General features: G+C 69.1%; 52 protein-coding genes (1 of these 52 cut by a window edge). 21 read left to right on the top strand and 31 right to left on the bottom strand.

From position 1 onward, the window contains the following. The 6 genes in view from C1704_RS03505 to C1704_RS03480 are tightly spaced (at most 44 nt apart) and all read right to left on the bottom strand, a layout consistent with a single transcriptional unit that may run on beyond the window. Positions 1–1,202, bottom strand: the 5' portion of a protein-coding gene (locus C1704_RS03505) for an ATP-binding protein (protein ID WP_104301054.1). 178 nt of this gene lie to the left of the window's left edge; only the first 1,202 of its 1,380 coding nucleotides appear in the window; its start codon is at positions 1,200–1,202; the stop codon falls past the left edge of the window. Further along, on the bottom strand, positions 1,199–1,876 hold the full coding sequence (locus tag C1704_RS03500) for a response regulator (protein ID WP_104301052.1): 678 nt from the start codon (positions 1,874–1,876) through the stop codon (positions 1,199–1,201). Before C1704_RS03500 ends, C1704_RS03505 begins: the two co-directional genes overlap by 4 nt. 44 nt (positions 1,877–1,920) lie before the next feature. Further along, a complete protein-coding gene (locus tag C1704_RS03495) occupies positions 1,921–3,357 on the bottom strand; it encodes an NAD(P)(+) transhydrogenase (Re/Si-specific) subunit beta (protein WP_104301050.1) in 1,437 nt (478 codons plus the stop codon). Beyond that, entirely contained in the window at positions 3,354–3,674 is a 321-nt protein-coding gene (locus tag C1704_RS03490; RefSeq protein WP_104301048.1) for an NAD(P) transhydrogenase subunit alpha part 2, read from the bottom strand. The genes C1704_RS03495 and C1704_RS03490 overlap by 4 nt, the downstream gene beginning before the upstream one ends. A gap of 35 nt (positions 3,675–3,709) precedes the next feature. Further along, the gene (panD, locus tag C1704_RS03485) at positions 3,710–4,072 is read right to left on the bottom strand and encodes an aspartate 1-decarboxylase (RefSeq protein WP_104301046.1); all 363 of its coding nucleotides are present in this window, start codon (positions 4,070–4,072) and stop codon (positions 3,710–3,712) included. A gap of 11 nt (positions 4,073–4,083) precedes the next feature. Next, positions 4,084–5,199: a Re/Si-specific NAD(P)(+) transhydrogenase subunit alpha gene (locus C1704_RS03480; RefSeq protein ID WP_104301044.1), complete on the bottom strand. Its 1,116-nt coding sequence runs from the start codon at positions 5,197–5,199 to the stop codon at positions 4,084–4,086. 217 nt (positions 5,200–5,416) lie between these two features. Between C1704_RS03480 and C1704_RS03475 the strand changes: the two genes are divergently transcribed. The 9 genes from C1704_RS03475 to mnmA all read left to right on the top strand — a co-directional run bounded on the left by C1704_RS03475 (position 5,417) and on the right by mnmA (position 13,826). Next, a complete protein-coding gene (locus C1704_RS03475; protein ID WP_104301665.1) occupies positions 5,417–6,274 on the top strand; it encodes a putative selenate ABC transporter substrate-binding protein in 858 nt (285 codons plus the stop codon). A 14-nt stretch (positions 6,275–6,288) separates the two neighbouring features. After that, the gene (locus tag C1704_RS03470) at positions 6,289–7,113 is read left to right on the top strand and encodes a phosphonate ABC transporter ATP-binding protein (protein ID WP_104301664.1); all 825 of its coding nucleotides are present in this window, start codon (positions 6,289–6,291) and stop codon (positions 7,111–7,113) included. A gap of 7 nt (positions 7,114–7,120) precedes the next feature. Beyond that, positions 7,121–7,963, top strand: a complete 843-nt coding sequence (locus tag C1704_RS03465; RefSeq protein ID WP_104301042.1) for a PhnE/PtxC family ABC transporter permease — start codon at positions 7,121–7,123, stop codon at positions 7,961–7,963. Further along, positions 7,960–8,775 carry a phosphonate ABC transporter, permease protein PhnE gene (gene phnE / locus C1704_RS03460; RefSeq protein ID WP_104301040.1) on the top strand — a complete coding sequence of 272 codons (816 nt, stop codon included), beginning with the start codon at positions 7,960–7,962 and terminating at the stop codon, positions 8,773–8,775. Before C1704_RS03465 ends, phnE begins: the two co-directional genes overlap by 4 nt. 177 nt (positions 8,776–8,952) lie before the next feature. After that, positions 8,953–10,371: an MATE family efflux transporter gene (locus C1704_RS03455; RefSeq protein ID WP_104301038.1), complete on the top strand. Its 1,419-nt coding sequence runs from the start codon at positions 8,953–8,955 to the stop codon at positions 10,369–10,371. An 18-nt stretch (positions 10,372–10,389) separates the two neighbouring features. Then, complete coding sequence (locus C1704_RS03450; RefSeq protein WP_104301036.1) at positions 10,390–11,196, top strand: alpha/beta fold hydrolase; 807 nt, start codon at positions 10,390–10,392, stop codon at positions 11,194–11,196. Between the two features lie 38 nt (positions 11,197–11,234). Then, positions 11,235–12,215 (top strand): XdhC family protein, encoded by a 981-nt coding sequence (locus C1704_RS03445; RefSeq protein ID WP_104301034.1) that lies wholly within the window; start codon positions 11,235–11,237, stop codon positions 12,213–12,215. Positions 12,216–12,222: 7 nt separating this feature from the next. Continuing rightward, entirely contained in the window at positions 12,223–12,729 is a 507-nt protein-coding gene (locus C1704_RS03440) for an NUDIX hydrolase (RefSeq protein ID WP_104301032.1), read from the top strand. After that, positions 12,726–13,826 (top strand): tRNA 2-thiouridine(34) synthase MnmA, encoded by a 1,101-nt coding sequence (mnmA, locus tag C1704_RS03435; RefSeq protein WP_104301030.1) that lies wholly within the window; start codon positions 12,726–12,728, stop codon positions 13,824–13,826. Before C1704_RS03440 ends, mnmA begins: the two co-directional genes overlap by 4 nt. 12 nt (positions 13,827–13,838) lie before the next feature. On the opposite strand, the gene C1704_RS03430 is transcribed toward mnmA, so the two are convergent. After that, a complete protein-coding gene (locus C1704_RS03430) occupies positions 13,839–14,495 on the bottom strand; it encodes a CAP domain-containing protein (RefSeq protein WP_104301028.1) in 657 nt (218 codons plus the stop codon). 277 nt (positions 14,496–14,772) lie between these two features. Here C1704_RS03430 and C1704_RS03425 point away from each other — a divergent pair, with 277 nt between their 5' ends. Together C1704_RS03425 and C1704_RS03420 are read left to right on the top strand one after the other, a co-directional pair. After that, positions 14,773–15,807: an efflux RND transporter periplasmic adaptor subunit gene (locus C1704_RS03425; protein ID WP_170064612.1), complete on the top strand. Its 1,035-nt coding sequence runs from the start codon at positions 14,773–14,775 to the stop codon at positions 15,805–15,807. 12 nt (positions 15,808–15,819) lie between these two features. Then, positions 15,820–18,966 (top strand): efflux RND transporter permease subunit, encoded by a 3,147-nt coding sequence (locus tag C1704_RS03420; protein WP_104301024.1) that lies wholly within the window; start codon positions 15,820–15,822, stop codon positions 18,964–18,966. A 3-nt stretch (positions 18,967–18,969) separates the two neighbouring features. Here C1704_RS03420 and C1704_RS03415 read toward each other — a convergent pair whose 3' ends face one another. Genes C1704_RS03415 through C1704_RS03405 form a run of 3 tightly spaced genes read right to left on the bottom strand, consistent with a single transcriptional unit; the run spans position 18,970 to position 23,665 of the window. Further along, positions 18,970–20,118: an osmoprotectant NAGGN system M42 family peptidase gene (locus C1704_RS03415; RefSeq protein WP_104301022.1), complete on the bottom strand. Its 1,149-nt coding sequence runs from the start codon at positions 20,116–20,118 to the stop codon at positions 18,970–18,972. Continuing rightward, positions 20,115–21,872, bottom strand: coding sequence for an N-acetylglutaminylglutamine synthetase (gene ngg / locus C1704_RS03410; RefSeq protein WP_104301020.1), 1,758 nt, complete (start codon positions 21,870–21,872; stop codon positions 20,115–20,117). Before ngg ends, C1704_RS03415 begins: the two co-directional genes overlap by 4 nt. Positions 21,873–21,892: 20 nt before the next feature. Further along, positions 21,893–23,665 (bottom strand): N-acetylglutaminylglutamine amidotransferase, encoded by a 1,773-nt coding sequence (locus C1704_RS03405; protein WP_104301018.1) that lies wholly within the window; start codon positions 23,663–23,665, stop codon positions 21,893–21,895. A gap of 279 nt (positions 23,666–23,944) precedes the next feature. Between C1704_RS03405 and C1704_RS03400 the strand changes: the two genes are divergently transcribed. The 4 genes from C1704_RS03400 (at position 23,945) to C1704_RS03385 (ending at position 28,476) form a co-directional block, all read left to right on the top strand. Further along, positions 23,945–24,820: a DUF4394 domain-containing protein gene (locus C1704_RS03400; protein ID WP_104301016.1), complete on the top strand. Its 876-nt coding sequence runs from the start codon at positions 23,945–23,947 to the stop codon at positions 24,818–24,820. Between the two features lie 12 nt (positions 24,821–24,832). After that, complete coding sequence (locus tag C1704_RS03395) at positions 24,833–25,435, top strand: methylamine utilization protein (protein WP_211286817.1); 603 nt, start codon at positions 24,833–24,835, stop codon at positions 25,433–25,435. Then, positions 25,435–27,906: a putative bifunctional diguanylate cyclase/phosphodiesterase gene (locus C1704_RS03390; protein WP_104301014.1), complete on the top strand. Its 2,472-nt coding sequence runs from the start codon at positions 25,435–25,437 to the stop codon at positions 27,904–27,906. Before C1704_RS03395 ends, C1704_RS03390 begins: the two co-directional genes overlap by 1 nt. 117 nt (positions 27,907–28,023) lie before the next feature. Beyond that, positions 28,024–28,476 (top strand): universal stress protein, encoded by a 453-nt coding sequence (locus tag C1704_RS03385; protein ID WP_104301012.1) that lies wholly within the window; start codon positions 28,024–28,026, stop codon positions 28,474–28,476. 2 nt (positions 28,477–28,478) lie between these two features. Here the strand turns inward: C1704_RS03385 and C1704_RS03380 are convergent, their stop codons facing one another. From C1704_RS03380 to ssb, 15 genes are all read right to left on the bottom strand, one after another. Beyond that, complete coding sequence (locus C1704_RS03380) at positions 28,479–28,838, bottom strand: ArsR/SmtB family transcription factor (protein ID WP_104301010.1); 360 nt, start codon at positions 28,836–28,838, stop codon at positions 28,479–28,481. A gap of 106 nt (positions 28,839–28,944) precedes the next feature. Beyond that, positions 28,945–29,922: an MBL fold metallo-hydrolase gene (locus C1704_RS03375; protein WP_419186777.1), complete on the bottom strand. Its 978-nt coding sequence runs from the start codon at positions 29,920–29,922 to the stop codon at positions 28,945–28,947. 25 nt (positions 29,923–29,947) lie between these two features. Next, complete coding sequence (soxB, locus tag C1704_RS03370; RefSeq protein WP_104301008.1) at positions 29,948–31,675, bottom strand: thiosulfohydrolase SoxB; 1,728 nt, start codon at positions 31,673–31,675, stop codon at positions 29,948–29,950. A gap of 63 nt (positions 31,676–31,738) precedes the next feature. Beyond that, positions 31,739–32,389, bottom strand: a complete 651-nt coding sequence (soxX, locus tag C1704_RS03365) for a sulfur oxidation c-type cytochrome SoxX (RefSeq protein ID WP_245876362.1) — start codon at positions 32,387–32,389, stop codon at positions 31,739–31,741. 12 nt (positions 32,390–32,401) lie between these two features. Beyond that, complete coding sequence (gene soxA, locus C1704_RS03360) at positions 32,402–33,202, bottom strand: sulfur oxidation c-type cytochrome SoxA (RefSeq protein WP_104301006.1); 801 nt, start codon at positions 33,200–33,202, stop codon at positions 32,402–32,404. A gap of 84 nt (positions 33,203–33,286) precedes the next feature. Next, the gene (gene soxZ / locus C1704_RS03355) at positions 33,287–33,598 is read right to left on the bottom strand and encodes a thiosulfate oxidation carrier complex protein SoxZ (protein ID WP_211286816.1); all 312 of its coding nucleotides are present in this window, start codon (positions 33,596–33,598) and stop codon (positions 33,287–33,289) included. A gap of 44 nt (positions 33,599–33,642) precedes the next feature. Next, complete coding sequence (gene soxY / locus C1704_RS03350) at positions 33,643–34,107, bottom strand: thiosulfate oxidation carrier protein SoxY (RefSeq protein WP_104301002.1); 465 nt, start codon at positions 34,105–34,107, stop codon at positions 33,643–33,645. A 71-nt stretch (positions 34,108–34,178) separates the two neighbouring features. Continuing rightward, positions 34,179–35,285 carry a c-type cytochrome gene (locus tag C1704_RS03345; protein WP_245876361.1) on the bottom strand — a complete coding sequence of 369 codons (1,107 nt, stop codon included), beginning with the start codon at positions 35,283–35,285 and terminating at the stop codon, positions 34,179–34,181. Further along, positions 35,269–36,645: a sulfite dehydrogenase gene (gene soxC / locus C1704_RS03340; protein WP_104301000.1), complete on the bottom strand. Its 1,377-nt coding sequence runs from the start codon at positions 36,643–36,645 to the stop codon at positions 35,269–35,271. The genes C1704_RS03345 and soxC overlap by 17 nt, the downstream gene beginning before the upstream one ends. Positions 36,646–36,675: 30 nt before the next feature. Continuing rightward, the gene (locus tag C1704_RS03335) at positions 36,676–37,023 is read right to left on the bottom strand and encodes an ArsR/SmtB family transcription factor (RefSeq protein ID WP_419186776.1); all 348 of its coding nucleotides are present in this window, start codon (positions 37,021–37,023) and stop codon (positions 36,676–36,678) included. Positions 37,024–37,267: 244 nt separating this feature from the next. Next, complete coding sequence (locus tag C1704_RS03330; protein WP_104300998.1) at positions 37,268–38,146, bottom strand: ribose-phosphate diphosphokinase; 879 nt, start codon at positions 38,144–38,146, stop codon at positions 37,268–37,270. Further along, positions 38,146–39,702, bottom strand: coding sequence for a thymidine phosphorylase family protein (locus tag C1704_RS03325; protein ID WP_104300996.1), 1,557 nt, complete (start codon positions 39,700–39,702; stop codon positions 38,146–38,148). The genes C1704_RS03330 and C1704_RS03325 overlap by 1 nt, the downstream gene beginning before the upstream one ends. 35 nt (positions 39,703–39,737) lie before the next feature. After that, positions 39,738–41,126, bottom strand: a complete 1,389-nt coding sequence (yjjJ, locus tag C1704_RS03320; protein ID WP_104301659.1) for a type II toxin-antitoxin system HipA family toxin YjjJ — start codon at positions 41,124–41,126, stop codon at positions 39,738–39,740. Between the two features lie 37 nt (positions 41,127–41,163). Further along, complete coding sequence (locus tag C1704_RS17540) at positions 41,164–41,403, bottom strand: hypothetical protein (RefSeq protein WP_170064611.1); 240 nt, start codon at positions 41,401–41,403, stop codon at positions 41,164–41,166. 226 nt (positions 41,404–41,629) lie between these two features. Next, the gene (gene ssb / locus C1704_RS03310; protein ID WP_104300994.1) at positions 41,630–42,136 is read right to left on the bottom strand and encodes a single-stranded DNA-binding protein; all 507 of its coding nucleotides are present in this window, start codon (positions 42,134–42,136) and stop codon (positions 41,630–41,632) included. Positions 42,137–42,238: 102 nt separating this feature from the next. Here ssb and C1704_RS03305 point away from each other — a divergent pair, with 102 nt between their 5' ends. Beyond that, positions 42,239–43,615, top strand: a complete 1,377-nt coding sequence (locus C1704_RS03305) for a chloride channel protein (protein WP_104300992.1) — start codon at positions 42,239–42,241, stop codon at positions 43,613–43,615. Here C1704_RS03305 and C1704_RS03300 read toward each other — a convergent pair. Continuing rightward, the gene (locus C1704_RS03300; RefSeq protein WP_104300990.1) at positions 43,564–44,793 is read right to left on the bottom strand and encodes an MFS transporter; all 1,230 of its coding nucleotides are present in this window, start codon (positions 44,791–44,793) and stop codon (positions 43,564–43,566) included. The two genes, C1704_RS03305 and C1704_RS03300, sit on opposite strands and share 52 nt — an antisense overlap. Between C1704_RS03300 and recQ the strand changes: the two genes are divergently transcribed. From recQ to sorU, 3 genes are all read left to right on the top strand, one after another. After that, a complete protein-coding gene (gene recQ, locus C1704_RS03295; RefSeq protein WP_104300988.1) occupies positions 44,792–46,684 on the top strand; it encodes a DNA helicase RecQ in 1,893 nt (630 codons plus the stop codon). The two genes, C1704_RS03300 and recQ, sit on opposite strands and share 2 nt — an antisense overlap. 213 nt (positions 46,685–46,897) lie before the next feature. Next, entirely contained in the window at positions 46,898–48,106 is a 1,209-nt protein-coding gene (sorT, locus tag C1704_RS03290) for a SorT family sulfite dehydrogenase catalytic subunit (RefSeq protein WP_104300986.1), read from the top strand. After that, positions 48,106–48,432 (top strand): SorU family sulfite dehydrogenase c-type cytochrome subunit, encoded by a 327-nt coding sequence (gene sorU, locus C1704_RS03285; RefSeq protein ID WP_104300984.1) that lies wholly within the window; start codon positions 48,106–48,108, stop codon positions 48,430–48,432. Before sorT ends, sorU begins: the two co-directional genes overlap by 1 nt. 3 nt (positions 48,433–48,435) lie before the next feature. Here the strand turns inward: sorU and C1704_RS03280 are convergent, their stop codons facing one another. Both C1704_RS03280 and C1704_RS03275 read right to left on the bottom strand, forming a co-directional pair. Beyond that, positions 48,436–49,293: a universal stress protein gene (locus C1704_RS03280; RefSeq protein ID WP_104300982.1), complete on the bottom strand. Its 858-nt coding sequence runs from the start codon at positions 49,291–49,293 to the stop codon at positions 48,436–48,438. A 12-nt stretch (positions 49,294–49,305) separates the two neighbouring features. Continuing rightward, entirely contained in the window at positions 49,306–50,784 is a 1,479-nt protein-coding gene (locus C1704_RS03275; RefSeq protein WP_104301658.1) for a SulP family inorganic anion transporter, read from the bottom strand. Between the two features lie 293 nt (positions 50,785–51,077). Here C1704_RS03275 and C1704_RS03270 point away from each other — a divergent pair, with 293 nt between their 5' ends. Then, positions 51,078–51,977 carry a ketopantoate reductase family protein gene (locus C1704_RS03270; protein ID WP_104300980.1) on the top strand — a complete coding sequence of 300 codons (900 nt, stop codon included), beginning with the start codon at positions 51,078–51,080 and terminating at the stop codon, positions 51,975–51,977. Here the strand turns inward: C1704_RS03270 and C1704_RS03265 are convergent. After that, positions 51,967–52,398 carry an Ig-like domain-containing protein gene (locus C1704_RS03265; RefSeq protein ID WP_146076023.1) on the bottom strand — a complete coding sequence of 144 codons (432 nt, stop codon included), beginning with the start codon at positions 52,396–52,398 and terminating at the stop codon, positions 51,967–51,969. The two genes, C1704_RS03270 and C1704_RS03265, sit on opposite strands and share 11 nt — an antisense overlap. A gap of 104 nt (positions 52,399–52,502) precedes the next feature. Here C1704_RS03265 and uvrA point away from each other — a divergent pair, with 104 nt between their 5' ends. Continuing rightward, positions 52,503–55,418 (top strand): excinuclease ABC subunit UvrA, encoded by a 2,916-nt coding sequence (gene uvrA, locus C1704_RS03260; protein ID WP_104301656.1) that lies wholly within the window; start codon positions 52,503–52,505, stop codon positions 55,416–55,418. A 16-nt stretch (positions 55,419–55,434) separates the two neighbouring features. Here uvrA and C1704_RS03255 read toward each other — a convergent pair whose 3' ends face one another. Next, on the bottom strand, positions 55,435–55,878 hold the full coding sequence (locus C1704_RS03255; RefSeq protein ID WP_104300976.1) for a hypothetical protein: 444 nt from the start codon (positions 55,876–55,878) through the stop codon (positions 55,435–55,437). Between the two features lie 193 nt (positions 55,879–56,071). Beyond that, positions 56,072–56,188, bottom strand: a complete 117-nt coding sequence (locus C1704_RS17990) for a poly(ethylene terephthalate) hydrolase family protein (protein WP_473206048.1) — start codon at positions 56,186–56,188, stop codon at positions 56,072–56,074. Positions 56,189–56,203: the final 15 nt, after the last annotated feature.

Genomic DNA, 56,203 nt, shown 5'->3' with positions numbered 1-56,203 from the left:
CCCAGGCGCTGCCGCTGCTCCTCGCTCAGGGGGGGGCCGGCGTTCTCCACCGACAGGCCCTCGGCCTCCAGGCGCAGCACCACGGTGCTGCCGGTCGGCGCGTAGCGCACGGCGTTGTCCAGCAGGTTGCGCAGCAGCACGGCGATCAGGTCGGGGTCGCCCAGCAGCGGGAAAGGATGGACCGACGGCGCTGAACGATCCGTCTCCGGTGGCCATTCGCAGGCCAGTTCGATGTGGCGTCGTTCTGCCAGGGGCAGGCATTCGCTCATGACGTGTTCGACCAGGGGTGGCCAGTCGATATCGCTGCAGCGCCCCGGCGGGGCGGCCTCGTCCAGGCGCGACAACGCCAGCATCTGCGTCACGAGCCGGTCCATGCGTTCCAGGCCGGCTTCGAACTTGGTCTCCGCCCGGACCCGTTCGGTTGGATCGGCGGTGCGGCGCACCACATCCCATTGCGCCCGCAGCACCGCCAGCGGCGTGCGCAGCTCATGGGCGGCGTCCGCAGTGAAGCGCCGCTCACGCGCGATCATGTCCTCGATGCGCGCGAACAGGGCGTTCATGGCCGACCCCAGCGGAGCCAGCTCCTGGGGGGTGTGCGACACATCCACTGCACGAAGATCTTCCGGGGAGCGCGCCTGCAGCTCGGTGGCCAGCTCGCGCACGGGCGCCAGTGAACGGCGCACCGCCCAGGCCATGACCAGCAGCAGCACTGGCAGCATCGCCACCCAGGGCAGCAGCTGGCTCATCGACAGGCTGAACACCAGTTCGTCGCGTTCATAGGCTTTCTGCCCCGCCGCCACCAGCCAGCGCCCGTCGGCGCTGTGCAGGTAGTACACACGCCACAGGTCGCCATCGATCCTCTCCTCCACAAAGCCCGACCGGTCGGCATGACGCGGTAGCGCGGCGCCTTCGTGGTCGGCCAGCATCAGCCGGCCCTGGGCATCCCACACCGCGATGGCCAGGTCGCGCACATCGGCTTCGCCGGCGTCACTGGAGGCCTCGATCGGGGCTGGTTGCCCCGAGGACGCCGCTTCGCTGGGCTGCAAGGTCACCTGCACCTGGCGGGCCAGGCGGATCATCTCGGAGTCGAACAGCTCATTCACTTCATGACGGGCCCGATCGACCGACACCACCAGGGCGAGCGCCCACACCAGCGGGGCGCCCACCAGCAGGTACAGCAGCAAGCGCCGCTGCAGGCTCACGCCGGGTCTCCGCCTGCGCTGCCCAGGGCATAGCCCACACCGCGCACCGTGCGAACCACCCCCGGATGCAGCTTCTTGCGCAGGTGCGAGATGTGCACTTCCAGCGCGTTGCTCTCCGGTTCCTGGCCGCTCCAGTCGTAGAGTTTTTCCTGCAGGAAGGTCTTGGAAAGGACGCGGTTCGGATGGGCCATCAGCGTTTCGAGCAGCGCCATCTCGCGCCCGGTCAGCTCCACCGCCTGTCCTTGCCAGCGCACGCGCTTGGCCGCGGGGTCGTACTCCAGTGCTCCGTGCTGCCACACCGCCTGGGCCCGGCCTTGACTGCGCCGCACCAGCGCACGCAGCCGCGCGGCCAGCTCGTCGATGGTGATGGGCTTGACGAGGTAGTCGTCCGCCCCCGCATCAAGCCCTGCCACGCGCTGCTCCACGCCGTCGCGCGCGGTCAGGATGAGCACCGGCACCGCCAACGAGCGCTGCCGCCAGCGATGGAGCCAGTGCATGCCATCCCCGCCGGGCAGCCCCAGGTCGAGCACGGCTGCGTCATAGGGGGTGTCGCTCAAGGCCGCATCGGCCTGCTGGCCATTGCGAAACCAGTCCACCGCATGCCCATGCAGGCGCAGTCCGGCGCTGAGCGCATCACCCAGCAGAGGGTCGTCTTCGACGATGAGCAGGCGCATGACGATCGAGGGAGTCGATGCGCGCCATCATAGGCGCAGCCGGTTCACTCGATCGCCTTGACCATGTCTTCCACCACCTTCTTCGCGTCGCCGAAGACCATCATGGTCTTGTCCATGTAGAAGAGCTCGTTGTCCAGGCCGGCGTAGCCCGCGGCCATGCTGCGCTTGTTGACGATCACGGTCTTGGCCTTGTAGGCCTCCAGGATGGGCATGCCGTAGATGGGCGAGCCCTTCTGCAGCGCGGCCGGGTTCACCACGTCGTTGGCGCCCAGGACGATGGCCACGTCGGCCTGGCCGAACTCGCCGTTGATGTCTTCCATCTCGAAGACCTGGTCGTAGGGCACCTCGGCTTCGGCCAGCAGCACGTTCATGTGGCCCGGCATGCGCCCGGCCACCGGGTGGATGGCGTATTTCACCGTGATGCCCTTGTGCGTGAGCTTCTCGGCCAGCTCCTTCACCGCATGCTGGGCACGCGCCACGGCCAGACCATAGCCCGGGACGATGATCACGGTCTCGGCGTTGCCCAGAATGAAGGCCGCGTCGTCGGCGCTGCCGCTCTTGACGCTGCGCTGCGGCTGGGCTCCGGCTGCAGCAGCCGAGGCGTCTCCGCCGAAGCCGCCCAGGATCACGTTGAAGAACGAGCGGTTCATTGCCTTGCACATGATGTAGCTCAGGATGGCGCCCGAGCTGCCCACCAGCGAGCCGGCGATGATCAGCATGCTGTTGTTGAGCGAGAAGCCGATGCCCGCCGCTGCCCAGCCCGAGTAGCTGTTGAGCATGGACACCACCACGGGCATGTCGGCCCCACCGATGGGGATGATGATGAGCACGCCCAGCACGAAGGCGATGGCGATCGAGGCCCACAGCGCGGCCTCGCTCTGCGTGACCGTGTAGACGCCCACCAGGGCCAGCATCGCCAGGCCCAGCACCAGGTTGAGCAGGTGCTGGCCGGAGAAGACCACGGGCGCGCCTTGGAACAGGCGGAACTTGTACTTGCCGCTGAGCTTGCCGAAGGCGATCACCGAGCCGCTGAAGGTGATGGCACCGATCACCGCGCCCAGGGCCAGTTCCAGCCGGTTGCCCGTGGGGATGGCGGCATCCTTGGCCGTGATACCGAAAGCCCAGGGCTCCACGGCGGTGGCGACTGCGATGAAGACGGCGGCCAGACCCACCATGCTGTGCATGAAGGCCACCAGTTCGGGCATCTTGGTCATCTCGACCCGCTTGGCCATCACCGTGCCGATGGAGCCGCCCACCAGCAGACCCACCAGCACCCACACCATGCCCGAGGCGCCTTGCTGGCCCATGCGGCCGGCCGTCTCGACGATGAGCGCGGCGGTGGTGAGGATGGCGATCGCCATCCCCGTCATGCCGAAGAGGTTGCCGCGGATGGACGTGGTGGGATGGCTCAGGCCCTTGAGCGCCTGGATGAAACAGACGCTGGCCACCAGGTACAGGAGAACGACGAGGTTCATGCTCATGCCTGCTCTCCCGCGGCCGGCGCCTTCTTCTCTTTCTTCTTGAACATCTCGAGCATGCGGCGCGTCACCAGAAAGCCGCCGAACACGTTCACGGCGGCCAGCGCCACCGCCAGCACGCCCATGGTCTTGCCCAGGCCGGTTTCGGTGAGCGCGGCGGCCAGCATGGCGCCCACGATCACGATGGCCGAGATGGCGTTGGTCACCGCCATCAGCGGTGTGTGCAGGGCGGGCGTGACGTTCCACACCACGTGGTAGCCCACGTAGATGGCGAGCACGAAGATGATCAGGTTGATGATGACCGGGCTGAGCGTGTCCATGCCGGCGTCTCCTTCAAAGTGTCAGAACTTGCGGATCAGAACTTGCGAACTTCCTGGATGCGGTTGCCTTCGCCCAGCAGCACCACCCGGGGCTTGTGGTCGCGGGCCAGGTCCTCGCTCATCGGGGCGTAGGTGCAGATGATGAGCAGGTCGCCCACCTGGGCCTTGCGCGCGGCCGCACCATTGAGCGAGATGGCGCCGCTGCCGCGCGGGGCCTTGATGATGTAGGTCGAGAAGCGCTCGCCATTGTTGACGTTGTAGAGGTCGATGTGCTCGAACTCGCGCATGTCGGCCGCGTCCATCAGGTCCTCGTCGATGCCGCAGCTGCCCTCGTAGTGCAGGTCGGCCTCGGTCACGGTGGCGCGGTGCAGCTTGGCGCGCAACATCACGCGCTGCATCGGGGACGGCATCATTTGCGCGTCACCTGGCCGTCTTGCGTCATGCGGCAGGCCGCGACGATGTCGTCCTCCAGGTCCACCTTCAGCGTGCCTTCCTTCGTGATCACCAGCTTCAGGAAGTCGAGCACGTTGCGCGCGTACAGCGCCGAGGCGTCGGCGGCCACCAGGGCGGGCAGGTTGGTCTCGCCCACCAGGGTCACGCCGTGCTTGATGACGGTCTGGCCGGGCTCGGTCAGCGGGCAGTTGCCGCCCTGGGGCGCGGCCAGGTCCACGATCACCGAGCCGGGTTTCATGGATTTGACCATCTCCTCGGTCACCAGCACCGGAGCGGGGCGACCAGGGATGAGCGCGGTGGTGATCACCACGTCGGCCAGGGCCACGCGCTTGGCCACCTCGACCTTCTGGCGGTCGAGCCAGCTTTGCGGCATGGGCCGGGCATAGCCGCCCACGCCTTCGGCGGCTTCTTTCTCCTCGGCGGTTTCATAGGGCACGTCGATGAACTTGGCGCCCAGCGACTCCACCTGTTCCTTCACCGACGGCCGCACGTCCGAGGCTTCGATCACCGCGCCCAGGCGCTTGGCCGTGGCAATGGCCTGCAGCCCGGCCACGCCCACGCCCAGGATCACCACGCGTGCGGCCTTCACGGTGCCGGCGGCCGTCATCAGCATGGGGAAGAAACGCTGGTACTTGTCGGCGGCGATCATCACGGCCTTGTAGCCGGCGATGTTGGCCTGTGAGGACAGCACGTCCATGCTCTGCGCCCGCGTCGTGCGCGGCGCGGCTTCCAGCGCAAAGCTCGTGAGGCCCGCCGCCGCCAGGCGCTGCAGGCCCTCGGCATCGAAGGGGTTGAGCATGCCCACCAGGGTGGTGCCGGGCTTCATCAGCGCCAGCTCGTCGGCGCCGGGGGCGCGCACCTTCAGCACCAGCTCGCAGCCGTAGGCGCCAGCCGCATCGGTGATCTCGGCGCCCACGGCGGTGTAGGCCTCGTCCGGCGCCGAGGCCTTCACGCCCGCGCCCGACTGGACGCGCACGGTATGGCCCTGGGCCTTGAGTTTCTTGGCCGTCTCGGGCGTGACGGCCACGCGGGTCTCCCCCGCCACCGTCTCGAGCGGTACGCCTATGAGCATGAAGCCTCCTCGTGTGGTTCTCTGAAACTGCGGCACCGCACCGGGCGGTGCCATGCCAAATCCTGCGCAGCTTACACAAGCTGACAGGGTTCTGTGGTTGTAACGAGGTTACAAGTTTCAGGGAATTGCAAGGTGTCGCGGAGGAGGGGCGGCCTCTCGCCCAGCCTTACAGTATCGACCTCAACAAAAGGAATCCGCCGTGAAACCCCTGTCCCACCTGTTTGCGCGCGCAGCGCGCGTCCTGGCCGCGTGTCTGGCCCTGACCCTGGCCGCCGGCGCGCAGGCGCAGGCGGTCCTGAAGGTCACCACCATTCCCGAGGAAGCGGCCTCCGAGCAACTGCGCAAGTTCGGGCCCCTGGTGAAGTACCTGGAGCGCACCCTGGGCACCAAGGTGGAGTTCGTGCCGGTGAATGACTATCCCGCCGCCGTGGAGGCGCTGGTGAACAAGCAGGTGGACCTGGTGTGGTTCGGGGGCTTCACCTTCGTGCAGGCCAGGCTGCGCTCGGGCGACAAGGTCATCCCGATCGCGCAGCGCGAGGAAGACACGCAGTTCCGCTCCGTCTTCATCGCTCAGAAGGCCTCGGGTATCACGCGCCTGGAAGACCTGAAGGGCCGGCAGGTGAGCTTCGGCTCGGCCTCGAGCACCTCGGGGCACCTGATGCCGCGCAGCTTCCTGCTGCAGGCCGGCATCGAGCCCGAGCGAGACTTCAAGCGCGTGGCCTTCTCGGGCGCGCATGACGCCACCATCGCCTCGGTCGTGAGTGGCCGGGTGGATGCGGCGGCGCTGGACATCACGGTGTGGCGCAAGTTCGTGGGCGAGAACAAGGTCGACACCCGCAAGGTGGATGTCTTCTACACGACGCCGCCCTATTTCAACTACAACTGGTCGGTGCACGCGGACATGCCGGCCGCGCAGCGCGAGAAGATCCAGCAGGCGCTGCTTGCGCTGAGCGCCGACAACGCCGAGGGCAAGGAAATCCTGGGCCTGGCGCGGGCCACGCGCTTCATTCCCACCCAGGCGTCGAACTACCAGGGCCTGGAAGCGGCCGGTCGCAGCGCAGGCCTGATCAAGTGAGCACTGTTGCGGGGCTGGCGCTCGTGCTGGAGGCCGTGGCGGTGCAGCACCCCCAGGCCCGCGAGGGTGCACCAGCGGCCTTGCAGGATCTCTCGCTGCACATCCGGCCGGGTGAGCACGTGGCGGTGATCGGCCCCTCCGGGGCCGGCAAGACCAGCTTGCTGCATGCGCTGGCCTGTGCACTGGCGCCGACCCACGGGCGTCTCCTGCTGGATGGGCAGGACCCCTGGACCCTGTCGCCTTCGGCCCTGCGCGAGCTGCGCGCCCGGCTGTTCCTGGCGCCCCAGACCCCCCCGTTGCCGCCGCGCCAGCGGGTGGTGACCGCCGTGCTGGCGGCCCGGCTGCCCCGGATGAGCCTCTGGGCCAGCCTGGCATCGCTCGTCAGGCCCATCGGTGCGCCCGACGCGCACGCCGCGCTCGAGCGCTTCGACCTGGGCGACAAGCTGTGGGAGCGGGTGGACCGCCTGTCAGGGGGCGAGCGCCAGCGCGTGGGGCTTGCACGTGCGCTGTTGTCACCCGCCGCGCTGTGGCTGATCGACGAGCCTCTCTCGGCACTGGACCCGACGCGGGCATCCCAGGCGCTGCGTTCCATCACCGACGCCGCCACCGAGCGCGGTGTGACCTTGGTGGCCTCGCTGCACCAGGTGGACCTGGCCCTGTCCAGTTTTCCTCGCATCCTGGGCCTGCGAGATGGACGGCTGGCGTTCGATCTGCCTGCGGCCGAGGTCGATCCCGAACGGCTGGCCCGCCTGTATGCGAGTTTCGAGCACGAGCTGCAGGGTGCCGGCCTGCCGGCCTCGCCGGACGGCCCGCCCGTTCGCACCGTGATCCATTGCTGAGGGCTCCATGACCCCGCAGGCCACCACCCGCTCCGTGGACGCGCACCGCGATCCGGCGTGGCGCGCGCGGGTCTTCTGGGCCCTCGCGGGTGTGGCCCTGCTGGCGCCGTCGCTCGTGGCCGTGGAATTCAAGCCCTGGGTGCTGCTGGCGCCCGAGAACCTGCGGGTCACGCTTCATTTCCTCGGCGACTTCCTGCCGCCCGAGACCTCGACCGACTTCCTGGCCCTGGTGGCGCGAGAGACCTGGCGCACCGTGGCGATCGCCACCGCCGCGATGGTGCTGGCCCTGCTGCTGGCCGTGCCCCTCACGCTGCTGTCATGTGCCGCCCTGTCGGTGTCGGCCTTGTCCGGACGCATGCATCCCCTGGCCTGGGCGTTGCGTCAGGGGGTGCGCGGCCTGCTGGTGGTGCTGCGCAGCGTGCCCGAGCTGATCTGGGCGCTGGTGTTCGTGCGTGTCGTGGGCCTGGGTCCGGCGGCCGGGGTGCTGGCGATTGCGCTCACCTATGCCGGCATGCTGGGCAAGGTCTATGGCGAGATTCTGGAAAGCGGCGACCTGCACCCGGCCCGCACGCTGCTGCGCCACGGCAGCGGACGCCTGCAGGCCTTCCTGTATGCGCTGCTGCCCGGCAATGCCGGCGAACTCACCAGCTACACCGTGTATCGCTGGGAATGCGCGATCCGCTCGTCGGCCGTGCTGGGCTTCGTGGGGGCGGGCGGGTTGGGCCAGCAGCTCGATGCCTCGATGAAGATGTTCAACGGAGGGGAGGTGGCCACGATCCTTGCGGCCTTCGTCCTGCTCGTGGCGCTGGCCGATGCCGTGAGTGCCCAGTTGCGCAAGGTGATCGGATGAGCGCGCCCGTCGCCACGAAGCCCTTGCCGTCACCGCCCCCGCGACGCTGGAGCGTGCCGGTGCTGCTGCTGGGCCTGGCGGTCCTGTCGGTGGCCAGTTTCGTCGAGGTCGGCCTCGATGGGGCGCGGCTGCTCTCGGCCGATGCTGCGCGCCGCATGGGCGCCTTCCTGGGGGAACTGGCCCACCCCGCGCTCGACCCAGGCTTCCTCGGACGCCTGCTCAAGGCCACCCTCGAAACCCTGGCGATGTCGGCCGTGGGCACGCTGCTCGCGGCTTTGGCAGGCCTGTTGCTGGCCCTTCCCGCCAGTCGGGTGCCTGGACGACCGCCCGGCTGGTGGCGTGCCCCGACACGCTGGCTGCTCAATGTGCTGCGGTCCATTCCGGAGCTGGTGTGGGCCGCCTTGCTGCTGATCTCGGCCGGGCTGGGGCCATTGGCCGGGACGCTGGCCCTGGCCCTGCACACCACCGGCGTGCTGGGACGGCTGTTTGCCGAAGCCCTGGAAAATGCCCCGGACGGACCCGCCCTGGCGCTGCGCGTGCCGGGCGTGCCGCGCGGGCGGGTCTTCCTCTATGCCACGCTGCCGCAGGCCTTGCCGCAACTGATGTCCTACACGCTGTACCGCTGGGAAAACAACATCCGGGCCGCCGCCGTGCTGGGCGTGGTGGGCGGCGGCGGTCTGGGGCAGATGCTGTCCTTCCACATGGGCCTGTTCCACATGCGCGAGACGGGCACCATCCTGCTGGCCACCATCGTGCTGGTGGCGGCGGTCGATCTTCTGTCCTCGCTGGTGCGAAGGGTGTTGAATCCCTGAGGGCCTGCAGGCGGCACACCCCACGGGAGCCGCGAACTGCCGACCAGTGGCCCCGGGTGGTGAGCGCGGCAGTGGTCGGGGACGCCGGACTCGCCGCCCCTATGATGCACGGCTTCAACTGGCCCGCCTCGGGCCGCTGGCCGCGAACGGCACCATCGAGGTTGACTGAAAGACCCCATGAGCTCCACCGATTCCGCTCTGACCGCGCCCCTGCCGTCGTTCTGGGCCGACCTGCGTGCCGCACTGCGTGGCACCAACGCCGACTACACCCGCATCCCGCTGAAGCGCGCGGTGTTCCTCCTGGCCATTCCGATGATGCTCGAGCTGGTGCTCGAATCCACCTTCGCGGTGGTGGACATCTTTTTCGTCGCCCAGTTGGGTGCTTCGGCGGTGGCGACGGTCGGCCTGACCGAGACCTACCTCTTCCTCCTCTATTCGATCGCGATGGGCTTGGCGATGGCCGTCACGGCCATCGTCGCGCGACGCATCGGTGAAACCAAGGGTGAGGACGCGGCCTTGTCGGCGGTGCAGGCCATCCTGCTTGCGGTGCTGGTGTCGCTGCCCTTCGCGGTGGCTGGCATCGTCTGGGCCAAGGATCTCCTGAGGCTCATGGGCGCGGATGCCTGGGCCATCGAGCACGGCTACCGCTACACCCAGTGGATGCTGGGCGGCAATGCCGTGATCCTGCTGCTCTTCGTGATCAATGCGATCTTCCGCGGCGCGGGCGATGCAGCGGCGGCCATGCGGGTGCTGTGGGTGGCCAATGCCCTCAACATCGTGCTGGACCCCATCCTCATCTTCGGCCTGGGTCCCATTCCTGCGATGGGCATCGAGGGGGCGGCCATTGCCACCAACATCGGCCGCGGCGCGGGGGTGCTGATGCAGTTGTGGATCCTGGTGCGCGGCAGCGAACACCTGCGCATCGCACGGGCCCAGGTGCGATGGCATGGCGCGACCCTGCTGCTGATCGCCCGCACGTCTCTGGGCGGCATCGGGCAGATGATCGTGGCGATGACGGCGTGGATCTTCCTGATGCGCATCCTGGCCAGCGTGTCCACCGAGGCGGTGGCCGGCGCCACCATTGCCATGCGCGTCATGATGTTCACCCTCATGCCCGCCTGGGGCATGTCGAACGCCGCCGCGACGCTGGTGGGGCAGAACCTGGGCGCGGGCGAGCCGGGCCGGGCCGAGGCCTCGGTGTGGCGCATCGGCTGGATGAACATGGCGTTCACGCTGGCCGTCTCGGTGGCCTTCTTCCTCTGGCACGACGCGATCATCGGCCTGTTCACCGACGATGCGGCCGTCATCGCCATCGGCGGCGAGTGGCTCTCCATCCTGGCCTACTCGTACTTTGTCTATGGCTGGTGGATGGTGGCGGTGCAGGCCTTCAATGGCGCGGGCGACACGATGACGCCGACCTGGATCAACCTCGTCTTCTTCTGGCTCCTCCAGATCCCGCTGGCCTGGGCGCTGGCCCTGCCGCTGGGATGGTCGCACTCCGGGGTGTTCTGGGGCGTCTTCGTCTCGGAAACCGCCGTGGGCCTGTTCACGCTGTGGCTGTTCACCCGGGGACGATGGAAGACAATGGCGGTGTGATGCCTCACGGCACAAAGCATGCGCCCCCCAGACCTCAGCGAATTGATCATCGATGTTCCCGGCGGCGGGGTGTTCACCCGCCGCTGGTCTGTCCCTGGCAGCAAGCGCAGTCCCCTCCTGTTGCTGCATGACTCCCTCGGCTCGGTCGAGCAGTGGCGGGACTTCCCAGCGGCCTTGGCGGTGGCGACATCCAGGTCCGTGATCGCCTACGACCGTCTGGGCTTCGGCAAGTCTTCGCCGCGCGTGGAGCGGCCGTCGCCCGGCTTCATCGAGGAAGAGGCCGTGGTCGTCGTCCCCGCGCTCCTCGAAGCGCTTGGCATCGAGCGCTTCGTGCCGTTCGGCCACAGCGTGGGCGGCGGCATGGCGCTCACGATCGCGGCCCGGCACGGCGCGCGCTGCGAGGCGGTGATCAGCGAAGCCGCCCAGGCTTTCGTGGAGCCGCTCACGCTGACGGGCATCCGCGAGGCCCAACGGCAGTTTGCCGATCCGGCCCAGCAGGCCCGGCTGGTGCGATGGCATGGCGACAAGGCGCCCTGGGTGCTGGATGCCTGGACGCAGGTGTGGCTCTCACCGGCGTTCAGGGACTGGACCCTCGACCATGAGCTGGAACGCATCACCTGCCCGGTGCTGGCCATCCACGGCGAGCATGACGAGTACGGCTCGCTGGCGTTTCCGCGTCGCATCGCCGGCGGCGTGAAGGGGCCTGCGCGGCTGGCCATCCTTCCTTGCGGCCATGTGCCCCATCGGGATCAGGGTGACGAGGTCCTGCGTCTGGTGGCCGACTTTCTGTCGATGGGCAGCAGCGTTCAGGGCGGCGGCGCCTGAGTCGCCAGTAGCCTTCCGATCTGGGCTAAGGTGACGGCATGGAAGACCTCGACACCCGGGTGCTGCGCACCGCGCACGAATGGCAAGGTCAGGGGCTGCCCGTGGTGCTGGTCACCGTGGCCCGCACCTGGGGCTCGTCGCCGCGCCCGCCCGGCTCGCTGATGGCCATCAACGCCCAGGGCCACACGGTGGGCTCGGTCTCGGGCGGCTGCATCGAGGACGACCTCATCCACCGCGTGCGCGAGGAAGGGGTCGAGGCCGTGTGTGCCGGCGGGCGGCCCTCGACGCTGCGCTACGGCATCTCGGCCGACCAGGCGCACCGCTTCGGCCTGCCCTGCGGGGGCACGGTGGAGCTGGTGCTGGAGCCGGTGTCGGAACGCAGCCAGTTGCCCGAGTTGCTGGCCGCCTGCCAGGCCCGGCGCAGCACAGAGCGGGTGCTCGACCTGCGCACCGGCGAGGTGCTGCTGCAGCCCGGCGCGCGCGACAGCCTACTCCGCCTCGACGACACCCACCTGCGCACGCACTTCGGCCCGCGCTTTCGGCTGGTCGTGATCGGCGCGGGCGACCTCTCGCGCTTCCTCGGCGAGATGGCGCTGAGCCTGGGCTTCGAGGTGATCGTGTGCGACCCGCGCGAAGAACAGCCGCAGAGCTGGACCCTGCCCGGCGTGACCCTGACCCGCGAGATGCCCGACGACCTGATCGTGCGGCTGCAACCCGATGCGCGCACGGCGGTGGTGACGCTCACCCATGACCCCAAGCTCGACGACCTGGCGCTGATCGACGCACTGCGCTCGCAGGCCTTCTACGTGGGCGCGATCGGCTCACGCCGCAATGCCGCACACCGGCGCGAGAGGCTGCATGAGCATTTCGGCCTGACCGATGCCCAGCTGCAGCGCCTGCACGGCCCGGCGGGCGTCTACATCGGCAGCAAGACGCCGGCCGAGATCGCCCTGTCGATCATGGCCGAACTGGTGGCGGCCAAGAACGGCGTGATCGCCGATGCCTCGCGGCCGCGATAATTCCCCCATGAACGATCGTTGGAAACCCAGTGTCACGGTGGCGGCCATCGTGGAGCGCCAGGTCGAGGGACAGAGCCAGTTCCTGCTGGTGGAAGAGCACACGGCCGAGGGCCTGAAGCTGAACAACCCGGCCGGCCACCTGGACCCGGGCGAGTCGCCGGCACAGGGCGTGGCGCGCGAAGCCCTGGAGGAAACCGGCTGCGTGTTCACGCCCGAGGCGCTGGTGGGGGTCTACCTCTCGCGCTTTCATCGCCCGGCCACCGGCGAGGACGTGACCTATGTGCGCTTCGCCTTCTGCGGCAAGGCCAGCGAGCCCGCGCCGGGCTGGGTGCTGGACGAAGGCATCGTGCGCACCCTGTGGATGACACCCGACGAGATCCGCGCCAGCCGCGAGCGGCACCGCAGCCCGCTGGTGCTGCGCTGCATGGAAGACTACCTCGCCGGCAAGCGCTACCCGCTGGAGCTGCTCACGGTGGATCCCACGATTTACGACCCGGAGATCAAGACGCCATGACACGTGTGGTGGTAGGCCTGTCCGGCGGTGTGGATTCGGCCGTGAGCGCCTGGCTGCTCAAGCAGCAGGGGCACGAGGTCGTCGGCATCTTCATGAAGAACTGGGAAGACGACGACGACAGCGAGTACTGCTCGTCGAACATTGACTTCGTCGATGCGGCCGCGGTGGCCGACGTCATCGGCATCGAGATCGAGCACGTGAACTTCGCGGCCGAGTACAAGGACCGGGTGTTTGCCGAGTTCCTGCGCGAGTACCAGGCCGGGCGCACGCCCAACCCCGACATCCTGTGCAACGCCGAGATCAAGTTCAAGGCCTTCCTCGACCATGCCATGCGCCTGGGCGCCGAGAAGATCGCCACTGGCCACTACGCCCGCGTGCGCGAACGCGACGGCCGCTTCCAGCTGCTCAGGGGGCTGGACCCTTCCAAGGACCAGAGCTACTTCCTGCACCGGCTGAACCAGGCGCAGCTCAGCAAGACGCTCTTCCCCGTGGGCGAACTGCACAAGACCGAGGTGCGCCGCCTCGCCGCCGAGATCGGGCTGCCCAATGCGAAGAAGAAGGACTCGACCGGCATCTGCTTCATCGGTGAGCGGCCCTTCCGCGAGTTCCTCAACCGCTACCTCTCGAACACGCCCGGCCCCATCAAGGACGACCGCGGCCGGGTGCTGGGCGAACACGTGGGCCTGAGCTTCTACACCCTGGGGCAGCGCAAGGGCATCGGCATCGGGGGCGTCAAGGACAAGGGCGCCCCGCGCGGCGGCGGCGACCACGCCCCCTGGTTCGTGGCGCGCAAGGACATGGCCACGAACACCCTCTATGTGGTGCAGGGCCATGACCATCCCTGGCTGCTGTCGCACCGCCTGGTGGCCGGCGACGCGAGCTGGACGGCTGGGGAGCCGCCACCGGCCGGCCCCTATGGTGCCAAGACGCGCTACCGCCAGAGCGATGCACCCTGCACCTTCGAAGGCCTGGACGGTGCCCGCTTCGGGCTCGACTTCCCGCAGGCCCAGTGGGCCGTCACGCCGGGACAGTCGGCCGTGCTCTACGACGGGGACGTCTGCCTGGGCGGTGGGGTGATCGACACGGTGCTGGCCTGAGGCGGCCAGCGCTCAGCGCGGCGTGCCCAGGTTCTGGGTCCAGTACCAGCCGTAGCGGCTGCCGGCGTTGCGTGCGCAGGCCAGGCCCATGTCGCGGAAGTTCGGGTTCATGAGGTTGGCGCAATGGCCCTCGCTGGCCATCCAGCCGTTGACCACGCTCTGAGCCGAGGTGTAGCCCGCTGCGATGTTTTCGCCGGCGCGGCTCCAGCGGTAGCCGGCGGCCGTGATGCGCTGGTCGAAGGTGCGACCGTCGCGGCTGGTGTGGCTGAAGTAGTTGTTGTCGGCCATGTCACGGCTGTGGCCGTAGGCCGCGGTCGTCAATGCCGTATTCCAGCTCAGCGCCGTGGTGGCCGCAAAGGTGCCGCGGCTTCCGCAACTGGCGCCGGCGGCGCGGCGCTCATTCACCAGACGCAACACCTCCGCCTGGAAGTTGGGCAGGCCGCAGGTGATGTCCTCCACCGCTGGGGCTGGAGCCGGCGTGGGCGCGGCGGCCGCGGGCGGATCCGCCGGCGCCGGGGCGCTGGTCTGCGTGGAGGAGGCGTCGCTTGGGGATCCAGGGGCATCGTCGCCGCCACCGCCGCCGCACGCCGACAGGGCCACTGCGGCTGCGGCCAGGCAGGCCACCCGGACCGGCACGAGGGAGAGAATCGAACTGGGCGCGACGGGCATGGACTTCTCTGGCGGGACGCGAAGCGCGCATCTTGGCGCGAGGCTCGCCGTCCAGGGATTACCGATTGCAACCGCCCGTGTGAATGTCACAACAGGAACCTCACGACACATGTCAGCAGCATGACGGCAGATGACCCCACAGCGCCCCCGAAAGAGGGTGGGTGCGCTGCTCGCGCACGCGCATAATCGTGAACATCTGCACAAAACCGGCCTCTGGCCCACCGGGCTCCGCCCTCACGGTGGTGCTGTCTCTCGGGCCGTCCTCCTCGAGTCCTCCATGAAGCTTCGCTGCCTTGCCGTGTTCTTGTCTTGCCTCGGGGCGCTCCTGTGGATCGGCCCTGCCCAGGCCCAGGCTCCCTCGGCCAATGGCGGGGCCGCGCTGGTCCAGGTCCGGCCCTTCGGCGACGTGGCCGTGCGCCCGCAGCGCGAAGCGCCGGCGGCCGTGGTGGCGCGCAACCAGGCCCGCGTGGCGGCCGAGGTGCCGGGCACGGTGTTGCGCTGGACGGTGGATGCGGGCGCCAGCGTGCGCCGTGGCGAACTGCTTGCCGAGATCGACCCGACCGACTTCCGCCTCGAACGCGACCGCGCCCAGGCGGCCCTGCAGGCCACGCAGGCGCGCGTGGGCCTCGCGCAGACCCAGCTGCAGCGCACCCGCGAGCTGGTGGCGCAGAACTTCCTGTCGCAGGAGGCGCTGAACCAGCGAGAAACCGAGCTGAAACTCCTGCAGGCCGAACTGGCCGCCAACCAGGCCCAGCTGGCCACGGCCCAGCGGGCGCTGGCGCGCACCCGCATCACGGCACCGTTTGCCGGCACGGTGAGCCAGCGTCTGGCCCAGGCCGGCGAGTACGTGGCCCCGGGCACGGCGCTGTACGTGCTGACCGAAACAGGCGCGGCCGAAGTGAGCGCCCAGCTCCTGCCGGACGATGTGTCGGGCCTGCGTGCCGCACAGGCCCCCCGCTTCGAGACGGCCGGGCGCGCCGTACCGCTCAAGCTGCTGCGCGTGGCCGGCGCGGTGACGGCGTCGTCGCGCACGGTGGAGGTGCGCCTGGCCCCCCAGGAGGCCGTGCTGCCGGGCACCGAGGGGCGGCTGGTGTGGGCCGAGGACCGCGCCCATGTCCCACCCTCGCTGATCGTGCTGCGTGAGCGCCGCCTGGGGGTGTTCACGGTGGCCGACGGCCGCGCCCGCTTCGTGCCCTTGCCCGGTGCGCAGGAAGGGCGGGCGGCCGTGGCCACACTGGCGGCTGACACGCCGGTGGTCATCAGCGGCCAGGCGGCCCTGCGCGACGGCGAGCCCGTCAGCATCGACCGCTGACGGGGCGCGCCGATGAAGCTGCTGGCTGCACTGATCCGCAACCATCCGCTCGCCAACGTCACCTTCGTGGTGGTGCTGGTGATGGGGGTGCTCAGCTACCTGACGATGCCGCGCGCCCAGGACCCGGAGATCAACTTCAACTGGGTCAGCATCGTCACCGCCCTGCCGGGCGCTTCGGCCGAAGACGTCGAGCGCCTGGTCACCAACCCGCTGGAAGACGCCATCAAGGGGGTGGCCGACGTGCGCTTCGTGATCTCGAGCAGCCGCGAGAATGCGTCCAGCATCCTCGTGCGCTTTCGCGAGATCTCCGAGCGCACCTTCGACAAGCGCATCGCCGACCTGCGCCGCGAGATCCAGAACAAGGCCAATGCCGAGCTGCCCAGCGAGGCCGAGGATCCGCTGATCGTCGAGATCACCACCTCCAACGGCTTCCCCACCGCGCAGCTCATGCTGCTGGGCCAGGCCGACGACGAGGTGCTGCGCCAGGCCGGCCGCCAGATCAAGCTCGACCTGGAGCGCATCACGGGGGTGGACCAGGTCTATGCCTCCGGCCTGCGCGACCCCGAGATCCTGATCACTCCCGACAACGTCGCCCTGGTGGCGCGCGGCCTGAGCGCCACGGACGTGGCCGATGCGGTGCGCAGCGTCTTCCGCGACACCTCGGCCGGCACGCTCAAGACCGAGGGGGGCGCCTGGTCGGTCACGGTGCAGGGCATTGCCACCGATCCGCAGCGCCTGGCCGGTGTGGTGGTGCGCAACCCCGCACGGCCCGAGGCCACGGCGCGGCTCGAAGACGTGGCTCGCATCGAGCGGGCCCGCGCACCCGCGGCCCAGCTGGCCAGCATGGACGGGCAGAGTGCCATCAGCCTGGCGGTCACGAAAAAGGCCGGTACCAACACGCTGCAGCTCGTCGAGCAACTGCGCGGCTACATCGAGCAGCGCCAGGGGGCTCTGGCCGCCAGCGGGCTCACGCTCGTGCTCACCGACGACCAGACCGTGCCCACGCGCGAGGCCATCGGCGTGATGGAAACGAACGCCCTGTTCGGCCTGGTGAGCGTGCTGGCCATCTGCTGGCTCTTCCTGGGCTGGCGCATCGGCGTGCTCATCGCCATCGGCATCCCCTTCTCGCTGGCGGGCACGATGATCGTGCTCAGCAGCCTGGGGCACACGCTCAACATCTCGGTGCTGCTGGGCCTCGTGATCGCTCTGGGCATGCTGGTGGACGACGCGGTGGTGGTGGTCGAGGCCATCTACTACCGGCTGCAGCGGGGGGCCGAAGCCCTCGACGCCGCGCTGGGGGGGGTGCGCGAGGTGTTTGCGCCGGTGCTGTCCTCGGTGATGACGACGATGGCCGCCTTCCTGCCGCTGATGCTGCTGCCCGGCATCGTGGGCAAGTTCATGTTCGTCATTCCCTTCGTCGTGACGCTGGCCCTGCTGATCAGCCTGATCGAGGCCTTCTGGATGCTGCCCACGCACGTGACGGCGCTGCGCCTGCGGCTCGACCAACCCTCCCGCGCCCAGGCCTGGCGCAACGAGTTCAACCGCAAGCTGCGCCTGTGGTACGGCAAGAGCCTGGCGGCCGTGCTGCGCCGCGCCGGCTGGTCGATGGTGGTGGCCGTCGCCCTGGTGGTGGGGGCGGTGGGCCTGTTCCTGGGGGGCGCCGTGAAGGTCCAGTTCTTTGCCTTCGACCCGCTGCGCGTGTTCTATGTGAACGTGGACATGCCCTCGCAGGCCACGCTGGAGGAGACCCTGGCCGAGACCGAAGCCGTGGAACAGGTGGTGCGCCGCTACCTTCAGGGGGTGGGCCCCGAAGGCGAGGCCCGCTCGGTGGTGTCGGTGGCCGGCATCAAGTTCACGGAGACCGAACCGGTCTATGGCGACCCCTATGCGCAGGTGACCGTCTCGCTCAACCCGCGCGGTGAGGACGGACGTGAGGTGAGCGAGGTCATCGAGGCCATGCGGGCCGAGGTGGAGGCGCTGCCCGGCCCCGGGCGCAAGAGCTTCACGCTGCTCTCCGGCGGCCCGCCCAAGGGCAAGGCCATCAACGTCAAGGTGCGCGGCGATGATGCGGCGCAGCTGCGCCGCGCCGCCGATGCGGTCAAGACCATCGTGGCCGGGGTGCCTGGTGCGAAGGACGTGACCGACGACGACGTGCCGGGCCGCCCCAAGCTCACGCTGCAGTTCGACCACGAGGCCCTGAGGCGCGCCGGGCTCGATGCGGCCTCGCTGGCGCGCCAGCTGCGCATCCAGGTCGACGGGGAGATCGTGGCCTTCACCCGCGAGGGCGGCGACAAGATCGAGGTGCGCGTGCGCGGCCGCGACGACCTGCGCGCCGACCCGGCCGCTTTGCTGGCCGAGCCGCTCACCCTGCCCAACGGCCAGGTCACGCGCCTGGAGGCGCTGGTGACGGCCAGCGTGGAGCCGGGCAAGGGCTTCATCCGCCACTACAACCTGCGCCGCACCATCACGGTGGAGGCCAATCTCGACGACCCCAGGGACAACGCCGACGCTGTGAACACCGCCCAGGCCAACGCGCAGGTGCAGGCCGCCTGGCGCGAGGTGGCCAGCCAGTACCCGGGCATCGACCTGGAGTTCTCAGGCGAGCTGGAGGACATCCAGGAGAGCCTCGATGCCATGGCCCAGCTGTTTGCGCTGGGCGTGGGTCTGATCTTCCTGATCCTGGCCGCGCAGTTCGTGAGCTACTGGCAACCCTTCATGATCCTGGTGACCGTGCCGCTGGCCTTCACCGGCGTGACGCTGGGTCTGGCGCTCACGCAGAACCCGCTCTCGCTCTACACGATGTACGGCGTGATCGCGCTGACCGGCATCGCGGTGAACGCGGCCATCGTGCTGATCGACGCGGCCAACGAGCGCCGTGCGCGTGGCATGGGCACGATGCATGCCATCGTGTGGGCCGCACGCCGGCGGGTGGTGCCCATCCTGATCACGTCCACCACCACCATCGGCGGGCTGTTCTCGCTGGCCACGGGCCTGGGCGGCAAGAGCCTGCTGTGGGGGCCGGTGGCCGCCAGCATCGTCTGGGGCCTGGCCTTCTCGACGCTGCTCACGCTCTACGTGGTGCCCTTGCTCTACCTCGTCTTCATGCGCCGGCTGGATCGCAAGCGGCCGGCGCACCACGAGGCGCCGGCTGCCGCCTGAGCGTCAGGAAGCGCCGCCCTCCGCCAACGTCGGATCGTTGTGGGCGGGGAAGTCGGCCAGCGGGCCCAGCAGGGCCGCGTCGCGCTTGAAGAGTGGCGGGCTCTGCACATGGGCCAGCAGCAGCTCGGCCAGGGCCATCAGCGAATCGACGTGCACGCGCTCGTGGCCGTGCGAGGCATCGAGCCCGAAGCACACGAGGGCCGTGCGGATGTCGTTGCCGGCCTCCAGCGCGGCGGCGGCATCGCTGCGGTAGTAGCGGAACACGTCGCGGCTGTGCTCGATGCCGCGTTCGCGGCACAGCGCCAGCAGGTGGCGCGTGAGGTGCCAGTCGAAGGGGCCGGCCGAGTCCTGCATCGAGAGGGTCACGCCGTACTCGCAGGTGTTCTGGCCTTCGGCCACCGTGCCGTTGTCGATGGAGATCAGCTCGGCCACGTCGCCGTGCAGCACGTGCGACGCGCCCACGCCCACCTCTTCCGAGATGGTGAACAGCAGGTGGCAGTCCACCGGGATGCGGGTGCCGGACTCGCGCAGCGCGCGCGCCACGGCCAGCAGGGCGGCCACGCCGGCCTTGTCGTCCAGGTGGCGGGCGTTGATGAAGCCGTTGGGCAGGAACTCGGGTGCCGAATCCACCGCGATGGTGTCGCCCACGTTCACGCCCAGGCGGATGAGGTCCTCGCGCGAATGGCAGCGTTCGTCCAGGCGCAGCTCCACGTGGGTCCAGGCCACCGGCTGGGTGTCGATCTCCTGGTTGAAGGTGTGGCCCGAGGCCTTGCAGGGCAGGATGGTGCCGCGGCAGGTGAGGCCGTCGTCGCCATAGAGCGTCACACGCGCGCCCTCGGCAAAGCGCGAGGACCAGAAGCCGATGGGCACGAGTTCGAGCCGGCCGTTGGGCTTGAGCTGCTTGACCATCGCCCCCAGGGTGTCGAGGTGGGCGACGATGGCGCGATCGGGGCTGTGGCGCGCGCCTTCGATGTCGGCCCGGATGGCCCCGCGCCGGGTGAGGCTGTAGGGGATGCCGAGCTGTTCGAGTTCGTTGGATACCTTCACGACGATCTCGTCGGTCATGCCCGAGGGGCTGGGCGTGAGCAGCAGGCGCTGCAGCACGTCGAGCAGGTAGTCGCGGTCGATGCGGGGGGTGGTCTTTCGGGTCACGCGCTCTCCTTCAGGTCCGGCAGGGGCGCGGCGCGGGTCTGCGGGAAGAGCAGGTCGATGAAACGCTCGGCCGTGGGCTGAGGCTCGTGGTTGGCCAGGCCGGGGCGTTCGTTGGCCTCGATGATGGCGTAGGCGGTGCCGCCCAGGTCGGGCACCATGAAGTCGAAGCCCACCACCGGGATCTCCAGCGCCCGCGCGGCGCGCTCGGCCACCTCGCGCAGGGCGGGGTGGATCTGGTCGGTCACATCGTGGATGGTGCCGCCCGTGTGCAGGTTGGCGGTCTTGCGCACGGGCAGCACCGTGCCGGCGGGCAGCACCGTGTCCAGGGTGTGGCCGGCGGCGTGCACGCAGCGTTCGGTCTCGGCATCCAGCGGGATGCGGCTTTCTCCGGCCGTGGCGGCCTCGCGCCGGCGGCTCTGCTTGGCGATGAGCTCGCGCACGCTGGTCTGCCCGTCGCCGGTGATCTCGGCCGGGCGGCGTGTGGCGGCGGCCACCACCTGGTAGTCGATCACGACGATGCGCAGGTCCTGCCCGGGCACCAGCTCTTCCATGATCACGTCGTCGCAGTGGGCGCGCGCTGCCTCGATGGCGCGGTGCACCTCGCCCGGCGTGCGCAGGTCCACCTTCACGCCGCGACCCTGTTCGCCGCGGGCCGGCTTCACGACGATGCGGCCGTGGCGTTGCAGGAAGGCGGCCACCTGGGTGTCGTTGCGCACCAGCGCCTGGTCGGGCAGGCGCAGCCCGGCGGCTTCGAGCACCTTGCGCGTCACGCGCTTGTCGTCGCAACGGCTCATGGCCACCGCCGAGGTCAGGTCGGTGAGCGACTCCCGGCAGCTCACGGTGCGCCCGCCATGGGTGAGGCGGAAGAAGCCGTGCTCGGCGTCCTGCAGCTCCACACCGATGCCGCGACGGCGGGCTTCGTCGATGAGGATGCGCGCATAGATGTTGACCTCGGCGCAGTCGTCGGGCCCGGTGAAGAGCTTCTCGTTGATCGGGTTCTTGTGCTTCACGCAATACACCGGCACCCGCTCGAAGCCGAGCTTTTCGTACAGGGCGATGGCCTGATGGTTGTCGTGCATCACCGACAGGTCCAGGTAGCGTCGCCCCTGGGAGCGGTAGAGGTGGGCCAGCGCGCGCACCAGGGCCTCGCCCACACCGGGCCGGGTGGCCTGCGGGTCCACGGCCAGCGACCACAGGCTCGCGCCCTGCTCGGGGCAGCCGCAGGCGCGCACATGGTCCACGCCGGTGACGGTGCCCACCACCTGGTCGCTCGCCTCATCGTGCACCACGAGCAGGATGACCGCCGGATCGCGCTGGCCGTCGCTGAGGTAGCCCGGTCGCAGCGGCACCATGCGGCAGGCGCGGTAGATGCGGTTGAGCGTGGCTTCGTCGTTGGCGCGGGCCTCGCGCAGCGTGTAGCCTTCTTCGGGGGGCGGTTCGATGCGGTGGCGGCGCAGGTCGAGGCGGTAGGTGTGCGAAGGGTCGAGGAAGAGGTGCTGCGGCGCCACCGCGATGGCCACGTGCGGGTCGCGGATGTACAGCGCCACATCGCGCCGCCCTTCTTCCTCGCGTCGCAGTTCATCGGCCAGCGCCTGGGGGCTGTCGAAGGTCTGGCCCAGCAGCAGCCGGCCCCAGCCGCAATCGACATGGGCTTGCGGCTGCATGGCGCCGAGATCCACATGGGGCGGCGGGTCGCCCCAGTGCTTGAGGCTGGCCATCTGGGCCGGGTCCAGCGGGTTGTGCGAAGGGATCATGGTCTTGTCTCCTGCCGGCCTCACAGGCCGCGCGATTGCAGCCACAGCTCCAGCAGGGCCACCTGCCACAGCTTGGAGCCGCGCAGCGGCGTGAGGTGCTCGCCCGGATGGGCCAGCCAAGGGGCCAGCGCCTCGGGGCGGAAGAGGCCGCGCTCGCGGGCGGCGCGGCTGTTCAGGGCGTCGCGCACCGTGTCGAGCACCGGCCCGTCGAGGTACTTCAGCGCGGGCACCGGGAAGTAGCCCTTGGGCCGGTCGACCACCTCGCGTGGCAGCAGGCGGCGCGCGATGGCCTTGAGCACCCCCTTGCCGCCGTCCTTGAGCTTGTCCTGGGCGGGCAGGCGTCCGGCCAGTTCCACCAGCTCGTGGTCGAGGAAGGGCACGCGGGCTTCCAGGCCCCAGGCCATCGTCATGTTGTCCACGCGCTTGACCGGGTCGTCCACCAGCATCACCGTGCTGTCCAGGTGCAAGGCCTTGTCCAGCGCCGTGGCCGCATCGACGGTGGCGAAATGCCGCTCCACGAAGGCGCGGCTCACGTCACCGGTGTGCCAGCGCGGCTCCACCGTGGCCTGCACGGCGGCGTGGTCGCGGTCGAAGAACACGCGCGCATAGTCGGCCGCGGGCTGGACGCTGGACGCCAGCTTCGGATACCAGTGGTAGCCGGCGAAGACCTCGTCGGCCCCCTGGCCGCTTTGCACCACCTTCAGGTGGCGCGACACCTCGCGCGAGAGCAGGTAGAAGGCCACGTTGTCGTAGCTCACCATGGGCTCGCTCATGGCCGCGATGGTGTCGGGCAGCACCTGCAGCAGGTCGGGCGTGGGGATGCGGATCTGGTGATGGCCGGTCTCGAAGCGCTGGGCCACCAGGTCGGAGTAGCGGAACTCGTCGCCGGCCTCTCCGCCGCCGTCCTCGAAACCGATCGAGAAGGTCTGCAGGTCGCGCTGGCCCATCTGCGCGAGCAGCGCCACGATGAGGCTGGAATCGACGCCGCCCGAGAGCAGCACGCCCACCGGGACGTCGGCCACCATGCGACGGCGCACGGCGGTGCGCAGGGCGTCCTCGACGAGGGCTTCACGTTCCACGTCCTTCAGTGCGGCCAGCGCCGGGTCTTCGCGCACCGACAGCGTCCAGTAGGTGTGGTCATGGCGGGTGCCGTCGCGCTCGAAGGTGGCCACCGTGGCGGGCGGCAGCTTTGTCACGCCCTGCACGATGGTGTGCGGGGCGGGCACCACGGCGTGCCAGCTCATGTAGTGGTGCAGCGCGATGGGGTCGATGGCGGTGTCGATGTCGCCCCCAGCCAGCAGCGCGGGCAGCGTGGAGGCAAAGCGCAGTCGCTTCGGTGTGGCCGCCAGGTACAGCGGCTTGATGCCGAAGCGGTCGCGCGCCAGGGTCAGGCGGCCGCTGTCGCGCTCCCACACGGCGAAGGCAAACATGCCGTGGAAGCGTGTGACGCACTCGCGCCCCCAGGCGTGGAAGCTCTTGAGCACCACTTCGGTGTCCCCCTCGGAGAAGAAGCGGTAGTCGAGGGCCTCCAGCTCGCGGCGCAGCTCGCGGTAGTTGTAGATGCAGCCGTTGAAGACCAGGGTGAGCCCGAGCGCGGCATCGGTCATGGGCTGCTGGGCCTGCTCCGACAGGTCGATGATGCGCAACCTGCGGTGGGCCAGGGCGACGGGGCCCTGCTGGAAGAGGCCGGCGCTGTCGGGGCCTCGGGGTTGAAGGATCTCGCCCATGCGGGCGACCGTGCCGGGGTCGGCGGTGGAGGTGCCGAAATGCACCTCGCCTGCGAAACCACACATCGGTGTGCTGCCTCCGTGGAAGTGGAAGAGCCAACCGACTGTGCCCCAAGAAGCGGTTCAGATCAAATCATCTGCATTTAACTGCACGGCTGGGTGCGACATCCTGCCGTCAACTTGCGCGATCTCGATTCGCTGCTCTCCCGCATGAACGCTGGCGATGCGCCGGATGGGCCCTGCCCCCAGGGTCAAGTCGGGTTGACCGTTGCCGATATGGTGACGACGATGCCCTCGATCTGAAAGGTGGACCCTTTGTCAACGTTTTTTCGCCGATGGATCCTCATGGCCACCCTGGGCGCGACGCTCATGGGCTGCGCCGCCACGCCTGCGCCGGTGGTACCCACCCGGCCGCTGGAAACGCCAGTTCGGGTGTGGGTGCTCACTGCTTCGCATCAGCTGCTGCAGATCGACCCCAGCCGACCTGCTGAAGTTTTGCGCCAGGCACCGCTGCAAGGCCTGGCGGAGGGCGAGTCGATCGTGGGCATGGACTACCGGGTGGCCCGCGGCCAGCTCTATGCCTTGAGCGACCGGGGGCGTCTGTACACGCTGGACCCGGCCCAGGGGCGGTTGCAGCGCCTGGGGGGCGGGGCCGACTGGCCGCTGCGCCTGGACGGCCGCGCCATCGGTTTCGACTTCAACCCGGCGGCCGACCGCATCCGCATCGTCACCGAGCGCGGCCAGAACCTGCGCGCCCACCCCGACACCGGGGCGCTGGTGGATGCCGACCCGGCGGCCGAGGGCTTCCAGCCCGACGGCGTGCTGCGCTATGCCGAAGGCGACCCGAACGCCGGCCGCACGCCGCGCATCGAGGCCGCAGCCTACACCTACAACAAGCGCGACGAGAAGCTCACCACCAACTACGCCATCGACGCCGGCCTGGGTCTGCTGGTGCGCCAGGGCTCGCTGGAGGGCGTGTCGCCGGGCGTGTCGCCGAACACGGGCCAGCTCTTCACCGTGGGCTCGCTGGGCCTTCCCACGCCGCTGCGCCAGGTGTCCTTCGACATCGCCGACCTCGACAACACGGCCCTGGCGGCGGTGACGCTGCCGCGTGAGCGGGTGTCGCGGCTGGTGCGCATCGACCTCGACACCGGCCGCGCCCGGATGCTGGGGGTGATCGGCTCGGGCGAGCCGGTGCGCGCCCTGGCCATCGAACCCTGACGAGGTGCCGGGATGCGCCGGGTGCATCGGGTGGTGCTGTGGGCTGCGGTGGCGCTGTGCGCCCCGGCGGTGTCTGCGGCCGAACTGCGCGTGAACGTGGGCGACGCCTCGGGCCGCGCGCTCGACGACGCCGTGGTCGCCCTGCTGCCGCAGGGCGCGCCACCGCCCTTGCCGGCGGGCACGCAGGCCGTGATCGAACAGCGTGCGCGTCAGTTCCTGCCACGGGTGACCGTGGTGCAGACGGGCACGGCGGTGCAGTTCCCCAACCACGACACCGTGCGCCACCACGTCTATTCCTTCTCGCCCATCAGGCCCTTCGAGATCAAGCTCTATGTGGGCACACCCGCGCAGCCGGTGGTGTTCGACAGGCCGGGTACGGCAGTGCTGGGCTGCAACATCCACGACAACATGGTGGCCTGGGTGCATGTGGTGGACACCCCGTGGTTTGCCCTCACCCGTGACGGCGTGGCACGCATTACAGACGCGCCTGCGGGCGCCTACCAGCTGCAGGTGTGGCACCCGCGCTGGCCCGAGGGCCGCGCCCCGCATCGCCAGCCGGTGGTGCTGGATGCTCGCGGTGCCGAGGTGTCGGTGAAACTCGAGGTGGCGCCCTGATGGCCGCAGCACCTGCTGCCCGTACGCTGGCCGGATGGCTGTCGCGGCGCCTGAGCCGGCGCATCGTTGCGCTGTTCCTCGGGCTGCTGCTGGTGGTGCAGGGCCTGAGCTTCCTCGCCACGCGCGAGAGCGTCTCGCGCAACGCCCGCGAGCAGATCGCGCAGGAACTGCAGCTGGGCGAACGTGTGTTCCGCCGCCTGCTCACCCAGAACGCCCAGAAGCTCAGTGACGGCGCGACGCTGCTGGCCGCCGACTATGGCTTCCGCTCGGCCGTGGCCACCAACGACACCGACACCATCGGCTCGGTACTGCTCAACCATGGCGAGCGCATCGGGGCGTCGATCGCTCTGCTGCTGGACACCCGCTTTGCCCTGCGCGCGGCCGGCCAGCGCGATGCGGCGGACCTGATGCCGGCCGTGCACCGCCTGGCCGAACGCACCGCCTTTGGCATGAGCCAGCGCCCGGCCAGCGAAATCGTGGCCCTGGGCGGGCACGCCTACCAGCTCGTGATGGTGCCTCTGCGCGCGCCCTTGGTGATCGGCTGGGTGGTGATGGGCTTCGACATCGGCCCCTCGCTGGTGAACGACATGCGTGAGGTCACCGCCTTGCAGGCGACCCTGCTGGTGCGCCCCGACGACGCCGGCACACCGCGCATCGGCGCCACGACGCTGGAGGCCGATCAGGCCGCCTGGCTGGCCGCCATGGACTGGGGGGGCGATGGCCTGACGGCGGTGCAGCGTGCCGCCTTGAGGGTGGACGGGGAGGAGTTCGGTGCGCGCATGTTCGTCCTCAACCCGGACGACGGCGGCAGCGTGCGCACGGTGCTGATGCGTTCGGTCGATGAGGCGGTCGCGCCGTACCGGCAACTTCAGCTCGTGATGGCGCTGCTCACCGTGCTGGGCGTCGCGGTGTTCGCCGCGGGCAGCGTCTTCACCGCGCGGCGCATCACCACGCCCGTGCGCGCCCTCGTGCGTGCCGCCGAACGCCTGGGCGAGGGCGACTACCAATCCCCCGTGCAGGTGCGCAGCGCCGACGAGATCGGTGAGCTGGCCCAGGCTTTCGAGCGCATGCGTGTGAACGTGGATACCCAGCAGCGCGAGATCACCCGCCTGGCCTACTGGGACAGCCTGACCGGGCTGCCCAATCGCGCCCAGTTCCGCGTCTCGGCCGCCGCGGCCCTGGCCGAAGCGCGCACGCCCCCCATCCTCCACCCGGACGATCGTCGTGAAGGCTCGCCCGGGCATGTGTCGGTGCTGATGCTGGACATGGACCGCTTCAAGCACGTGAACGACGTGATGGGCTACGAGGTTGGCGACCGCATGCTGCAGCAGGTGGGGCAGCGCCTGGGGCAGGTGTGCGTGCGCCAGGGTGACCTGGTGGCACGCCTGAGCGGCGACGAGTTCGCCGTGCTGCTGCCGGCCACCGACACGCGCGATGCGTTGCGGGTGGCCGAGCGCGTGGCGGCCGCCTTCGAGGCGCCGCTGGTGCTCGATGACCAGACCATCGACCTGCGCGCCAGCATCGGCGTGGCCACCAGCCCCGCCCATGCCCAGGACGCCGACACCCTGCTGAACCGCGCCGAGGTGGCCATGTACGCCGCCAAGCGGCGCGGCGCCGGGGCCCTGGCCTACGACCCGGCCTTCGATTCGGGCAGTGCGCGCACCATCTCCCTGCTCAGCGGCCTGCGCCACGCGGTGGACCACCACGAACTGCGCCTGGTGCTGCAGCCCAAGGTGGCCCTCCACACCGGCCACGTCGAGGGTGCCGAGGCCCTGGTGCGCTGGCAGCATCCCCAGCGCGGCCCGGTGCCGCCGATGGAGTTCATTCCCTTCGCCGAGCAGACCGGCTTCATTCGCACGCTGACCGCCTGGATCCTCGACGAATGCCTGCACACCTGGCGCGCGCTGGCGTCGCAAGGCCTGGCCATGCCCCTGTCGGTGAACCTGTCCACGCGTGACCTGATGGACCTGGAGTTGCCACAGAAATTCGAGGCGCTGCTGCAGCGCCATGGGGCACCGTCGGAGGCCCTGTGCCTGGAGATCACCGAAAGCGCCATCATGGACGACCCGGCGCGCGCCCAGCAGACGCTGGAGCGCCTGCACGAGATGGGCCTGCGCCTGGCCATCGACGACTTCGGCACGGGCTACTCCTCGCTGGCCTACCTCAAGCGGCTGCCCGTGCAGGAACTCAAGATCGACAAGTCCTTCGTGATGCAGATGGAGCGCGACAGCGACGATGCCAAGATCGTGCGCTCCACGGTGGACCTGGCGCACAACCTCGGCCTGTCGGTGGTGGCCGAAGGCGTCGAAACGCCGTCGCACTGGCGCACGCTGCGGGGCCTGGATTGCGACCTGGCGCAGGGCTACCTCATCGCCCGCCCCCTGCCCTCCGACGCATTCGCCGCCTGGGTCCGGCGGTGGACCGAACACGACGCGCGGGTGCTGCAGGAGGCGCCCACCACCCTGCTCTGAGGTTGCGAGGGGCTTGACAGACATCAAGCCCAGCCGCGGCCGCTGATTCCAGAATGGCCTGGGCAGATCGACACGGACCGCTCGGCTCCGGGGTCTGCCACCCTGGAAGGAACTCGCATGGACGCCTGCTTTTCCCACATCCTGGTGGCCACCGACGGCTCCGAGCGTGCCGACAAGGCCCTCGCCCTGGCGGTCAAGATGGCCCGCGAACGCCCCGGCACCCGCCTGAGCGCCATCCTGGTGGTGCACGACTTTTCCACGGCGGACTTCCTGGAGGTGGTGTCCACGATGCGCACCGATTTCGAGCAACTGCGCCAGCAGCTGGCCGACAAGGGCCGTGAACGCCTGTTCGGCTTGCTGCGGCCTCACGCCGTGGCCCTGCCCATCGACCCCATCGTGGAGGTGAGCGACGCGCCGCACGCGGCCATCCTGGCGACGGCGCGCCGCCTCGGGGCCGATCTCATCGTGATGGCCTCGCGCGGCCATGGGCCGGCGGCATCGGCCCTGCTGGGCAGCCAGACGCAGAAGGTGCTGGCCGAAGCCGACGTGCCGGTGCTGGTGGTGCGCTGAGCCTAGCGCCGGCGCAGCGCCGGCAAGAGGCGCTCGTGCTCGGGCAACTGGGCCTGGCCGTCCATCTCCAGGGCCACCTGGGTGCACACCGCGCGGCACAGGGAGGCCGCGCGCTCGCTCACGACGCGGTAGAACACCTGTGTTCCCTCGCGCCGCCGGCCGAGGATGCCGGCACGATAGAGCGTGCCCAGGTGCTGGGACAGGTTGGGCTGGGTGGTGTCGATCTCCTGCAGGAGTTCGCTGACGTTCTTCTCCTGGTTGCAAAGCGCGCTGATCAGGCGCAGCCGCACCGGGGTGGACAACAGCGCAAACAACTCCGCCGCAGAATCAAAGACGTGGTCGGCTTCGGTGGTGAGTGTCACGGCAGGACCCAAGAACGCATCGCCTCACATCATAGCCTGGGGCGACCACGAAATGGTCCATGCCGATGCAGCGATGGAACACGGCGGGTCGGCTGCAGCAGGGCTTTCAGCGCAGCGCTTCCTGCTCCATCAGGAGGTAGGTGTTGTAGGCGTTCATGCGGTTGGCCACACCGAAAAGCGGCATCCGCTCGAATCGCGACCAGTCGGTGCGCGCGTAGGCCTCGTCGAAAGGTTCGAGGTTGCGGGCAGCCTGCCCCATGGCTTCGCGCAGAAAGCTCAGGTAGTCGCGCGTGAGGCGCAGGTCTTCCGTGGCCTGCTCCGAGTGGGGCCCGTGGCCGGGCACCACCACACGGGGCGAGGACAGCAGCATCTTGTCCAGCGAAGCGATCCAATGCCGGCTGTCGGCCTGCCCCACGAAGGGGATGCGTCCGCGAAAGACCAGGTCACCGGCGAACACCACCCCTTCCTGGGGCACGTCGATGATGAGATCTTCGGGCGTGTGCGCCGGCCCGACGGCACGCAGCAGGAAGCGGGTTCCCCCCACGACCAGTTCCGTGTCGCCATCGATCCAGTCGGTGGCTTCGACGAGCCGGGTGTCTTCGTCGATCCAGGGGGCCAGGTCGGTACGGCTGGCCTGCAGGCGCAGTCTCGCCGTGTCGGAGGCGAGGTATTCCCGGGCGGCGCGATGGGCCACGATGCGGGCGCCGGCATCGCGAAAGACCTGCAGCCCGTAGATGTGGTCGGCGTGGTAGTGCGTCACGATCACGTGGGTGATGCGCTGGGGCGTGAGGCGGCCGATGGCGTCGAGCAGGGCCTGCGCCAGTGCGGGAGAGCCCAGCGCGTCGATCACGACCACCCCGGCCTCGGTGATGACGAACCCCGCATTGGAGATGAAGTTGCGGTTCTCGGGCGAACCCAGGGCCGACACCCCTTGCACGAAATAGCTGTGTGCGGCCACCTGCTGGGGGCGCATCGGCGGGCCGGCCTCGGTGGGCGTGCTGGCACATCCGGCCATGAGCAGCATCAGACCGAGGGCGGCGATCGCAGCGCATCGCACCGCGGCGCGGTGGAAGGGGGGGGCCATAGCGTGCATCACGGGGCCGCCCGCTTCATGCCAGGCCCGGGTTGCCCTGCATGCCGATCAGCCGCGGCACGTTGGGCTTGCGCGGCGTGACACGGGGGTGGGCCTTGAACCAGGTCTCCAGCACGTCCCAGACCATCTTGTGACCGGCAGACTTCGCCTCTTCGGACACCGGGGCCCAGCCGGCCACCCGATAGGTCTTGCCTGGATCGATGGGCTGGCCGTTCAGGCGCATGTCCTGCACACGCCGGCCCATGCTCTCCAGCGGCGCGCAGGCGTAGGTGAGCCCACCCACCCGCACCATGTCGCCGCCTTGCTGGTAGTACGGGTCCGGGTTGAACAGGTTGTCGCACACGTCCTCGAGGACGGTCTTGATCATCTCGCCGCTCATCTCGGTGACAGTGGCGTAAGAATAGGTCGTGGCCACCTGGTCCATCATCAGCTCGCGGGTGATGGTGTCGCCCGGCAGCAGCGTGCTGCCCCAGCGGAAGCCCGGGGAGAAGGCGATCTGCGCATCCTGCACCTCCATCAGCGCGTCGCAGATGAGCTGGTCCCAGGTGCCGTTGAAATTACCGCGGCGGTAGAGCAAGCCGTCCGTGACGGCAAGCTTCTCGCTCAGCTTCGCCTGGTGCGGCGCGCGCAGACGCTGGATCAGCGCGGACATCTCGGCGTCAGGGGTGAGCTGGTTGGCGAACACGGGCAGCAGCTTGTAGCGCCAATCGGCCACCTTGCCGTTCTTCACCTCGAAATCGAGCACGCCCAGGAACTTGCCGTTGCTGCCGGCGTTGGTGACGAGCGTCTTGCCGCCCGGGTTGTCCACGAGCACCGGCACGGGCACGCCGTCGTGCGTGTGCCCACCGAGGATGGCATCGACGCCGCGCACGCGCGAGGCCATCTTCAGATCCACGTCCATCCCGTTGTGCGACAGCACGACGACGACCTGCGCGCCCTTGCCCCGGGCCTCGTCCACCATCTGCTGCAGGTTGTCGTCCTGGATGCCGAAGGTCCAGTCGGCCACCATGTAACGGGGGTTCGCAATGGGTGTGTAGGGAAAGGCCTGGCCGATGATGGCGCAGGGCACGCCATTGATCTCGCGCAGCGTGTAGGGCTTGAACACCGGGTCGCCGAAATCGGCGGTCTTGACGTTCTGCGCCAGGAACTCGATCTTGCCGGCGAAGTCGTTCTTGACGATCTCCTGCACCCGTTCCTGGCCGTACGTGAACTCCCAGTGGCCGGTCATGATGTCCACGCCCAGCAGCTTGCAGGCCTCGACCATGTCCTGCCCGTTCGTCCACAGCGACACCGCCGAACCTTGCCAGGTGTCTCCACCGTCGAGCAACAAGGCGCCTGGCCGAGTGGCCTTCAGGCGTTTGACGAGGGTGGCCAGCTGCGCGAAGCCCCCGACCTTGCCATAGCGTCGCGCGGCCTTTTCAAAGTCCAGGAAGGTGTAGGCATGGGCCAGTGCCGTGCCCGGGCGAACGCCGGCCTGGCGCAGCAGGTGCTCGCCCACCAGGTGGGGGGTGCGCCCGGCCATGGCGCCCACGCCAAGGTTCACGCTGGGTTCGCGGAAGTGGATGGGCAGCAGCTGCGCATGGCAGTCGGTCATGTGCAGGAAGGACACATTGCCGAAGCGAGGCAGGTCGTACAAGCCTTTCTCGGCCGTGGCTGCATCGGCATGCGCATAGCGGCCCAATGGCATGCCTGCAGCAGCGGCAATCCCCAGGATGCGAATGAACTCTCGCTTGGACAGGCTCATGGTTCAGAGATCACTGATATTTGCGTCGAAACAAAGGCCCGCATGAGGCGGGCCTGAGATCGATCACTTGTTGACGGGGGAGTTCGGGTCGAGCAGCAAGGCCATCACGTGCTGGATCTGCTGTTCGGTCAGGATGCCCGCATGGCCGGCTCGGGGCATGCCCGAGCAAGCGTTGTAGGCCTTGGCGTTCCAGATCTTGCCCCAGGTGTACTCGACGATGGGCCTGGCTGCCGGGCTGTCGGGATCACTCACGCCGCGCAGCTTGCCGTAGTGATACAGGCTCGGTCCGAGCGTGCCGAAGGAGATCTCCTCCTTGCTGATCTGGTGGCAGTTGTAGCAATTGCCGCCGTTGGTGGTGCCGGGCTGGTCGGTCCAGGTGCCGCCGCGGCCGCTCTGGGCGATCTTCTCGCCTTCGCGCCAGTCGCCCAGGAACTTGCCGTTGCTCGGCCACTTGACCGTCTTGAGGTTGGCTTCTTCGATGGCCTTGGCACGCGCCGGATCGAGCGGCTTACCCTGAGCTTGCGCCTGGGAGCACTCGCGGTTGGAGTCGTCCTGCTCCAGCCACGACACCTTGGCCATGCCCTGGTCGCGGAACGACGACTTCAGGATGTCGGCCGTGAGCCGATCGTAGTCCACCCCCCCCGTGGTGGCGCAGCTGGCCACGATGAGGCACACACCCAGGATCCCGGGCTTCAGAAATTGCGATGTTTTCACGACGCCTCCTCTTCAGCGCTTGATCGACGGCGCGATGTTCTCGGCGCCCTTGGCATTGACGCCCATGTAGGACGCCAGGGCAATGGTGGCGTCAGAGGCAAAGCCCGGGTAGGGAAAGCGCTGCTGGCGGAAGCAGTCGTTCAGACGGCGCTGCATGCCCCAGAGCTGCCCGGCGGAGACGCGGTAGGCGGGCCAGGCGGCATAGCCCACGCCGTCACCCGGGTTCTTGGTGAGGTTGGGCAGGTCCTGCAGACGGATGCGCTTGCCCTCCTCGCCATGGCAGGAGGCGCAGGCGAAGTCGTAAGGGCCGGCCCGGTAGAAGAACAGGCGCTTGCCCACCTCGTACATCTTCTTTTCTTCCGCGTGGGCGATCGGCACGTTGAAGCGCAGGCCCTTCGATTCGGCGGCGATCCACGCCACCAGGGCTTCCAGGGTGTTCTGCTCGCCGCGCCCGAACGGGGTCTTGGCGATCTCGGCAGCGTCAAACCCCTGGAGGGTCTCCATGCAGGTCAGCAGCCGCGACTCGAGGTCTTGCACGCGGCCGGTGTCCGCGAAGTAGCGCGGCAGCTCGACGAACGCGCCCTTGACCACGCCCGGCCCCTTGCCGAGATCGCATTTCTCGAGCGTGGCCTTCTTCGGGCCGCGAGCCTGTTTCCACAGGTCCTCGCCTTTGGCTTCGAACAGTTCGGCCGGGTTGCCGTCGGCGAGCATGGCGCGGTACTCGGCGATGCCGTCCGCCGTGCTTTTGGCCTGAGCCCATGCCGCCGAGGTGGCGGCCAGGGCGATCAGGCTGATGAGGGATGCTCGAATCATGGTCTCCTCACTTGTCGTTGTGATTTTCGGATGCGGGCGGGGCATCCGCCCGTCTCAGCGCCCGCCCCAGGGCGGGTGGGCAACTCAGGACACCGTCGCCTCGTCGGTGCGGGTGTCGCCCCGGTTGTCAACCCAGGTGATGGAAATCTTGTCGCCGGCCTTGGCGCCTTTCACGACGAACTGCATGAACGGGTTCTTGGAAACGGCCGGGCCCCACTGGGCGGTCATCACCACCTTGTCGTTGTGCTTGGCCGTCACGTCCTGGATGAACCAGGCCGGGATGACCTTGCCGCTGGCGTCCTTGCGTTGGCCGGTCTCCATCTCGTGGCTCATGAGAACGCGCACGGTGGCCTTGTCACCGGCGGCTTGGGCGCGAATGCGCATTGGATCTGCCATGATGCTTGACTCCTGGAAATTCGATCGGAAAGGTGTGGACAGGCTCAGCCGCCGCAGCCGCCGAGCGTGACCTTGATCTCCTTGTGCCCGTAGAGCACGCGGCCATCGTTCATCACCGCCACGGCAAACACGTCGGAGGACTGGCCCATCTTCACGCGGGTGGACACGGCCGGGTCCACCGCGTCACTGAAGTCGAACAGGGCGGCCAGCATGTTCGGGTTCTTCTCGACCAGCAGCATCATGCGCTTGACGCCCGGCAGCGTGGTCGCAGCGCCCAGCGGCACCACGGCGCCGTTCTCGGCGATGTCGGGGCCGGTGACGGTGATGTCCTTGCTCTCGGTGGGCGTGGCCAGACCCAGCGCCTTGGTCAGCTCGGCCATCGACTTGGCTTCGAAAGCGGCCTTCGCGTAACCCCCTTGCGCGAAGGCGGTGCCGGGCCACACGCCGGCGGCGGCCATCAGCGAGGCCACCGCGGCGCTGCGCTTGAGCATCTGTCTGCGAGTGTGCATGTTCAACTCCTTGATAAGTGCATGCTAATAAGCAAGAGTGGCCGCGACATTCGTGGCATCCCTAACCTTCGTCATGGTTTCGGGGCGCCTTTTGCGAGCCATTGGGCGATCGACCGGGCGTCAGATTCTGGCAGCGCCTGCGCTGGCATGGGGATGGCGCCCCAAACACCCACACCGCCAGCCTTGATCCTTCCGGCCAGGTAGTCCAGGGCATCGGGCTTTCCGGCGTACTTGCCAGCGATGTCCTTGAAGGAGGGGCCCACCAGCTTGTTCTCCATGCCGTGGCAGGCCACACAGGTGAACTTTTGTGTCAGGGCCACTGCCGAGCGGGCGTCCACGTCGGCGGTGGTGGCCGCCGCGGGCACGGCGCGCGCCCCCGGCGCTTCGGACGTCTGGCGCACCGTCACGGCGCCTCGTTGCGGGCCGACCAGCCGATTCTGGTCAGCAAGGTTGCCGTGCGCATCGCGCGCATGGTCAGGCAGGTAGGAGGACACCTTGGTTTCGGCCGGACACTGGCGCATGCACGATGAACCCTGAACGTCGGGGCGGGAGGTGCCCGAGAACTCGTTGCCGGGCCACATCGCATGGGCAGTGGTCATGCCATTGCGGTTGGGCATGCGCTGCTGCACCTGAGCGATGTTGCGGTCGCTCAGCACGAAATCGTCTTCGACGACGCCGGCAAGGTTGAGCAGGAACGCTGTCACTGCATACACCTCTTCCACCGACAGCGATTTCGGCTGGGTCCACGGCATCGCACGGTTGATGTAGTCCCACAGCGTCGAGATCTGCGACGCCTTCATCATCGTGGTGCGGCCGGGGAAGCCCTGATCCGTCAGGCGTGCCACCCGGCCGGTGGCGATGTCCTCCTTCGACGTGCCGCCCACCAGCGGAGCAAACACCTCGTTGGAGTCCCCGAAGATGCCGTGACAGGAGGCGCATTTGGCTTCCCAGACATCCTGACCCTTGGCCACCGAACCCGAGCCCGCCGGCAGGCCCGCAAAGTCAGGCCGTACATCGATGTCCCAGGCCTTGATCTCCAAGGGTGTGGCGGTGCGTCCGATACCGGGGAATCGTTCGCCCTGGGCCCAGACCGGGGCTGAGAGGACGCCCGCTGCGAGCGCGCTCAGCGTGGCGCGCAGGAGGGTGCGGTACATGCGCAGATCACGAAAGCTGGACATTCTTCACCTCGCCGTCTTCGCCCACGAGCCAGCTCTGGATCGCGTTGTTGTGATAGATCGAGCGGCTGCCGCGCACCGCCCGCAGCTGGGCATAGGTGCCCTGCACGTGACCCGTCTCGTCGGTCGCGCGGCTTTGCACGATGGCTGGTTTGCCGTCCCACACCCAGTCGAGGTTGAAGCGTGTGAGGCACTTGCTCAGCACGGGTGTCTCCAACCGAGCCTGGCGCCAGTTGCGCCCGCCATCCACCGACACGTCCACCCTGGTGATCTTGCCGCGGCCCGACCACGCCAGCCCGCTGATGTTGTAGAAGCCCTTGTCGAGCAGAACCTGCCCTCCCGAGGGGGTGGTGACCACGCTCTTGACCTCCTGGATGCTCGTGTACTGGCGGTGCAGGCCGTTGGGCATCAGATCGACGTAATGCAGCACCTCATCCTTGGTGCCGTAGGGCTGATCTCCCAGCTCGATGCGGCGCAGGTACTTCACCCAGCTCACTCCCTGCACCCCCGGGACCACCAGGCGCAGCGGGTAGCCGTTCTCGGGGCGCAGCATCTCGCCGTTCTGGCCGTAGGCCACCAGCACCTCGCCGCTTTCGATGAGACTCATCGGGATGGTGCGGGTCATCGACGAGCCATCGCCACCTTCGGCCAGCACGAAGCGCCCGCGCTTGAAGTCGGCGCCGCACATCTCCAGGAGGGTGCGCAGCGGCACGCCGGTGAACTCGCTGCAGCTGATCATGCCGTGCGTGTACTGCACCGTGGGGACGGCCACGTTCCCCCACTCCATGCCGGTGTTTGCCCCGCACTCGATGAAGTGGAAGCGCGACACGCTGGGCAGGCGCATCAGCTCGTCCATCGTGAAGACCATGGGGCGCTTGAGCATCTTCGCGTCCGAGCCGTTCACCATCAGGCGATGCTTGCTCGGGTCGATGTCCCACCAGCCCTGATGATGGCGTTCGAAATGCACCCCGCTGGGGGTGATGATGCCGAACAGCGACTGCAGCGGCGCGAAGGACACCGAGGCCTGCGTCGTCTGCGTGAGGCCAGGACTCTGGCGGCGCTGCACGTTCGCTTCGTACTTCGAGGGCTTGCCGTAGCCATCGGTGACCACGGGCTGACCCAGCCCCGTGGTGTGCTCGGGCAGCTGAAGGATGTTGGGGTCACCGCCCGTGGCCGGGACGGGGTTGGCCTGTGCCAGCGCTGCCGGCACAGCGGCCCCGGTGGCTGCGGCGGCGAAGGCAGCGCGGATGAAATCGCGTCGCCCCTGCTTCGCTTCGGAGCGAACAGCGCGAATGCCCTGCGGGTCCAGAAAATTCTCCGGCGCCTTGCGCAGGCGTCCTGAAGCTTGGGGGTCTCGGTCCACGGGATCTCCTGGGAAATCGACGAAGGGGAATCAGCGGCCGCCTGACGGCGCCGGCATGCCGATGGCCACATCGGTGCACAGCGTGCGGCACAGGCTCGCCACACGCTGGTCGCCGAGCCGGTAATACACCTGAGCACCTTCGCGTCTGCGGGCCAGCACACCGGCCCGGTACAGCGTTGCAAGGTGCTGCGACATGTTCGATTGCGAGGCATCCACCCGTTCGAGCAACTGCGAGACATTGCGCTCGCCCTGGCAGAGCTCGCTGATGATGCGCAGCCGGATGGGCGCCGCCATCAGACCGAACAGCTCGGCCGCCTTCTCGAAGACAAGAAGGGCTTCCTGCTGGTCGGCGGCGGTGGATGATTCGATCATGCTCATATAAGTGAATTCAAATATATGAGTTCGATCATGTTTTGACCTTTGGGGAAAACGAGGAGAGTTGTCAGGCAGTGCACAGATCGCGCGTGCAGACGTGCTGCGTTGCACCATCGAAGCCGGGCGTGTGCGGCCGCGAACGCACAGGCTGCCGATGCCTCTGGTGGGCGTGCTCCGAGAGGACTCGCGCCCGTGTCCGGACCAGGGTTGGGCGTTGTCGAGCGAGCCGGCCCGAGGGCCGTCGCCGTCAGCTCAGGAGCGAGTGCAGCGCCTGTGCCAGCAGGCCGGCGATGGAGACAGCATTGGTGGTGTGGGGCACGCTGTCGGTGCTCCAGACCTGGCCCACACCGGCGGCCTGCAGGCGGGCCAGCGCATCGTCCACCAGCAGGGCATGGGTCACCGCGGCGTCCACCGAGGCCGCGCCGCGCGCCAGGGCCTCGCGCGCGGCTTCCACCAGCGTGTGGCCGGTGCTGGCCACGTCGTCCAGCAGCACCACCGGCCGCCCGCGCAGGTCCAGCCCCTCGGGCAGGGCCACCGCCACGTGCCGGTCGGCATGGCGCTGCTTGGTGCACGTCGCGTAGGCCAGCCCGGGCCGCTGCGCGGCGGCGCGCACCCATTGCAGCGCCTCCTCGTCCGGCCCCAGCAGCAGCGCGCCGCGACGCTGTGTCGCGACCCAGTCGCCCAGCAGCGGGGCGGCGGTGAGCGCCACGCCGCGGCGGCCGGGCAGCACCTCGTCGAGCGTGGCCACACGGTGCAGGTGCGGGTCCACGGTGACCACCGCATCGAACGCTGCCGCCAGCAGCCGGCCCACCTGGCGCTGACTCACCACCTCGCCGGGCGTGAAGGCCATGTCCTGGCGCATGTAGGCCAGGTAGGGGCTCACCAGCGTGAGCCGTCGCGCTCCCAGCTCGCGCGCCCCGCCGGCGGCCAGGAGCAGCTCGGTGAACTTCTCGTTGGGCTGCTGCAGCCCGCGCAGCAGCACGGTGTGCTCGGGCAGTTGCGGCGGCAGGCGCAGGCGCGACTCGCCGTCCGGGAAGCGGTGCCGGTCGATGAAGGCCAGCGGGCAGGCCAGTGCGTCGGCCAGGCGCTGCGCGAGCACGGCCTCGTCGTCGAAAGCCAGCAGCATCAGGAAGCCTCCCCTGTCGTGTTTTCATGGGCCGCGGTGTCGACCCGGCCCAGCGTGTAGCCGCTGCCGTCCAGTGCCATCCGTCGCGAGAACTCGAGGTCGGCCTCAAACTGTGCGTGCACCCGATACAGCGGCTGGCCCGCGCGCACCGTGTCGCCCAGCTTCACGAAGAGGTCCACGCCGGCGCCGCGCACCTGCGGCGCGCCGCTCAGCCGCGCGATGCGCGCCAGGCGCAGGTTGTCCACGCCCACCACCCCGCCGTCGGCGGGGGCCGTCACATCGAAGTGCAGCCGTCCCACGGCCAGCGGCTCGGCGCGCCGGCCCTGGGCGTCGATGATGGCGTTCATCTGCGCCAGCGCCCGGCCCGACTCCAGGATGTCGCGCGCGATGCGGTAGCCGTCACCACCGCGCACGTCGGGGTCGAACTCGATCATGCGGCCGGCCAGGCGCAGCGCCTTCTGGCGCAGGTCCTGCGGCGCCCCGGGTTCATTGGCCAGCACCTGCATCACGTCACGTGCTTCCAGCACCGGGCCGATGCCGCGGCCGATGGGCTGGCGCCCGTCGGTGATCACCGCATCCAGCTCCAGGCCCAGGCGCGTGGCCACGTACTCGAACAGGCGCTTGAGCCGCTGGGCCGAGGCCATGCTGCGCACCTTGGCCGTGGGCCCCACGGGGATGTCGAGCACCAGGTGGGTGGCGCCCGCGGCCACTTTCTTCGACAGGATGGAGGCCACCATCTGCCCGGGCGAATCGATGGCCAGCGGCCGCTCCACCGAAATCAGGATGTCGTCGGCCGGGCTCAGGTCGGCCGTGCCGCCCCAGGCCAGGCAGCCGTGGGTGGCGCGCACGATCTCCTTCAGGCGCTCCATCGGCAGCTCCACCTCGGCCAGCACTTCCATGGTGTCGGCCGTGCCGGCCGGCGAGGTGATCGCACGCGACGAGGTCTTGGGGCACAGCATGCCGTGCGCCGCCACGATGGGCACCACCAGCATCGAGGTTCGGTTGCCCGGGATGCCGCCGATGCAGTGCTTGTCCACCACCGGCCCGGCGCCCACCTCGCGCTGCCAGTCGATGCGCTGGCCCGAGACGATCATCGCCTCGGTGAGGTGCAGCACCTCGTCGCGGTCGAGCTCGAACTGGTTGGTGGCCACCACGAAGGCGGCCAGTTCGATCTTGGAATAGCGCCCGGCCGCGATGTCCTGCACGATGGCCCGCAGGTCGTCTCGTTCCAGCCGCTCGCCGGCGATCTTGCGGTGCAGCGCCGCGATCGACGGCGGCGGCTCCGCCTGCTCGATGCGCGCCGGATGCCCTGGCGCCACGCCCAGGCGCCGGAAGGCCTCTTCGCTCAGCCCCAGCTCGCGCGGCGCGCAGATGGCTTCGTCGTCCACCACATTGAGCACCGCGATCAGCGTCTGCCCATTGGCCTGCACCTTCACCTTGGCCAGCGCCTGGAAGCCCGCCGCGCGCACGACCGGGCACTCGCGGTGCAGGAACACCACGCTTTCGCGCCAGGTGTCGATGCCCACGCGGCGGATGGGCAGGGTGGGGGTGGTCATGGAGCAACAGTGTGCCGCATTCGCGGGCAGTGCTGTCAGAGCGGCAACAAGCGTTGCAGCATCTGCGCGTTCGCAGCGCACATCCTGCGGAACCCGGCGCTGATGCGTGCGTCGGCGGCTGCCGTCTGCCAGAACACGGTGGCCGCCCGGGCGCTGGGCTCCCACCGTTCGCGCTGTGCCGGCAGCGGCAGACGGGGCTCGAAGAGGCGCGCCGGCAGCTCGACGCCGCGCACCGGCGCGTAAAGCATGGGCAGCATGTCGTAGGCGGGCGACACCTTCAGCGCCGCCTCGCCGTTCAGCTCGATGGGCTGGAACGACAGGTTGCCATCGTGCATGTCGGTGTTGCCGATGAGCTGGCCGAAGTGCCACAAGCGAGCAATTCGCTCCACATCGCTGCCATCGAGCCATCTGCGCGCGGCCAGCCGCTCTGCCGCCTCGGGCCAGAGCGCTCCCGCCAGACCGAACAGTGCAGCGTTCAGCGACGACCAGGAGGCCACGCCCGAGCGCCCCAGCAGGCCGTGCCGGTCAAAGCGATCCACCTCCAGGAACGTGCGCCCGCCGAAACGATGAACGCGCGACATGGCGGCATCGATGCCCAGATGCTCCCGCAGCACACGGCCGGCCAGGTGCTCGCACACCAGCAGATCGGCCCAGCGCTGCGTGCCCGGCGAGGTGTCGGAACCCGAGAACTTCACCAGCACATGCTGGACCTGCCCGTCTGCGAACCGGCGCACGGCCGTGAACTTGGGGAACTCACCGCCGGCCGAGGAGCCCACCACGCCCTCGGCCATGGCCTGCTCGGCCAGCGTGCCGTAGGCTTGCTCGATCTGCTGGTCCGTCAGGGGCGCATCGTGGCGCCCCAGTCGAGCCTCTTGCAGCCGCTCCAACCAGCGGCGGCAGGCCGGCTCGCCGACGATCAGGTCACCCGGCAGGTCGTCCCCCAGCAGGCACATCGCGTGCAAGGCGTGGTCGTCCGACCAGGCGGCCGGGTCCAGCGGCACCTGCAGCAACTGCGCATGTCGGCGTGCGAAATGGCGGCCTACAAAGCCCTGCGGTCGCATGTCGTTCAGCACAGGGGGCAGGCCGTCGAACCAGCCTGCCTGCATCTCGTCGTCCAGCGGCCAGCCGAAGGGTGCCAGGAACGCCAGGGCGCAGCCGTCCGGATAAGTGAGATCGAGCCGCGCGATCTCCTGCACATCTCCGTGCAGGTCCACCCGGTAGAGCGGCAGCGGCGCATGGGAGCCTCGCAGCGCCCGCCGCGCCGCATAGGTCGTGCGCCGCGCGCTCCCGCGCACCACCAGGGCGTCGCCTGCAGAGCGCACAAGGCGCATCAGCGTGGCGCGGCTGACACCCAGCGTCTGCAGCAGGGCGCCTGCCTGCAGGCGGCCTCGGGCACGCAAAATGGCCAGGATGTCAGCGGGCATGATGAAACGATTCAATAAGCCATGAAAACGCTCATTTTCATAAGAAAGACATGGCTAGATTGAATTTCATGATGAAACGATTATTGTAACAATATTCCGAGGTGAGCCAATGCATGGACGAATGGGTGCGCCTCTCACGGGTTCGGGCGCTGGAAGCGGTGCTCCTGCGTGCGGCCGCCTTGAGCTTGGAGAGCTCCGCTCTTGTCGCGACGGACTTCAGCGCGCCCTTGTCGAACGCGGACAGCAACCCGGCTTCGTGAGCATCCGTCTTCGGCATCTTGCTCACCTTGGTGCAGAGAGTCCCGCGTCGCCTTCCGGCTGGGGATGACGGTCTTGAGGAAGTAGTGGCCTTCCTTCTCGACGAAGGGAGTCCGGTTTGAGGTGACCTTGCCCGTGATCGGCAAGTCAAGCGTCTTTATCGGGTTGGCCAGAGGTGCCCTAGAGAAAAAGCCCCGAGCGCTTGGCGCTCGGGGCTTTGAGGGGGCCGTTCAGGCGAGCGAGGCTCAGAACGGAATATCGTCATCCATGTCATCGAAGCCCGTGCTGGACTTCTGGGGTGCGGGCTTGGAGGCTGCCGGGGCGCGGGCGGCCGGGCGGGAGCCGCCGCCACCACCGCCTTCGCTGCTGCGGCTGTAGCCACCGCCACCACCGGCGCCGCTTTCGTCGCCGCCGCCGTCACGGCCGCCGAGCATCTGCATCTGGTCGGCGATGATTTCGGTGGTGTACTTCTCGACGCCGTCCTTGTCCTGCCACTTGCGGGTCTTCAGGCGGCCTTCCACGTACACGGGGCGGCCCTTCTTGAGGTACTCGCCGGCGATCTCGGCCAGGCGGTCGTAGAAGACCACGCGGTGCCATTCGGTTTCTTCCATGCGCTCGCCGGAGTTCTTGTCCTTCCAGTTGCGCGAGGTGGCGATGGTCACGTTGCAGATGGCTGCCCCGTTGGGGGTGTAGCGCACCTCGGGGTCGCGGCCGAGGTTGCCGATGAGGATGACTTTGTTGATCGAGGCCATGGCCGGCTCCTGGGAATCTGAGGGTTCAACCGGGCATTATGCCGGGCCCGGGTCTTGCAGGCGTTCCCCCATCGGCGGGCTCCGCTTACAGTTGGCAACCAGATGACCTCTCCCCCTCATGAACCGGATTTCCTGGCCAATGTGCGCCGGGAACTGAGTGACACGCGCGCCTGGGTCGACCGTCTCATCGTGCTGGCTTACGCGGCCGCCGCCGGCCTGTTCATCGTGGGCTTCACGCTGCTGAGCAACGCCGCCCTGCGCCAGTTCGAAGGGCTGACCGGGCCGCGCCCGTGGCTGGCGCTGGTGTGGACGCCCGCCTGGGTGGTGGCCATCGTGTGGATCACGCAGCGCTTCTTCCCCGGCGCGGCCGGCTCGGGCATCCCGCAGGTCACGGCTGCGATGGACCCGGCGGTGGAGCCGGGCGCGCGCAGCCTGTTCGTGTCGTTGCGCCTGAGCTGCGCCAAGCTGGTGCTCACCTCGGGTTCGATGCTGGCCGGGCTGTCGGTGGGCCGCGAAGGGCCGGCGGTGCAGGTGGGGGCGGGGGTGATGCTGCACGCGCGGCGCTGGCTGTCGCCGCGTTCGGGCATCGACGACCGCGCGCTGCTGGCCGCTGGTGGTGCCGCCGGCATTGCGGCGGCCTTCAATGCGCCACTGGCCGGGGTGGTGTTCTGCATCGAGCAGTTCTGGCGCGGGCTCGACAGCCGCGCCAGCTCGGTGGTGATCGGCGCCATCGTGCTGGCGGGCCTGATGGCGGTGTCGGTGTTCGGCAACTTCACCTACTTCGGCGTCATTCGTGTGGGGGCGCTGGATGCGGGCCTGCTGCTGCCGGCCGCCGGCGTGATCGTGGCCAGTGGCCTGCTGGGCGGCCTGATGGCGCGGCTGCTGGTGGTGTCGATGACCGGCCTGCCGGACCGGGTGAGCCGGTGGCGTGCCCGCTACCCGCTGCGCTTTGCGGCGGCCTGCGGCTTTGCCGTGGCCCTGATCGGCTGGGTGAGCGGCGGGGCCACGGCGGGCGGCGGCGAGGCCCACACGCGCGAGCTGCTGGCGGGCCACGCCGACCAGCAGCCGGGGCTGTTCGTGCTGCTGAAGTTCGTGGCCACCTGGCTGTCGAACTGGTCGGGGGTGCCGGGCGGCATCTTCGCACCGTCACTGTCCATCGGCGCGGGCCTGGGGCATGACGTGGCCGTGCTGCTGGGCCATCCGGCCACGCCGGCCCTGATTGCCATGGGCATGGCCGGTTTCCTGGCGGCGGCCACGCAGGCGCCGCTGACGGCCTTCATCATCGTGATGGAGATGGTGGATGGCCACGCGATGGTGCTCAGCCTGATGGCCGCGGCCATGCTGGCCAGCCTGGTGTCGCGTTTGCTCAGTCGCCCGCTGTACGGGGCGTTGGCGGAACTGCAGTTGCTGCGGCTGATGCCCCGCGCTCAGACCGCCGCAGACGCGGGCCCGTCGGGCGAGGCCGGCGCGGCGCGCTGACGCACGGGCGGGCGCATGGGCCAGGCCAGCACCAGCCACAGCAGCAGGGCCGCGGCGCACACATGGAAGACGGCAGCATAGCCCCAGTGGGTGGCCAGCCAGCCGCCCAGGGCGCCACCGGCGAACAGGCCGAGCGATTGGGAGGTGTTGTACACCCCCAGCGCCAGGCCCTTGGCCGAGGGCGGCGCCACGCGCGACACCAGCGAGGGCAGCGAGGCTTCCAGGATGTTGAAACCCACGAAGAAGGCCAGCAGCAGGCCCACCAGCGCGGCCGGCACCTGCCACCACCAGCCCAGGCCGGCCAGGGTGAGCGCCAGCAGGGCCACGCTGCCCAGGAAGACGGCGCGCACGCGGCCGGCGCGTTCGCCCCACAGCAGCGGCGGCAGCATCAGCACGAAGGAGGCCAGCACCACCGGCAGGTAGACCCAGCCATGGCGCTGCACCGGCAGGCCCAGGTGCTCGACCAGGGCCACGGGCACGGCCACGAACATCGCCATCTGCACCAGGTGCAGCACGAAGATGCCGCCGTTCAGGCGCAGCAGCTCGGGGTGGGCCACGACCTGGGTCCATCGCAAGGCCGACGGCGGCACGGCATGCCGGGGTGCGTCCGGCACGAGCCACAGCACCACCGCGATGCCGCCCAGGGCCAGGGCACCGGTGAGCGCAAAGAGGCCGCCCATGCCGATCGCCGCATAGAGCCAGGGCCCGGCCACCAGCGACAGCGCAAACACCAGCCCGATGGAGCCGCCCACCAGGGCCATGGCCTTGGTGCGCACGGTCTCGCGCGTGCTGTCGGCGATCAGCGCGGTGACGGCGGCCGACACGGCCCCCGCGCCTTGCAGCGCCCGCCCGACGATCACCCCGGTCAGGCCCTCGGCCGCGGCCGCAACAAAGGAGCCCAGTGCAAACACCAGCAGCCCGGCCACGATGACGGGCTTGCGGCCGAAGCGGTCGGAGGCCCAGCCGAAGGGCAGCTGCAGCGCCGCCTGGGTGAGACCGTAGATGCCGATCGCCAGGCCCACGAGCGTGACCTGCTCGGCGCCGTGCAGGGTGCGGGCATGCACGGCGAACACCGGCAGGATGAGGAAGAGCCCCAGCATGCGCAGGGCGAAGATGGCCGCCAGCCAGCCACTGGCGCGGCGCTCGTCGGGGGTGAAGCGGTGTTCGGAGGCAGACATGGGCACAATCCGCCATTCTCCCAGATCGCCCCGCCTGCCTGTGCCCGCCTCGTCCAACCCCTTGTCCATCCTCCAGGAAGTCTTCGGCTACCCCGCCTTCCGCGGGCGTCAGGCCGAGATCGTCGAGCACGTGGCGGGTGGGGGCGACGCGCTGGTGCTCATGCCCACCGGCGGCGGCAAGAGCCTGTGCTACCAGGTGCCGGCCATCGCCCGCCACCGCCGCGGCTGTGGCGTGGCGGTGGTGGTGAGCCCGCTGATCGCGCTGATGCATGACCAGGTGGGGGCGCTCGAGGAAGCCGGCGTGCACGCGGCCTTTCTCAACTCCACCCTGACGCTGGAGGAGGCGCAGCGGGTCGAGCGCGAGATGATGAGCGGGCGCCTCGTGCTGCTGTATGCCGCACCCGAGCGCGTGACCACGCCGCGCTTCCTGGCTCAGCTCGACTCGCTGCACGAGCGTGGCCTGCTCAGCCTGTTTGCCATCGACGAAGCCCACTGCGTGAGCCAGTGGGGACATGACTTCCGCGCCGAATACCTGGGCCTGTCGGTGCTGCACGAGCGCTATCCCGGTGTGCCGCGCATTGCGCTCACGGCCACGGCCGACGAACACACCCGCGCCGACATCCTCTCGCGCCTGGCGCTGGAAGACGCCGGCGTCTTCATCAGCAGCTTCGACCGGCCCAACATCCGCTACCACATCGTCGAGAAGGACAACCCGCGCACCCAGCTGCTGCGCTTCCTGCGCGCCGAGCACGCCGGCGACGCGGGCATCGTCTACTGCCAGAGCCGCAAGAAGGTGGAAGAAACGGCCGCCTGGCTCAGCGACGAGGGCATCCCGGCCCTGCCCTACCACGCCGGGCTCGATGCGGGCCTGCGCCAGCAGCACCAGGACCGCTTCCTGCGCGAGGAGGGCCTGGTGATGGTGGCCACCATCGCCTTCGGCATGGGCATTGACAAGCCTGATGTGCGCTTCGTGGCCCACCTCGACCTGCCCAAGAACATCGAGAGCTACTACCAGGAGACCGGCCGTGCCGGGCGCGATGGCGAACCCGCCCAGGCCTGGATGACCTACGGCCTGGCCGACGTGGTGAACCAGCGCCGCATGATCGACGACAGCCCGGCCACCGAGGACTTCAAGCGCGTGCAGCGCGCCAAGCTCGACGCTCTGCTGGCCCTGGCCGAGGCACACGACTGCCGGCGCGTGCGCCTGCTCGGGTACTTCGGCGAAGACAGCGAGCCCTGCGGCAACTGCGACAACTGCCTGAACCCCCCGGCCACGTGGGATGCGACGCAAGCCGCGCGCAAGACGCTGTCGTGCATCTACCGCTTCCGGCCCAAGAGCTTCGGTGCCGGTCACCTCATCGACGTGCTGCGGGGCAAGCGCACCGACAAGGTGGCGCAGTACGGGCACGAGACGCTGAGCACCTTCGGCATCGGCGCCGACCTGTCGGAACAGCAGTGGCGTTCGGTGCTGCGCCAGCTCGTGGCCCTGGGCCATGTGGTGGCCGAGGGCGAGTTCAACACCCTCTCGCTGGCCGACAGCGCGCGCGCGGTGCTGCGTGGCGAGGTGAGCCTGCAGTTGCGTGTGCCGGCCGAGACCCCGCTGCGCGCGCGTGCCGGGGCGGGCGGACGCGGCAAGGCCGGCGCCCGCGCCGCCGCGGCCGATCTCGACGCGGCCGGCCAGGCCCGCCTGCAGGCCCTCAGGGCCTGGCGTGCGGAAGTGGCGCGCGAGCACAACCTGCCCGCCTACATCGTCTTCAACGACGCCACGCTGGTGCAGATGGCGCGCGAGCACCCCGACAGCCTCGACGCGCTGGCGGGCATCAGCGGCGTGGGCGCCAAGAAGCTCGAGGCCTACGGGCGAGAACTGCTGCGCGTGCTCGACGCCGTCTGAAGGCCCATGGCCTGCGCGGACGCTTGTCCCACGTGTGACGCGTTGCAGCAAGCCCTTGAATCGCTGTGGGTTTTTCGTTCCACAATGATGTAACAGGGCGCAACATTCGGTGGTGACGTCATCACCTCTTGTCACACTCCGCGATGGACTTCGCCGTATCTCAGGGTGCGTGAGGGCCGACCACAGACAGATCTGATTCAGGAGAAAACGACCATGCAAGAGACACCGACCTCGCTGCCGCGCCGCCACCTGCTGGTGGGCAGCGCCAGTGCCCTGGCCGGGGTGGGCCTGGCCACGTGGACCCAAGGGGCCGTGGCCCAGGCCGCAACAGCCAAGCCGCTGCCGGCCTTCGTGAGCTGGAAGGATGCTTCGGCCCTGATCGTGCACAGCAGCAGCACGCTGGAGACCAAGCGCAGCGCCTTCGGCACCAGCGTGATCACGCCCAGCGAACAGCTCTTCATCCGCAACAACCTGAATGCGCCGGATGCGTCCATCCTGGACAACCGCGACGCCTGGACGGTGTCCATCGAAGGCGTGAAGTCGCCCCGCGAACTCAGCGTGGCCGAACTGAAGACCCTGGGCATCGAGACGGTGGCCATGGTGCTGCAGTGCTCGGGCAACGGCCGCGGCTTCTTCCCGCACAAGCCCAGCGGCACCCCCTGGACGGTGGGTGCGGCCGGCTGCGTGGTCTGGAGCGGCGTGCCGCTGAAGAACGTGGTGCAGGCCCTGGGGGGGCTGGCCGATGGCGCGCGCTACATCACCGGCACCGGCGGCGAGAAGATCCCCGATGGGGTGGATCCGAACTCGGTGAAGGTCGAGCGCTCGGTGCCCATCGCTGCGCTGGAAGACGCGCTGCTGGCCTGGGAGCTCAACGGCTCGCCCATCTCGCTGGCCCACGGCGGCCCGCTGCGCCTGATCGTGCCGGGCTACACCGGCGTGAACAACATCAAGTACGTGAAGACCGTGGCCTTCACGCCCAAGGAAACCACTGCGGGCATCATGGCCAACCGCTACCGCGTGAGCCCGGTGGGCACCAAGGCCACGTCCGAGCATGAGTCGGTGCTGGGCATGAACGTGAAGTCCTGGATCAACGGGCCGCTGCCCGAGGACGGCAACGTCAAGGCCGGCCGCGTGCAGATCCATGGTGTGGCCTTCGGTGGCATCGAGGCGCTGCGCGGCGTGGAGGTGTCGCTCGATGGCGGCAAGACCTGGCAGGCAGCCCGCCTGGTGGGCCCCGACCTCGGCAAGTACGCCTGGCGCCAGTTCGTGTTCTCGGCCGATCTCAAGCCGGGCACCTACACGCTGGCCAGCCGCGCCACCGATGCCAAGGGCACGGTCCAGCCCGAGCAGCGCGTCGAGAACCAGGACGGCTACAACAACAACAGCTGGCGCGACCATGCTGTCCAGGTGACCGTGGCCTGATGAGCCGCTTCAGCCTGTGGGCCGGCGCTGCGGCGCTGGCCTGTTTCTCCCTCGGGGCCCAGGCCAGCGACGCTGACAAGCTCGCCCTGGGCAAGCAGCTCTTCCTGAAGGGGGCGGTGCCTGCCTGTGCCGTCTGCCACGCGTTGAATGACGCCGGGGCGGAAGGGGCGGTCGGCCCCTCCCTCGACGAGCTGCGCCCCGACGCCGAGCGCGTGGCCAAGGCCGTGCGCAACGGCATCGGCGTGATGCCCGCCTATGACAAGACCTTGAGCGCTGCGCAGATCGAGGCGCTGGCTCTGTACGTCGCGACCGTCACGAAACGCTGAGACTCAGCGCAGCACCAGCACGGGCACTTCGCTCACCCGCAGCAGCGTCGAGGTGGTGCTGCCCAGCACCAGCCGGCGCAGCCGCGAGTGACCGAAGGCGCCCATCACCAGCAGCGCCGGGCCCTGCGCCTTCACCAACGGGGGCAACACGGCCTGAGGCTCACCCGGCACGAGTTCGCTTTCGGCCCTCACCCCGCTGTCCAGCAGCGCCCGGCTGGCTTCGTCCAGCTGGCGACGCGCCAGTGCGGTGTCCTCACCCACCTGGGCCACGAGCACGGGCAGGCCGCGCAGCAGCGGGTGGTGGGCGACGCGTCCCACGCTGCGGCGGGAGGCGGCGCCGCCATCAAACGCCAGCACGACCCGTTGCGGTACCTCGAAGCGCTCGGTCGTGGCCACCAGCACGGGCGCGCTCACGCCGCGGATCACCCGCTCGACGTGATGCTCCCGGTGCACGCGGCCCGGTGCCGTGGCGTGGTGGTGTTCGCCCAGCACGAACAGGCCGGCGTCGCCCTGCATCTCGATCACGGTTTCCACGAAATCGCCATGCCGAAGCCGGCTGTCGTGTCGTGTCACCCCGGCGGCCTCGGCGCGCGCGCGTGCGGCCGCCACCAGGGCGCGCCCCGCTTCGCGGGCAGCTCTGCCGTGGCGGGCGTCGCGTTCGCTCAGGTCCTGCAGCAGCGATTCCTGCGCACCCAGGCCGATGGCGCCGCTGTAGTCCTTCACTTCGGCGCCGGCATCGGGGCGTTCGAGCACATGCAGGAACTCGAGCTGTCCTTGCAGCCGCTGGGCCGACCAGATGCCCCAGTCGATCACGGCGTCCGAGTTGGAGCGCCCGTCGATGCATGCATAAACCTTGTCCATGGGGCTTTCTCCTCAGTGCATCAGTTGTTCGACGGCGCCGGGCTTGTCGTGCACGGCGAAGCGGTCCACCAGCGTCGCGCTGGCCTGGTTCAGGCCCAGCACTTCCACCTCGGTGCCTTCGCGCTTGAACTTCAGCACCACCTTATCGAGCGCGCTGACCGCGGTGATGTCCCAGAAATGGGCGCGGCTCACGTCGATGCAGACCTTGTCGATCACCTCCTTGAAGTCGAAGGCGCTGGTGAAGCTTTCGGACGAGGCGAAGAACACCTGGCCGACCACGGTGTAGGTGCGCACGCGGCCATCGGCGCTGCTGCTGCGGTCGATGCGCAGCACGCGCCCCACCTTGTGAGCGAAGAAGAGGCCCGACAGCAGCACACCGACGAACACGCCCTGGGCCAGGTCGTGCGTGGCCACGGTGACCACCACGGTGGCCACCATCACGATGGATGAACTCGGCGGATGCTCGCGCAGCTTGCGGATGGAGTCCCAGCTGAAGGTGCCGATGCTGACCATGATCATCACGGCCACCAGGGCGGCCATCGGGATCTGGCTCACCCAGGGGCCGAGGAAGACCACCATCAGCAGCAGGAACACCCCGGCCGAGAAGGTGGACAAGCGCCCGCGCCCGCCCGACTTCACGTTGATGACGGACTGGCCGATCATCGCGCAGCCGGCCATGCCACCGATGAAGCCGGTGGCCACGTTGGCCACGCCCTGACCCACGCACTCGCGGTTCTTGTCGCTGGCGGTGTCGGTGAGTTCATCGACGATCGAGGCGGTCATCATCGACTCGAGCAGGCCCACCACGGCCAGGGTGGCCGAGTAGGGCAGGATGATCGACAGTGTCTCGAGGTTCAGCGGCACGTCGGGCCACAGGAAGATGGGCAGACTGTCGGGCAGCTCGCCCATGTCGCCCACGGTGCGAATGTCCAGGTCCAGCACCATTGCCACGGCGGTGAGCACGATGATGGTCACCAGGGGAGACGGGACCGCCTTGCTGAGGTAAGGAAAGCCATAGATGATGGCCAGGCCGGCCGCCGTCATCGCATACACCACCCAGCTCACGTTGGTGAGTTCGGGCAGCTGGGCCAGGAAGATCAGGATGGCCAGGGCATTGACGAAGCCGGTGATCACCGAGCGCGAGACGAAGCGCATCAGCGAGCCCAGCCGCAGCCAGCCGGCGAGCACCTGCAGCACGCCCGTCAGCACGGTGGCGGCCAGCAGGTACTGCAGGCCGTGCTCCTTGACCAGCGTGACCATGAGCAGCGCCATGGCCCCGGTGGCCGCCGAGATCATCCCCGGGCGCCCCCCGGTGAACGCGATGATCACCGCGATGCTGAATGACGCATAGAGGCCGACCTTGGGGTCAACCCCGGCAATGATGGAAAAGGCGATGGCCTCGGGAATGAGCGCCAGGGCCACGACAAGGCCTGCAAGCAGGTCGCCGCGAATGTTGGAGAACCAGTCGCGGTGCAAGGTGGAAGAGGTCATGAAAAAAGCGAAGTTGCCGCCCACCGGCAGACCGGTGGGCGCAGGACACGAACAAGGAAGTCGAAGAGAAGAAGCCCTCGGTGAACCCGAGGGCCGGCAGACGTCAGCGCGCGCTCAGGGCGGTGTGACGGCGCAGAAATAGCCGCGCGCCAGGCCGCAACCGGGGTAGGACACCGGTGCCGCGAAGAGGGGAGCGCGTGCGTGTTGCATTGCAGCATTGTAAACGGCCCGGGAAGAAGGGGTTGGGCCGTTGCCTCTAACATCGCACGCATCGATGGGACGGAGGGCGTGGCATGAGGTGGGCCGTGATGGGTGCGGGCGCCGTGGGCTGCTACTACGGTGGCATGCTGGCGCGCGAGGGGCACGAGGTGGTGCTGATCGGCCGGGCGGCGCATGTGGACGCGGTTCGGCGGGAGGGGCTGCGCCTTCAGGCACAGACCTTCGACGAACGTGTGCCCGTGGGGGCGAGCACTGAGGCCGCCGCCGCGGCGGGCGCCGACGTGGTGCTGTGCTGCGTGAAGTCTCCAGACACCGAGGATGCCGCGCGCGCCCTGCAGCCCCATCTGGCGCCCGGCGCGCTGGTGCTGAGCCTGCAGAACGGCGTGGACAACGCCGAGCGGCTGCGTGCCGTGCTCGCGCAGGAGGTGCTGCCGGCGGTTGTGTATGTCGCCACCGAGATGGCCGGCCCCGGCCATGTGCGCCACCACGGCCGCGGGGAGCTCGTGATCGGCCCCTCGGCGCGCAGCGCCGCGCTGGCCGACGTCTTCGGGGCGGCTGGCGTGCCTGTGCAGGTGTCCGACAACGTGGCTGGCGCCCTGTGGGCCAAGCTCATCCTCAACTGCGCCTACAACGCCCTGTCGGCCATCGCCCGGCAACCCTATGGCCCGCTGGTGCAGGGTGTGGGCGTGGCGGCGGTGATGCGCGACGTGGTGGACGAAGGCCTGGCCGTCGCCCGGGCCGAGGGGGTGACGCTGCCTGGCGACATGCACGAGGCGGTGCGCGGCCTGGCGGGCACGATGCCGGCCCAGTTGTCCTCCACCGCGCAGGACCTGTTGCGCGGCAAGCCCACCGAGATCGACCACCTCAACGGCCTGGTGGTGCGCCGTGGCGAGGCACGCGGCGTGGCCACGCCCGTCAACCGGGCCCTGTGGGCGCTCGTGAAGCTGATCGAAGCCGGCCCGGTCAGGGCGTGAGGGTGACGCTGACGGTGGCGCTGTCGGTGCGGCGGCCCACCACATCGACCGCCCGCGCGAAATAGCCCACCGACCCGCTCGCATCCGCGGGCAGCACGGTGCTCCAGGTGTAGGGGCTGCGTCCCACGCTGCCCAGCAGCACGCTGCCGCTGCCACTGCGGCGGTAGAAGATCACCTCGTCGATGCCCTGGTCGTCGCTGGCCGCGGCCGACAGGGTGACCGTGGCGCCTGCCGGGGCGCTGGTGGGGGAGACGACGAGCGACACGTCGGGCGCATGGCGGTCCCAGCCGTCTTCCCAGCCGATCCAGCCGTGTTCCCACTCCAGGTAGATGCCGCCACCACAGCCGCCCAGCACGGCCAGCGCCAGGCCGGCCAGCCCGGCGCGGCAGCGGGAGGATGCGGATCGGTCAGGGCGTGCCATGGCCACATCCTAGCGCCACCGTCTGCCACCCGGCCGTGAGTTCCTGCCAACCCTTGACGGCCCGGCGGACTATGATGTCCGGTTTTCCCAGCCTGCAGCGATCCATGTCCAAGCGACCGCCCGCCGTCCCGAGCCTGCCGGCCGAAACGCCGTCGATCCGCGTGCGCGGCGCCCGCACCCACAACCTCAAGAACATCGACCTGGACCTGCCGCGCCAGCAGCTGGTGGTGATCACCGGACTGTCGGGCTCGGGCAAGTCCTCGCTGGCCTTCGACACGCTCTATGCCGAAGGCCAGCGCCGCTACGTGGAGAGCCTCTCGGCCTATGCACGGCAGTTCCTGCAGCTCATGGACAAGCCCGACGTGGATGTGATCGAGGGCCTGAGCCCGGCGATCAGCATCGAGCAGAAGGCCACCAGTCACAACCCGCGTTCCACCGTGGGCACGGTCACCGAGATCCACGACTACCTGCGCCTGCTCTATGCCCGCGCAGGCACGCCTTTCTGCCCCGATCATGACCTGCCGCTGGAGGCGCAGAGCGTGAGCCAGATGGTCGATGCCGTGCTGGCGCTGCCCGAGGACACGCGGCTGATGATCCTCGCGCCTGTGGTGCGCGATCGCAAGGGCGAGTTCGTTGAACTCTTCCAGGACATGCAGGCCCAGGGCTTCGTGCGCTTTCGCATCGGCTCGGGCGGCGAGCCGGGCGTGGTCTTCGAGGCCGCCGAGCTGCCCAAGCTGAAGAAGACCGAGAAGCACGACATCGACGTCGTGGTGGATCGCCTCAAGGTGCGGCCCGACATGCAGCAGCGCCTGGCCGAAAGCTTCGAGGCGGCGCTGCGCATCGCCGATGGGCGCGCGATCGCGCTGGAGATGGACTCCGCGGCGGAGCACCTGTTTTCCAGCAAGTTCGCCTGCCCGGTGTGCAGCTATTCGCTGGCCGAGCTGGAGCCGCGCCTGTTCTCCTTCAATTCGCCGGTGGGCGCCTGCCCCAGCTGCGACGGCCTGGGCGAAGTCACGGCCTTCGACCCGGACCGCGTGGTGGCCTTCCCCTCGCTGAGCCTGGCCAGCGGTGCGGTGAAGGGCTGGGACCGCCGCAATGCCTACACCTTCTCGATGCTCGAGAGCGTGGCCCGGCACTACGGCTTCGACATCGACACCCCCTTCGAGGAGCTGCCCGAGGCGGCCCGGCAGGTGATCCTGTACGGCTCGGGCGAGGAGGCCATCGAGTTCGTGTACGAGGCCGAAGGCAGCGGCGGACGCAAGCGCAGCGTGAAGCGCTCGCACCCCTTCGAGGGCATCCTCCCCAACTTCGAGCGCCGCTACCGCGAGACCGATTCCGTGGCCGTGCGCGAGGAACTGGTGCGCTACCAGAGCAACAGGCCCTGCCCCGACTGTCACGGCACGCGCTTGCGCCGTGAGGCCCGCCATGTGCACCTGGTGGATGCCGCCAGCGGCACGCGCACGCCCATCTACGAGATCTCGCACGCCACCCTGGCCGAGGCCCTGCACACCTTCGAGCATCTCGCGCTCAAGGGGGCCAAGGCCGAGATCGCCGACAAGGTGATCCGCGAGATCCGCTCGCGCCTGAGCTTCCTCAACAACGTGGGCCTCGACTACCTGAGCCTGGACCGCAGCGCCGACACCCTGAGCGGTGGCGAGGCCCAGCGCATCCGTCTGGCCAGCCAGATCGGTTCGGGCCTCACCGGCGTGATGTATGTGCTCGACGAGCCCAGCATCGGATTGCACCAGCGCGACAACGACCGGCTGATCGGCACGCTCAAGCATCTGCGCGACCTTGGCAACTCGGTGCTGGTGGTCGAGCACGACGAGGACATGATCCTGGCCGCCGACCACGTGGTGGACATGGGCCCTGGTGCCGGCGTGCATGGCGGGCGGGTCATCGCCCAGGGCACGCCCGCCGAGGTGGCGGCCAGCGCGGAGTCCCTCACCGGCCAGTACCTGGCACGCAAGCTGAAGATCCCCGTGCCGGCACGCCGGCGGCGCCTCGCCGACGGCACCGATCCGCAGGTGCTGCGCATCGTCAACGCGCGCGGCAACAACCTCCAGGGTGTCACGGCCGAGATCCCGGTGGGCCTGTTCACCTGCGTGACCGGGGTGTCGGGCTCGGGCAAGTCCACGCTGGTGAACGACACGCTCTATGCTGCCGTGGCCCGCAAGCTCTACCAGAGCCACCTGGAGCCGGCGCCGCATGACGAGATCCAGGGCCTGGAGGTCTTCGACAAGGTCATCAACGTCGATCAATCCCCCATCGGGCGCACGCCGCGTTCCAATCCGGCCACCTACACCGGCCTGTTCACGCCCATCCGCGAGCTGTTTGCCGAGGTGCCCACGGCGCGCGAGCGCGGCTATGGGCCGGGGCGCTTCTCCTTCAACGTGGCGGGCGGGCGCTGCGAAGCCTGCCAGGGCGACGGTGTGATCAAGGTGGAAATGCACTTCCTCCCGGATGTGTACGTGCCCTGCGACGTCTGCCACGGCCGACGCTACAACCGCGAGACGCTGGAGGTCCTCTACAAAGGCAAGAACATCAACGACGTGCTCGAGCTCACCGTGGAAGACGCGCACGTGTTCTTCAGTGCCGTGCCGGCGATCGCGCGCAAGCTCAAGACCCTGCTCGACGTGGGCCTGGGGTATGTGCGGCTGGGCCAGAGCGCCACCACGCTGTCCGGCGGGGAAGCCCAGCGCGTGAAGCTGGCGCTGGAGCTGTCCAAGCGCGACACGGGGCGCACGCTCTACATCCTGGACGAACCCACCACCGGGCTGCATTTCCACGACATCGAGCTGCTGCTGCGGGTGCTGCACCAGCTGCGCGACCATGGCAACACCATCGTGGTGATCGAACACAACCTCGACGTCATCAAGACCGCCGACTGGCTCATCGACATGGGCCCCGAAGGTGGGGCCGGCGGTGGCACCGTGGTGGCCACCGGCACGCCCGAGGAGATCGCCCGCCACCCGGCGAGCCACACCGGCCGCTACCTGCGGCCGCTGCTGGACGCCTGAGCGCGGGCGGGGCCGGTCACTTCACGGCGTCGTACTCGGCCTTGGCGCTGGCCTTGGCCTGCGAGAGCATGGCCTTGGCTTCCTTCTTGCACAGATCCTTGGCGTCGCCGGAGCGGTCGTCGCAGCGCTCCTCGGCCACCTCGTAGTCGGCTTCGGCGATGGCCACCTGGGCCTGGTAGCGCGCCTTGGGCGTGCCCTCATAGACCGCCTTGGCCTCGGCCTCGAGCTTCTTGCGCGTGGCCTTGGCCTCTTCCTCGCAGACGTCCTTGGCGTTGCCGGCAAGGGTCTTGCACTGGGCTTTCGCGGTCTCGTACTGCGCCTTGGCCTGCGCGCGGGCGTGCTCGTAGACTGCCTTGTCGCCGGTCGCGGCCTGGGCGCCCAGGCTCAGGGCCAGGGCACCGAAGGCCAGGCCCAGGGTGCGGGTCAGCGCAGAGGGAAGGGGTGCAGGGTTCGACTTCATGGTGTCCTCCTAGACAGTGAATGAATCGGGTCCGGACCGGCCGGTGGGGACCGACCCCCAAAGGTCTCGAACCCTGAGGCGTAGCCTAGGAGCGGGCTGGCACATCGCCTGCCGGACGCACCGGCAGACGATGTGCGCGTGGCGCTGACGGCGACTGTCGGACGACACCGACAGGGCCGGCCACCGATCCCGTTCAGTACGGGCAGTTGTTGAAGTTGCGCGAGACTTCCGAGCTGTTCACCACGCGGTTGTACTCGGTGCCGCAGATGAAGGGGCTGTAGCGCGTGTCGTTGTCCACGAAGCGCTTCATCCACGAGATGCCGAG

It is taken from the genome of Caldimonas caldifontis (genome assembly GCF_002930615.1).
Classification (GTDB): Bacteria; Pseudomonadota; Gammaproteobacteria; order Burkholderiales; family Burkholderiaceae_C; genus Caldimonas; species Caldimonas caldifontis.
The sequence above is the reverse complement of the archived record's forward strand: the minus strand, read 5'-3'. Positions and strand labels throughout refer to the sequence as shown.

Coding starts and splice junctions, on each gene's coding strand:
- C1704_RS03280 (WP_104300982.1), bottom strand. CDS start 49,293: ATGGACAAGGTTTATGCATGCATCGACGGGCGCTCCAACTCGGACGCC.
- C1704_RS03325 (WP_104300996.1), bottom strand. CDS start 39,702: ATGACCACCCCCACCCTGCCCATCCGCCGCGTGGGCATCGACACCTGG.
- C1704_RS03300 (WP_104300990.1), bottom strand. CDS start 44,793: ATGTCTGCCTCCGAACACCGCTTCACCCCCGACGAGCGCCGCGCCAGT.
- C1704_RS03450 (WP_104301036.1), top strand. CDS start 10,390: ATGCGCCCCCCAGACCTCAGCGAATTGATCATCGATGTTCCCGGCGGC.
- recQ (WP_104300988.1), top strand. CDS start 44,792: ATGGGCACAATCCGCCATTCTCCCAGATCGCCCCGCCTGCCTGTGCCC.
- C1704_RS03390 (WP_104301014.1), top strand. CDS start 25,435: ATGGCCGCAGCACCTGCTGCCCGTACGCTGGCCGGATGGCTGTCGCGG.
- C1704_RS03345 (WP_245876361.1), bottom strand. CDS start 35,285: ATGTCCAGCTTTCGTGATCTGCGCATGTACCGCACCCTCCTGCGCGCC.
- C1704_RS03275 (WP_104301658.1), bottom strand. CDS start 50,784: ATGACCTCTTCCACCTTGCACCGCGACTGGTTCTCCAACATTCGCGGC.
- C1704_RS17540 (WP_170064611.1), bottom strand. CDS start 41,403: ATGCCGAAGACGGATGCTCACGAAGCCGGGTTGCTGTCCGCGTTCGAC.
- C1704_RS03395 (WP_211286817.1), top strand. CDS start 24,833: ATGCGCCGGGTGCATCGGGTGGTGCTGTGGGCTGCGGTGGCGCTGTGC.
- C1704_RS03445 (WP_104301034.1), top strand. CDS start 11,235: ATGGAAGACCTCGACACCCGGGTGCTGCGCACCGCGCACGAATGGCAA.
- soxB (WP_104301008.1), bottom strand. CDS start 31,675: ATGAGCCTGTCCAAGCGAGAGTTCATTCGCATCCTGGGGATTGCCGCT.
- C1704_RS03385 (WP_104301012.1), top strand. CDS start 28,024: ATGGACGCCTGCTTTTCCCACATCCTGGTGGCCACCGACGGCTCCGAG.
- C1704_RS03270 (WP_104300980.1), top strand. CDS start 51,078: ATGAGGTGGGCCGTGATGGGTGCGGGCGCCGTGGGCTGCTACTACGGT.
- phnE (WP_104301040.1), top strand. CDS start 7,960: ATGAGCGCGCCCGTCGCCACGAAGCCCTTGCCGTCACCGCCCCCGCGA.
- panD (WP_104301046.1), bottom strand. CDS start 4,072: ATGCAGCGCGTGATGTTGCGCGCCAAGCTGCACCGCGCCACCGTGACC.
- yjjJ (WP_104301659.1), bottom strand. CDS start 41,126: ATGCCCGCTGACATCCTGGCCATTTTGCGTGCCCGAGGCCGCCTGCAG.
- C1704_RS03455 (WP_104301038.1), top strand. CDS start 8,953: ATGAGCTCCACCGATTCCGCTCTGACCGCGCCCCTGCCGTCGTTCTGG.
- C1704_RS03500 (WP_104301052.1), bottom strand. CDS start 1,876: ATGCGCCTGCTCATCGTCGAAGACGACCCTCTGCTGGGTGATGCGCTC.
- soxZ (WP_211286816.1), bottom strand. CDS start 33,598: ATGGCAGATCCAATGCGCATTCGCGCCCAAGCCGCCGGTGACAAGGCC.
- C1704_RS03425 (WP_170064612.1), top strand. CDS start 14,773: ATGAAGCTTCGCTGCCTTGCCGTGTTCTTGTCTTGCCTCGGGGCGCTC.
- uvrA (WP_104301656.1), top strand. CDS start 52,503: ATGTCCAAGCGACCGCCCGCCGTCCCGAGCCTGCCGGCCGAAACGCCG.
- ssb (WP_104300994.1), bottom strand. CDS start 42,136: ATGGCCTCGATCAACAAAGTCATCCTCATCGGCAACCTCGGCCGCGAC.
- C1704_RS03305 (WP_104300992.1), top strand. CDS start 42,239: ATGACCTCTCCCCCTCATGAACCGGATTTCCTGGCCAATGTGCGCCGG.
- C1704_RS03430 (WP_104301028.1), bottom strand. CDS start 14,495: ATGCCCGTCGCGCCCAGTTCGATTCTCTCCCTCGTGCCGGTCCGGGTG.
- ngg (WP_104301020.1), bottom strand. CDS start 21,872: ATGATCCCTTCGCACAACCCGCTGGACCCGGCCCAGATGGCCAGCCTC.
- C1704_RS03375 (WP_419186777.1), bottom strand. CDS start 29,922: ATGGCCCCCCCCTTCCACCGCGCCGCGGTGCGATGCGCTGCGATCGCC.
- sorT (WP_104300986.1), top strand. CDS start 46,898: ATGCAAGAGACACCGACCTCGCTGCCGCGCCGCCACCTGCTGGTGGGC.
- C1704_RS03335 (WP_419186776.1), bottom strand. CDS start 37,023: ATGAGCATGATCGAATCATCCACCGCCGCCGACCAGCAGGAAGCCCTT.
- soxY (WP_104301002.1), bottom strand. CDS start 34,107: ATGCACACTCGCAGACAGATGCTCAAGCGCAGCGCCGCGGTGGCCTCG.
- mnmA (WP_104301030.1), top strand. CDS start 12,726: ATGACACGTGTGGTGGTAGGCCTGTCCGGCGGTGTGGATTCGGCCGTG.
- C1704_RS03330 (WP_104300998.1), bottom strand. CDS start 38,146: ATGCTGCTGGCTTTCGACGACGAGGCCGTGCTCGCGCAGCGCCTGGCC.
- C1704_RS03400 (WP_104301016.1), top strand. CDS start 23,945: ATGGCCACCCTGGGCGCGACGCTCATGGGCTGCGCCGCCACGCCTGCG.
- C1704_RS03490 (WP_104301048.1), bottom strand. CDS start 3,674: ATGGACACGCTCAGCCCGGTCATCATCAACCTGATCATCTTCGTGCTC.
- soxA (WP_104301006.1), bottom strand. CDS start 33,202: ATGATTCGAGCATCCCTCATCAGCCTGATCGCCCTGGCCGCCACCTCG.
- C1704_RS03420 (WP_104301024.1), top strand. CDS start 15,820: ATGAAGCTGCTGGCTGCACTGATCCGCAACCATCCGCTCGCCAACGTC.
- C1704_RS03440 (WP_104301032.1), top strand. CDS start 12,223: ATGAACGATCGTTGGAAACCCAGTGTCACGGTGGCGGCCATCGTGGAG.
- sorU (WP_104300984.1), top strand. CDS start 48,106: ATGAGCCGCTTCAGCCTGTGGGCCGGCGCTGCGGCGCTGGCCTGTTTC.
- C1704_RS17990 (WP_473206048.1), bottom strand. CDS start 56,188: ATGAAGCGCTTCGTGGACAACGACACGCGCTACAGCCCCTTCATCTGC.
- C1704_RS03255 (WP_104300976.1), bottom strand. CDS start 55,878: ATGAAGTCGAACCCTGCACCCCTTCCCTCTGCGCTGACCCGCACCCTG.
- C1704_RS03495 (WP_104301050.1), bottom strand. CDS start 3,357: ATGAGCATGAACCTCGTCGTTCTCCTGTACCTGGTGGCCAGCGTCTGT.
- C1704_RS03405 (WP_104301018.1), bottom strand. CDS start 23,665: ATGTGTGGTTTCGCAGGCGAGGTGCATTTCGGCACCTCCACCGCCGAC.
- C1704_RS03465 (WP_104301042.1), top strand. CDS start 7,121: ATGACCCCGCAGGCCACCACCCGCTCCGTGGACGCGCACCGCGATCCG.
- C1704_RS03265 (WP_146076023.1), bottom strand. CDS start 52,398: ATGGCACGCCCTGACCGATCCGCATCCTCCCGCTGCCGCGCCGGGCTG.
- C1704_RS03480 (WP_104301044.1), bottom strand. CDS start 5,199: ATGCTCATAGGCGTACCGCTCGAGACGGTGGCGGGGGAGACCCGCGTG.